Annotated in this window: 51 protein-coding genes (1 of these 51 running past the window's edge); 20 read left to right on the plus strand and 31 right to left on the minus strand. The window is 66.7% G+C overall.

Features of this window, described 5'->3' with window-relative positions:
• Positions 1-224 precede the first annotated feature (224 nt).
• Positions 225-1,772: a carboxylesterase/lipase family protein gene (locus HWN72_RS00580; RefSeq protein WP_211149503.1), complete on the plus strand. Its 1,548-nt coding sequence runs from the start codon at positions 225-227 to the stop codon at positions 1,770-1,772.
• A 60-nt stretch (positions 1,773-1,832) separates the two neighbouring features.
• On the opposite strand, the gene HWN72_RS00585 is transcribed toward HWN72_RS00580, so the two are convergent.
• Positions 1,833-2,186, minus strand: coding sequence for a cupin domain-containing protein (locus HWN72_RS00585; RefSeq protein ID WP_036530740.1), 354 nt, complete (start codon positions 2,184-2,186; stop codon positions 1,833-1,835).
• Positions 2,187-2,224: 38 nt separating this feature from the next.
• Positions 2,225-3,526: a polysaccharide lyase family 1 protein gene (locus tag HWN72_RS00590; RefSeq protein ID WP_248005717.1), complete on the minus strand. Its 1,302-nt coding sequence runs from the start codon at positions 3,524-3,526 to the stop codon at positions 2,225-2,227.
• A 299-nt stretch (positions 3,527-3,825) separates the two neighbouring features.
• Between HWN72_RS00590 and HWN72_RS00595 the strand changes: the two genes are divergently transcribed.
• Together HWN72_RS00595 and HWN72_RS00600 are read left to right on the plus strand one after the other, a co-directional pair.
• Positions 3,826-6,714 carry a TonB-dependent receptor gene (locus tag HWN72_RS00595; RefSeq protein WP_211149505.1) on the plus strand — a complete coding sequence of 963 codons (2,889 nt, stop codon included), beginning with the start codon at positions 3,826-3,828 and terminating at the stop codon, positions 6,712-6,714.
• Positions 6,715-6,790: 76 nt separating this feature from the next.
• Positions 6,791-7,801 (plus strand): alpha/beta hydrolase, encoded by a 1,011-nt coding sequence (locus HWN72_RS00600; RefSeq protein WP_211149506.1) that lies wholly within the window; start codon positions 6,791-6,793, stop codon positions 7,799-7,801.
• 218 nt (positions 7,802-8,019) lie between these two features.
• Here the strand turns inward: HWN72_RS00600 and HWN72_RS00605 are convergent, their stop codons facing one another.
• The 6 genes from HWN72_RS00605 to HWN72_RS00630 all read right to left on the minus strand — a co-directional run bounded on the left by HWN72_RS00605 (position 8,020) and on the right by HWN72_RS00630 (position 14,954).
• Positions 8,020-8,847 carry an aldose 1-epimerase gene (locus HWN72_RS00605; protein ID WP_211149507.1) on the minus strand — a complete coding sequence of 276 codons (828 nt, stop codon included), beginning with the start codon at positions 8,845-8,847 and terminating at the stop codon, positions 8,020-8,022.
• Positions 8,844-10,292, minus strand: a complete 1,449-nt coding sequence (locus HWN72_RS00610) for a sugar porter family MFS transporter (protein ID WP_248005718.1) — start codon at positions 10,290-10,292, stop codon at positions 8,844-8,846. The genes HWN72_RS00605 and HWN72_RS00610 overlap by 4 nt, the downstream gene beginning before the upstream one ends.
• Positions 10,293-10,332: 40 nt before the next feature.
• Positions 10,333-11,211 (minus strand): SMP-30/gluconolactonase/LRE family protein, encoded by an 879-nt coding sequence (locus HWN72_RS00615; protein ID WP_211149508.1) that lies wholly within the window; start codon positions 11,209-11,211, stop codon positions 10,333-10,335.
• Positions 11,195-11,986, minus strand: a complete 792-nt coding sequence (locus HWN72_RS00620; protein ID WP_211149509.1) for an SDR family NAD(P)-dependent oxidoreductase — start codon at positions 11,984-11,986, stop codon at positions 11,195-11,197. Before HWN72_RS00620 ends, HWN72_RS00615 begins: the two co-directional genes overlap by 17 nt.
• Positions 11,987-12,011: 25 nt before the next feature.
• Entirely contained in the window at positions 12,012-13,148 is a 1,137-nt protein-coding gene (locus HWN72_RS00625) for a fumarylacetoacetate hydrolase family protein (protein WP_211149510.1), read from the minus strand.
• 156 nt (positions 13,149-13,304) lie between these two features.
• Complete coding sequence (locus HWN72_RS00630) at positions 13,305-14,954, minus strand: family 43 glycosylhydrolase (protein ID WP_211149511.1); 1,650 nt, start codon at positions 14,952-14,954, stop codon at positions 13,305-13,307.
• 103 nt (positions 14,955-15,057) lie between these two features.
• Between HWN72_RS00630 and HWN72_RS00635 the strand changes: the two genes are divergently transcribed.
• On the plus strand, positions 15,058-16,125 hold the full coding sequence (locus tag HWN72_RS00635) for a LacI family DNA-binding transcriptional regulator (protein WP_211149512.1): 1,068 nt from the start codon (positions 15,058-15,060) through the stop codon (positions 16,123-16,125).
• A 65-nt stretch (positions 16,126-16,190) separates the two neighbouring features.
• On the opposite strand, the gene HWN72_RS00640 is transcribed toward HWN72_RS00635, so the two are convergent.
• Together HWN72_RS00640 and uxaC are read right to left on the minus strand one after the other, a co-directional pair.
• A complete protein-coding gene (locus HWN72_RS00640; protein ID WP_211149513.1) occupies positions 16,191-17,621 on the minus strand; it encodes a mannitol dehydrogenase family protein in 1,431 nt (476 codons plus the stop codon).
• Entirely contained in the window at positions 17,618-19,060 is a 1,443-nt protein-coding gene (gene uxaC / locus HWN72_RS00645) for a glucuronate isomerase (protein ID WP_211149514.1), read from the minus strand. The genes HWN72_RS00640 and uxaC overlap by 4 nt, the downstream gene beginning before the upstream one ends.
• An 81-nt stretch (positions 19,061-19,141) precedes the next feature.
• Between uxaC and HWN72_RS00650 the strand changes: the two genes are divergently transcribed.
• Entirely contained in the window at positions 19,142-20,644 is a 1,503-nt protein-coding gene (locus HWN72_RS00650) for a UxaA family hydrolase (protein ID WP_036529933.1), read from the plus strand.
• 131 nt (positions 20,645-20,775) lie between these two features.
• Here the strand turns inward: HWN72_RS00650 and HWN72_RS00655 are convergent, their stop codons facing one another.
• The 5 genes from HWN72_RS00655 to panC form a co-directional block, all read right to left on the minus strand.
• Complete coding sequence (locus HWN72_RS00655; protein ID WP_008829600.1) at positions 20,776-21,339, minus strand: hypothetical protein; 564 nt, start codon at positions 21,337-21,339, stop codon at positions 20,776-20,778.
• On the minus strand, positions 21,336-22,691 hold the full coding sequence (locus HWN72_RS00660; RefSeq protein WP_211149515.1) for a sensor histidine kinase KdpD: 1,356 nt from the start codon (positions 22,689-22,691) through the stop codon (positions 21,336-21,338). Before HWN72_RS00660 ends, HWN72_RS00655 begins: the two co-directional genes overlap by 4 nt.
• Positions 22,692-22,716: 25 nt before the next feature.
• Complete coding sequence (locus HWN72_RS00665; RefSeq protein WP_008829602.1) at positions 22,717-23,403, minus strand: response regulator transcription factor; 687 nt, start codon at positions 23,401-23,403, stop codon at positions 22,717-22,719.
• A 375-nt stretch (positions 23,404-23,778) separates the two neighbouring features.
• A complete protein-coding gene (locus HWN72_RS00670) occupies positions 23,779-24,543 on the minus strand; it encodes a CsgG/HfaB family protein (RefSeq protein WP_008829603.1) in 765 nt (254 codons plus the stop codon).
• A gap of 128 nt (positions 24,544-24,671) precedes the next feature.
• Positions 24,672-25,529 carry a pantoate--beta-alanine ligase gene (panC, locus tag HWN72_RS00675; RefSeq protein WP_211149516.1) on the minus strand — a complete coding sequence of 286 codons (858 nt, stop codon included), beginning with the start codon at positions 25,527-25,529 and terminating at the stop codon, positions 24,672-24,674.
• Positions 25,530-25,677: 148 nt separating this feature from the next.
• On the opposite strand from panC, the gene HWN72_RS00680 reads away from it, so the two are divergent.
• The gene (locus HWN72_RS00680; protein WP_211149517.1) at positions 25,678-26,490 is read left to right on the plus strand and encodes a division plane positioning ATPase MipZ; all 813 of its coding nucleotides are present in this window, start codon (positions 25,678-25,680) and stop codon (positions 26,488-26,490) included.
• 11 nt (positions 26,491-26,501) lie between these two features.
• On the plus strand, positions 26,502-26,786 hold the full coding sequence (locus HWN72_RS00685) for a J domain-containing protein (RefSeq protein WP_211149518.1): 285 nt from the start codon (positions 26,502-26,504) through the stop codon (positions 26,784-26,786).
• Here HWN72_RS00685 and HWN72_RS00690 read toward each other — a convergent pair.
• From HWN72_RS00690 to HWN72_RS00730, 9 genes are all read right to left on the minus strand, one after another.
• Positions 26,783-27,532 (minus strand): SDR family NAD(P)-dependent oxidoreductase, encoded by a 750-nt coding sequence (locus tag HWN72_RS00690; protein WP_211149519.1) that lies wholly within the window; start codon positions 27,530-27,532, stop codon positions 26,783-26,785. The genes HWN72_RS00685 and HWN72_RS00690 overlap by 4 nt on opposite strands.
• A gap of 11 nt (positions 27,533-27,543) precedes the next feature.
• Complete coding sequence (locus HWN72_RS00695) at positions 27,544-28,425, minus strand: aldose 1-epimerase family protein (RefSeq protein ID WP_211149520.1); 882 nt, start codon at positions 28,423-28,425, stop codon at positions 27,544-27,546.
• A 133-nt stretch (positions 28,426-28,558) separates the two neighbouring features.
• A complete protein-coding gene (pheT, locus tag HWN72_RS00700) occupies positions 28,559-30,949 on the minus strand; it encodes a phenylalanine--tRNA ligase subunit beta (protein ID WP_211149521.1) in 2,391 nt (796 codons plus the stop codon).
• 19 nt (positions 30,950-30,968) lie between these two features.
• Positions 30,969-32,057, minus strand: coding sequence for a phenylalanine--tRNA ligase subunit alpha (pheS, locus tag HWN72_RS00705; RefSeq protein ID WP_211149522.1), 1,089 nt, complete (start codon positions 32,055-32,057; stop codon positions 30,969-30,971).
• Positions 32,058-32,113: 56 nt separating this feature from the next.
• Positions 32,114-32,446 (minus strand): GIY-YIG nuclease family protein, encoded by a 333-nt coding sequence (locus HWN72_RS00710; protein ID WP_036529909.1) that lies wholly within the window; start codon positions 32,444-32,446, stop codon positions 32,114-32,116.
• Between the two features lie 222 nt (positions 32,447-32,668).
• A complete protein-coding gene (gene rplT, locus HWN72_RS00715; protein ID WP_008829612.1) occupies positions 32,669-33,034 on the minus strand; it encodes a 50S ribosomal protein L20 in 366 nt (121 codons plus the stop codon).
• A 13-nt stretch (positions 33,035-33,047) separates the two neighbouring features.
• Positions 33,048-33,251, minus strand: a complete 204-nt coding sequence (rpmI, locus tag HWN72_RS00720) for a 50S ribosomal protein L35 (protein ID WP_008829613.1) — start codon at positions 33,249-33,251, stop codon at positions 33,048-33,050.
• A gap of 148 nt (positions 33,252-33,399) precedes the next feature.
• Entirely contained in the window at positions 33,400-33,822 is a 423-nt protein-coding gene (locus tag HWN72_RS00725) for a gamma-glutamylcyclotransferase (protein WP_211149523.1), read from the minus strand.
• A gap of 3 nt (positions 33,823-33,825) precedes the next feature.
• Positions 33,826-34,626: an inositol monophosphatase family protein gene (locus HWN72_RS00730; RefSeq protein ID WP_211149524.1), complete on the minus strand. Its 801-nt coding sequence runs from the start codon at positions 34,624-34,626 to the stop codon at positions 33,826-33,828.
• A 179-nt stretch (positions 34,627-34,805) separates the two neighbouring features.
• Between HWN72_RS00730 and HWN72_RS00735 the strand changes: the two genes are divergently transcribed.
• Positions 34,806-35,750 (plus strand): AraC family transcriptional regulator, encoded by a 945-nt coding sequence (locus tag HWN72_RS00735; protein ID WP_036529913.1) that lies wholly within the window; start codon positions 34,806-34,808, stop codon positions 35,748-35,750.
• Between the two features lie 154 nt (positions 35,751-35,904).
• On the opposite strand, the gene HWN72_RS00740 is transcribed toward HWN72_RS00735, so the two are convergent.
• Together HWN72_RS00740 and glpX are read right to left on the minus strand one after the other, a co-directional pair.
• Complete coding sequence (locus HWN72_RS00740; RefSeq protein ID WP_008829617.1) at positions 35,905-36,840, minus strand: ribose-phosphate pyrophosphokinase; 936 nt, start codon at positions 36,838-36,840, stop codon at positions 35,905-35,907.
• A gap of 700 nt (positions 36,841-37,540) precedes the next feature.
• A complete protein-coding gene (gene glpX, locus HWN72_RS00745) occupies positions 37,541-38,521 on the minus strand; it encodes a class II fructose-bisphosphatase (RefSeq protein ID WP_008829618.1) in 981 nt (326 codons plus the stop codon).
• A gap of 231 nt (positions 38,522-38,752) precedes the next feature.
• Here glpX and HWN72_RS00750 point away from each other — a divergent pair, with 231 nt between their 5' ends.
• Positions 38,753-39,040 (plus strand): hypothetical protein, encoded by a 288-nt coding sequence (locus HWN72_RS00750; protein WP_231958052.1) that lies wholly within the window; start codon positions 38,753-38,755, stop codon positions 39,038-39,040.
• A gap of 89 nt (positions 39,041-39,129) precedes the next feature.
• Here the strand turns inward: HWN72_RS00750 and HWN72_RS00755 are convergent, their stop codons facing one another.
• Positions 39,130-40,437, minus strand: coding sequence for a homoserine dehydrogenase (locus HWN72_RS00755; RefSeq protein ID WP_008829620.1), 1,308 nt, complete (start codon positions 40,435-40,437; stop codon positions 39,130-39,132).
• 73 nt (positions 40,438-40,510) lie between these two features.
• Positions 40,511-41,356 (minus strand): hypothetical protein, encoded by an 846-nt coding sequence (locus HWN72_RS00760; RefSeq protein ID WP_036529914.1) that lies wholly within the window; start codon positions 41,354-41,356, stop codon positions 40,511-40,513.
• A 367-nt stretch (positions 41,357-41,723) separates the two neighbouring features.
• Here HWN72_RS00760 and HWN72_RS00765 point away from each other — a divergent pair, with 367 nt between their 5' ends.
• The 4 genes from HWN72_RS00765 to HWN72_RS00780 all read left to right on the plus strand — a co-directional run bounded on the left by HWN72_RS00765 (position 41,724) and on the right by HWN72_RS00780 (position 44,354).
• Positions 41,724-42,386, plus strand: a complete 663-nt coding sequence (locus HWN72_RS00765) for a TonB family protein (RefSeq protein WP_008829622.1) — start codon at positions 41,724-41,726, stop codon at positions 42,384-42,386.
• 80 nt (positions 42,387-42,466) lie between these two features.
• Positions 42,467-43,231: a MotA/TolQ/ExbB proton channel family protein gene (locus tag HWN72_RS00770; RefSeq protein ID WP_008829623.1), complete on the plus strand. Its 765-nt coding sequence runs from the start codon at positions 42,467-42,469 to the stop codon at positions 43,229-43,231.
• A 132-nt stretch (positions 43,232-43,363) separates the two neighbouring features.
• Positions 43,364-43,894, plus strand: a complete 531-nt coding sequence (locus HWN72_RS00775; RefSeq protein WP_008829624.1) for a biopolymer transporter ExbD — start codon at positions 43,364-43,366, stop codon at positions 43,892-43,894.
• 25 nt (positions 43,895-43,919) lie between these two features.
• Complete coding sequence (locus tag HWN72_RS00780; protein WP_008829625.1) at positions 43,920-44,354, plus strand: biopolymer transporter ExbD; 435 nt, start codon at positions 43,920-43,922, stop codon at positions 44,352-44,354.
• Positions 44,355-44,427: 73 nt separating this feature from the next.
• Here HWN72_RS00780 and HWN72_RS00785 read toward each other — a convergent pair whose 3' ends face one another.
• Both HWN72_RS00785 and pgmG read right to left on the minus strand, forming a co-directional pair.
• Positions 44,428-46,884 (minus strand): ligase-associated DNA damage response DEXH box helicase, encoded by a 2,457-nt coding sequence (locus tag HWN72_RS00785; RefSeq protein ID WP_248005720.1) that lies wholly within the window; start codon positions 46,882-46,884, stop codon positions 44,428-44,430.
• Positions 46,885-46,963: 79 nt separating this feature from the next.
• A complete protein-coding gene (gene pgmG / locus HWN72_RS00790; RefSeq protein WP_248005721.1) occupies positions 46,964-48,382 on the minus strand; it encodes a phosphoglucomutase/phosphomannomutase PgmG in 1,419 nt (472 codons plus the stop codon).
• Between the two features lie 153 nt (positions 48,383-48,535).
• Here pgmG and HWN72_RS00795 point away from each other — a divergent pair, with 153 nt between their 5' ends.
• From HWN72_RS00795 to HWN72_RS00815, 5 genes are all read left to right on the plus strand, one after another.
• Positions 48,536-50,071: a peptide chain release factor 3 gene (locus HWN72_RS00795; protein ID WP_008829628.1), complete on the plus strand. Its 1,536-nt coding sequence runs from the start codon at positions 48,536-48,538 to the stop codon at positions 50,069-50,071.
• 89 nt (positions 50,072-50,160) lie between these two features.
• Positions 50,161-50,865 (plus strand): endonuclease/exonuclease/phosphatase family protein, encoded by a 705-nt coding sequence (locus tag HWN72_RS00800; protein WP_211149526.1) that lies wholly within the window; start codon positions 50,161-50,163, stop codon positions 50,863-50,865.
• A gap of 162 nt (positions 50,866-51,027) precedes the next feature.
• Positions 51,028-51,366, plus strand: a complete 339-nt coding sequence (locus HWN72_RS00805) for a P-II family nitrogen regulator (RefSeq protein ID WP_008832047.1) — start codon at positions 51,028-51,030, stop codon at positions 51,364-51,366.
• A 14-nt stretch (positions 51,367-51,380) separates the two neighbouring features.
• Entirely contained in the window at positions 51,381-52,691 is a 1,311-nt protein-coding gene (locus tag HWN72_RS00810) for an ammonium transporter (RefSeq protein ID WP_008832048.1), read from the plus strand.
• Between the two features lie 178 nt (positions 52,692-52,869).
• The gene (locus tag HWN72_RS00815) at positions 52,870-53,208 is read left to right on the plus strand and encodes a P-II family nitrogen regulator (RefSeq protein ID WP_008832049.1); all 339 of its coding nucleotides are present in this window, start codon (positions 52,870-52,872) and stop codon (positions 53,206-53,208) included.
• 48 nt (positions 53,209-53,256) lie between these two features.
• Here HWN72_RS00815 and HWN72_RS00820 read toward each other — a convergent pair whose 3' ends face one another.
• The gene (locus HWN72_RS00820) at positions 53,257-53,682 is read right to left on the minus strand and encodes a TIGR01244 family sulfur transferase (RefSeq protein ID WP_211149527.1); all 426 of its coding nucleotides are present in this window, start codon (positions 53,680-53,682) and stop codon (positions 53,257-53,259) included.
• A gap of 285 nt (positions 53,683-53,967) precedes the next feature.
• On the opposite strand from HWN72_RS00820, the gene HWN72_RS31700 reads away from it, so the two are divergent.
• Together HWN72_RS31700 and HWN72_RS00830 are read left to right on the plus strand one after the other, a co-directional pair.
• A complete protein-coding gene (locus HWN72_RS31700) occupies positions 53,968-54,762 on the plus strand; it encodes a cold-shock protein (protein WP_211149528.1) in 795 nt (264 codons plus the stop codon).
• A gap of 188 nt (positions 54,763-54,950) precedes the next feature.
• On the plus strand, positions 54,951-55,934 hold the 5' portion of the coding sequence (locus HWN72_RS00830) for an aspartate aminotransferase family protein (protein WP_036529922.1). The gene runs 207 nt beyond the window's last position; the window shows 984 of its 1,191 coding nt (coding positions 1-984); it begins with the start codon at positions 54,951-54,953; the stop codon falls past the right edge of the window.

Consider the following 55,934-nt stretch of genomic DNA (forward strand, 5'->3'; position numbering starts at 1 on the left):
GGCCTACACCGTGCTCAAGCATACCCTGCCGGGTGACATGTGCCTTGTTGGACCGGCGGAGCTGGAAGCCTTCTCGGCTTCGGGCGGCGACGTCAGGCGCTAAGAGAAGAAGAAGGCCCACCCCCAGCCCCTCCCGCAAGCGGGAGGGGAGCGAGACTTGGCAGCTTGCTGCCTAGTCGCAGCGGGGTGGGTGAGCGGCACGCACTTCAGCTTGGGAGAGCAACATGACCGACCTTTCGCGTCGAACCCTCGTGAAATCGGCGGCAGTGCTCGCCGCCACGGCGCCGCTCCCCTCTCTCGCCCGCAGCGCGAAGACGCCCCGAATCGGTCGCTACATCGCCGTCCCGGAAAGCGGCGTCCATGCCTTCAAGGGCATCCGCTACGGCCGCGCCGAGCGCTTTGCCCGTCCGGTCGCCGAGCCGCTCGAAGGCCCTGCGATCACCGCCGCGAAGTTCGGCCCCATCTGCCCGCAACGCGCCATGGCGGGCGAGCCGCAGTCCGAGGACTGCCTGTTCCTCAACGTCTGGACGCCCGAGGCGGACCCGCGCGCGAAGCGGGCGGTCATGGTCTATTTCCACGGCGGCGCCTACACCACTGGCTCGGTCACCGATCCGCTGACCCACGGTGCGAAGCTGGCCGCCGACGGCGATGTCGTGGTCGTCACCGTCAACCACCGGCTCAACGCGCTGGGCTATGCCTGGCTCAAGCCCTTCGGTGCGCGTTATGCCGATAGCGGCAATCTCGGCCAGCTCGATCTGATCCTTGCACTGCAATGGGTGCGCGAGCACATCGCAAAGTTCGGCGGCGATCCGGCGCGGGTCATGGTCTTCGGGCAGTCGGGCGGCGGCGCCAAGATCGCGACGCTCATGGCGATGCCCGCCGCGAAGGGCCTGTTCCACGCCGCCGCGACGATGAGCGGGCAGCAGGTGCAGGCCAGCGGCCCGGCCCATGCCTGGGCGCGCACGCAGGCGTTTATGGCGGCGCTGAAGCTCGCCCCTGGCGACGTCGAGGGCCTGCGAACGATGCAGATCGAACGGCTGGTCGAGGGTCTTGCCGCCACTGATCCCATCATGGGCGGCGGGGTCTACTTTGGCCCGGTGCTCGACATGACCAACCTGCCGCGGCATCCGTTCTGGCCCGATGCCGCGCCGCAGTCGCTGGGCGTGCCGATGATCCTTGGCAACGTGCGCGAGGAGACGCGCGCCTTCCTCGATCCGCGGGGACCCAAGCTGCAGGGGCTCTCGTGGGAGAACCTTGCCGCGCGCATGGTGCCCGAGATCAAGATCGACCTCGACCCTGTCTGGGTCGTCGAGCAGTACCGCGCCCATGAACCCGGCTGGACGCCCGAGCAAGTCTATTACGCAGCCACCACGGCGGGCCGGTCATGGCCGGGGCAAGTGATCGAGGCCGATGCGCGGGCGGCGGCCGGGGCGGGATCGACGTGGGTGTACCAGCTCGACCGTCCCTCACCGACCGACCCCTTGCGCGGTGCGGCGCATACGGACGACATTCCCTATGTCTTCGGCACGCTGGACGCGCCGGGCAGCTATTCGGGCACCGACGACGGGGCTCGCAGGCTGAGCGGGGCGATGATGCGCGCCTTCACCGGTCTGGCCAAGACCGGGCGACCGGGGCTGGCGCAGTGGTCTCCGTACCGCCTGCCCGCTCGCGCGACGATGGTGTTCGGCGATACCGTGCGGGTGGAGAACGATCCGCGCCGCTGGCAGCGCGAATTGTGGGCGAGGGCGCCCTACGTCCAGCCGGGGGTGTAACGCAAATTCCTCCCCGAGCTTGTGTCGGGGAGGAATTTGCAGAATTCGTCGTGCCGAAACCTACTTGGCGGCGGGCGGGTTGGGATAGGCGATTACCAGCGAAAGCGGTTCCTCGCCCCGCTGCCAGATGCCGACCACGGCGCCGTCGTAGAGATAGGCGGTCATTCCCGGCGTGAGCTGCGCGCGCTTGCCGTCGGAGACGACTTCGCCCTCGCCCGAGAGCACGTAGTAAACCTCATCGTGCGCAATGGGATGCTCGCCGATCGCCGCGCCCTTGTGGAGGACGCGGCGGCGGAATTCCATCGTGCGCGGCGCGGGCGCTGCGTCGGAAATGCGGTAGGCGGTGCTCATGCCGATGGCGCCGTGCGGAGGAGCTTCCTCGCGCACGGTGTCGCGCTCGTCGATGACGGCCATCGCCGGAGCCGCCGCCAGCAGCAGGAGCGCCGCCCCGATCACTTCGCGTTCTCGCGCATGGCTTCGTCGCGGGCGGAGAGTTTCTCCTGCGCGCCGCCCTTCTGGCCCGGATAGACGCCGGATTTCGGCTCCATGGTCTTGAGGTTCCAGTCCTTGTCCACGAACGGCGCGGCGGTCGGGTTGGGGTGCGGGTAGCCGCCGACGACCTTCTCGTCGTCGATGATCTCGCCGCGTCCCTCGGCGACGAAGAACAGCACGCGGATATCATCGGGCGCACGGTCCCACGGACGCGCGCCGACCGAGGCGAGCAGGCTGGTTTCCAGGTCCTTGGCAGGCATGACGTCGAGGCCGCCCAGGCTGGCCATCGGCGAATCCTTCTCGATCAGCTTCGCCTTGGTCACGCCGTAGCGGCCGAACATCGGCGCCGGGTTGCCCCAGCGATCGACGTTGATGTTGTCCTTGGAATACCACGCAAGATCGCCGTCGCCGCCCAGCGTCAGGAACGGCAGGCCGGGCGCGGTCGAATTGCCCGCGCGCATGACGTTGCCCACGGCGGTGATCTCGCCGGTGACGTAGTCGTGGCCGGCCCACTCCAGGTTCATCAGGTTGTAGTGCACCGCGCGGTGGCCGGGGTCGAAGATCATGTTGTTGACCATCAGCACTTGCGCGCCGCCCTTCACCAGCGGCGAGCGCTCCATGTTGTGCGCGTAGACGTTGCGGTAGAGCGTGATGCCGGTGGCGTTGTCGTGGATCAGCGTGCCCTTGGAGTGCTCGCCCTTGGGATGGCTGGCGTCGGCGAGGCCTTCGGCCGCGAGGTTCTCGCGGAACAGCACGTCATGGCTGGTGGCGGCGCGCCATTCCTTGACGGTCTTGCCGTTGAAACGGGGACCGGAGGTCGACATGTTTTCGTCGATCGCCCAGAAGAAGCTGCAGTGCTCGACGATCACGTTGTGCGCGGCGACGGTGGAGAAGGCATCCGCCTCCCAGCCAGAGAGCTTGGCCTGGCCGTCCACCCCGGTCATCACGCGGATGTGGCTGATCTTGACGTCGTGGCCCTTGAGATCGATGCCGCCGCGCACGATCGTGATGCCCGGCGAAGGCGCGGTCTGCCCGGCGATCGTCAGGAAAGGCTCGTCGATGTTCAGGATCGTGCGCTGAAGGTCGATGACCCCGCCGACCTCGAAGACGATGATGCGCTTGCCCTTCGCCTCGACCGCGGCCTTCAGCGATCCAGGACCGTCCTTCGCGAGAGTCGTGACGCGGATGATGCGGCCGCCTTCGCCGCCGCGGGTGGGCTCTAGCGGGGCTGCGTGCAGCAGCGCCGGGGTGGAAGCAACCATCAGAATCGGAAGGACAATCTGGCTCGCGAGCCTGCGGATTTTCACTGTCGATCTCCCATTGGCGGAGCTTGTTGACTCCGAGTATTGACAGGGCGTTCTCCCTGCGTCACATATTGATGACACCGGTTACCAAGGATCGCAAGGATGATCTTCGGAACGGGTGGGGCGATTTTGGAGGTCGCCCGAGGTGCTCCGAAAGGGGCGGGAGTAGAGGTGCCGGAACAATGCGCGCGTTAGCCGCGCTTCCTTCTGACACCGGTATCATTTTTGACCCGCAAGGGTCGTGAGGGGATGTTGTCATGCGCCAGCATGTTACCGGAATTTCGCTTTTGAAGGCTGCCCTGTGTGCGGGCAGCGCTCTCGTGTCGTCGGCTGCGATGGCGCAGGACGCGGCGCCCGCGCCGCAGGACGCGGCGGATACCGCAGCTCCTGCGGACGAGACCGCGACTGCGGGCGACATCATCGTCACCGGCTTCCGCCAGTCTCTGCAGGCCGCGCTCAACGTGAAGCGCGAATCGATCTCGGCGGTCGATGCGGTCGTGGCCGAGGACATGGCCAAGTTCCCCGACCAGAACCTTGCCGAGTCGCTGCAGCGCATCCCCGGCATCTCGATCCAGAAGGACGGCGGCGAAGGCCGTGCGATCACCGTGCGCGGTCTCGGCGCGCAGTTCACTCGCGTGCGCGTCAACGGTCTGGAGACGATCGCCACCAGCTCGGACGGCGCCTCGGCCAACCGCGACCGCGCGTTCGACTTCAACGTCTTCGCCTCGGAACTGTTCAGCAGCCTCGTCGTCCACAAGACCGCCGAAGCCAGCCTCGACGAAGGCTCGCTGGGCGCGGTCGTGGACCTCAACACCGGCAATCCGCTGGCCGGCAAGAAGGGCCTGACCGCCGTTCTCAACGTCCAGGGTTCGTACAACGACCTGTCGAAGAACGTCGGCCCGCGGATGGCCGGGCTGCTGTCCTGGCGCAATGATGCGGGCACTTTCGGCGTCAACCTCTCGGCCGCCTACTCGCACACCGACACGATCGAGAGCGGCAACAACTCGGTGCGCTGGGCGCAGGCCTACTTCAATTCGGTGGACGGCAACCCGTGCTTCTACTCGGTCCCCGGCGCGACCGGCGGCAATCCGGTGAGCAGCGGCGGCAGCTATCGCCCCTCGGCCGCGTGCGACGAGGCTTCGCTCTCGTTCCACCCGCGCATCCCGCGCTACGGCGTCGTCGAGCATGATCGCAAGCGCCTCGGCCTGACCGGCTCCATCCAGTTCGAACCCAACGACAAGACCAAGTTTTCGATCGACGGGCTCTATTCCTCGTTCAAGGAAACCCGCGCCGAGCAGTGGCTCGAAGTGCTCGCCCGTTCGAATGAACGCCGCTTCGACGTTGTGGACCCGGTCTACGACGACAAGGGCAACATGGTCAGCGCGACCTTCAACAACGCCTACGTTCGCACCGAAAGCTACCTGCGCAAGTCGGAAACCGAGTTCTGGCAGGTCGGTGCGACCTGGGACCAGGAGATCGGCGACCGCTTCCGCTTCACCGCACTGGGCGGCATGTCGCAGTCGAACGCCGACATCCCGGTCGAGACGACCTTTGCCTACGACAACCGCAACGCCAACGGTTTCAGCTACGACTACTCGGACATGAAGTCGCCGGTGCTGAGCTACGGCCTCGACGTGGCGAACCCGGCGAACTTCCAGCTGGCGGAGATCCGCGACCGTCCCTCTTACGTGAAGAACAGGTTCAAGACCGCGCAGCTGCGCACAGAGTGGGACCTGACCGACGGCTTCACGGTGAAGGCGGGCGCGGTGTGGCGTCGCTACGACTTCCGCACCCAGCTGTTCCAGCGCGACACGGCAGCTTGCGGAGCCAACGGTACGCGGGACCTGATCCTCGGCACCGTGACCTGCTCGTCCAGCGTCTACGGGTTGCCGGTCACCTCGGACATCTCGCAGCTCGTCAACCTGGGTAATGCGGGCCAGCCGAGCGGCACGACCAGCCAGTGGCTCGTCGCCGACATCGCCAAGGCGGCCGAATACACCAACCTCTACGGCCGCACCGCCGTCGAGGATCTCGGCAACAACCGCCAGGTGCGCGAGACGACCTCGGGCGGCTATGTGCAGTTCGACGTCAAGGGCGAGATCTTCGGCCTCGAATACGCGGGCAATGCGGGCATGCGCTATGCCCACACCAACCAGGTCTCGACCGGCTATACCGCCGGCATCGCCAAGACCGTGGAACGCAGCTACGACGACTGGCTCCCGGCGATGAACCTCGCGTTCTACCCGCATCATGACGTGATCCTGCGCGGTGCCATCGCCAAGGTCATCACCCGGCCATCGCTCGGCAACCTGAACCCGGGTGGTTCGGTGGACGGCTTCAACTACCGCATCACCTTCGGCAACCCCGACCTCAAGCCCTACCGCGCGACCAACTTCGACCTCTCGGTCGAATGGTACTTCGCTCCACAAGCGTTGTTCTCGGTGGCGGGCTTCGTCAAGAAGATCGAGAGCTTCCCGGTTGCAGGCACCTATGTCACCACGCTGCCGCAGCTGGGCTTCGATCGCTCGGTGCTCGGCGCCAGCACGCCCGCCTACATCAACTACGATCCCAATCAGGAATACGTCGTCTCCACGCAGGTGAACGGCCAGGGCGCGACGCTCAAGGGCGTGGAAGTGGCGCTGCAGCTACCCTTCACCTTCCTGCCGGGCATCCTCAGCCACACCGGCTTCCAGGGCAACGCCACCTTCATCAAGAGCAATGCGGACTATACCATCACCGGCCCCGCGACTTCGGCCTGCACCCGCAATGCGACCACCGGCGCCTGCGGCCTGAGCGGCGTCTCGGCGATCTACAACCAGACCCTGCTGGGCGTGTCCAAGAAGGCCTGGAACGCGACGCTGTACTACGACGACGGCAAGTTCAGCATTCGCGGATCGGTCAGCTATCGCGGGCCCTTCGTGGACGCTACCAGCGCCACCGGCAATATCTTCGAGGGCTACGGTTCGTACACCAGCGTCGATGCGGCGATCCGCTACAAGGCGACCGAATGGCTGGAGCTGTCGATCGACGGCAACAACCTGACGGATGAATATCGCTACCGTTTCAACGACGTCTACGCGAACCGCAACTACGAGAACAATCACTTCGGGCGCACGATCCTGTTCGGCGCGCGCGCGAAGATCTGATCTCCTCCCCTGACGCGGGGTTCGCGGGTTCCGGCCCGTGGACCCCGCTCCTTTTTGTTTTCCAAGGGAGCCCGGTGTGGATTTCGATCGCAGAACCCTGATTGCAGGTTCCCTTGCCGTTGCTGGGCTGGCTGGAAAGGCCTCAAGTCCAGCCAATGCGCAGACGCCGCCTCCCGTCGCTTCCAAGGCACTCCCGCCCGGCCTTCCGCAGCCGACCGAGACAATCGACCTCTGGCCCAAGGGACCGCCTGCGCACCTCAAGGCACCGCTGACCGAGACGGTGGACGAGCGTTCCACCGACGCCCTCGTCACCGACCGTGCGGTCTACGGCGTGACTCGGCCGCGCATGGCGGTGTTTCGCCCGGACCGGCCCAACGGCGCGGCGGTGATGATCACGCCGGGCGGCGGTTACCGCTGGATCGTCGTCGACAAGGAAGGCTACGAGATCGCCCGCTGGCTGACCGCGCGCGGCTTCACCGCCTTCGTCCTGTTCTACCGCCTGCCGGGCGAGGGCTGGTCGAGCGGCCCCGACACCCCGCTTGCCGACGCGCAGCGCGCCATGCGTCTGATCCGCCACCGCGCGAAGGACTTCGCGATCGACCCCGAACGGGTCGCGGCGATGGGCTTTTCCGCCGGGGGACACCTCTGCGCCGACCTCGGTGCGCGGTTTGCCTCCAGGGTCTACGATCCCGTGGACGAGGCGGACAAGCTCTCTGCAAAGCCGTTCTGCGCCGCGCCGATCTATCCGGTGGTGAGCATGGACGCAGGCATAGCGCATCCCGGATCGCGTAATCTGCTGCTCGGCCCTTCGCCGACGCCGGAGCTTGAGGCCGCGCATTCCCCCGACCGCATGGTCCCGGCCGATGCGCCGCCGCATTTCCTCGTTCATGCCGAGGACGACGACGTCGTTCCGGCGGAGAACACCGCACGCCTGCGCGCGGCGCTGAAAGCCCGCAAGGTGCCGGTCGAGGCGCACTTTTTCGCCAATGGCGGCCACGGTTTCGGCCTGCGCCGCGCCATCGGCAAGCCGGTCGAGATCTGGCCCGAGATGTGGCGGGCATGGGCGCGGACGGTCGGGTTCGGATAAGCCGTCGTCCCGGACGTGATCCGGGACCGCTGGTCGTGAACGGCCTTGGCATCGGCGGGGCGCCTTGCCGGAAGCGCTATCGATGCCCGCCTTGGCGTGATCGAAACGCTCTCCGTCATCCCCGCGAAGGCAGGGACCCAACTGATGCCCGTGCAAGAGGAGCCGTCAGGAGATGGGTTCCCGCCTTCGCGGGAATGACGGCGAATAATTGACCCGGATCAGGCCCGCACCAACATCGTTAACGCCTGTGTCTCACCCGGCTCCAGTACCGTCATGCCGCTGCTGACCCGTCCGAACGCATCGGGCATCGCTGTCGTAGGCTCAAGGCAGAGGAAGTCCTCCCCCGGCGGGGCGTAGAGATGCAGGAACCCGGCCTCGGGCGACGTCACACTGACGCTCCCAAGCCGCGCCTCGCCCTGCCAGCCGAACCAGCAGTTGTCGGTCAGCACCGCCGGATCGGGCACCGCAGCGCCCGCGAAGTCTCCGAAGGTATCCGCAGGCGCAGCCTCGCTCGGGATCATCCGCGCGTCGCTGAGCCACACGCCCTCGGCGGAGAACGTCACCCACGCATCGGGTTCGCGCACGAAGTAGGGGTGTTGGCCGAGGCCGCAGGGCATGGGGCGGTCGGAGCGATTGGCCACCTCCAGCGTCACGCGCAACGCGCCGCGCTCAAGCACGAAAGTCTGCGTGGCGGACCAGTCCCACGGCCAGTGGGCATCGGTGGCATGCATGCAGGCCAGCACCGCGCGGTCGGCCTGCTCGTCTTTCACCATCCACGGCATGATCCAGCCGAGACCGTGGATCGGATGCTCGAAGCCCGCGACGTTGCGGGGGAGGGCATAGTCCTTTGCCGCGAAGGAGAAGCGCCCATCGGCAATGCGGTTGGCGTAAGGCACCAGCGGAAAGCAGGCGGCGTCCAGCGGGCTCGCGGCGTCCGCCGGGGTCGGACGCAGGATGTCCTTGCCGCCGACAGCGAACGAACCGATCGACCCGCCCAGATGCGGCAGCAGCGTGGCTTCGCTGCTGCCCGAACGCAGCTGGATCAAGCCGCCATCTCCTCGAGCGTGCGGCCGCGCGTCTCGGTCACCATGGCGCGCACGAAGAAGAACGAGAGGAAGGCGCTGAGCGCATAGAACCCGTACGTCAGCGGCAGGCCGAGCCCGGCGGCCATCGCCGGGAAGCTGACCGAGATGCCGAAGTTGGCGATCCACTGCGCGAAGCCCGAGACCGCCAGCGCCGAGCCGCGAATCTGGTTGGGGAACATCTCGCCCAGCATCACCCACATGACCGGCCCCCAGCTCAGGTTGAAGAACACGACATAGGCGTTGGCCGCGATCAAGGCCACAGTGCCGGTCTGGTCCGAAAGGGTCAGGTGCCCGCCGGTGAAGCTGCCGCTGGCAAAGCACACCGCCATCGTCGTCAACGTCACCGCCATGCCCGCCGAGCCGACCAGCAGCAGCGGCTTGCGGCCCAGCCGGTCGACCAGCAGCACGGTGACGAGGCAGGCAAGGATCGACAGCGTGCCCGACAGGATGTTGATCAGCAGCGCGTCGCTTTCGGAAAAGCCGACCGACTGCCACAGCACCGCGCCGTAGTAGAACACGATGTTGATGCCGACGAGTTGCTGGAACACGGCCAGCCCGATGCCCGCCCAGACCAGCTTGCGCAGGCGGCCGGTCGCGGGGTCCTTGAGGTCGGCGAAGCTCGGCCGGTGGTGGTCGGCGGCGATGGAAAGAAGGCTGGCGCGGATGTCGGCGATCATCTTCGCGGCCGTCTCGGCTCCGAAGATGCGGGTGAGCACGGCCTGCGCCTCGGCCTCGCGGCCGCAGGCGACGAGGAAGCGCGGGCTTTCCGGGATCATGAACAGCGCGACGAGGTAGATCACGGCCGGGATCACCTGCATCCAGAACATCCAGCGCCAGGCCGGCAGGCCCAGCCACAGCGGATCGGTGCTGGAGCCCGCGTGCTTCGCCAGCGCCCAGTTGGCGACGAAGGCGCCGGTGAGGCCGGTGATGATCATGATCTGCTGCAGGCTGGACAGGCGCCCGCGGATCGAGGCGGGAGCGACTTCGCTGATGTAGACCGGCGCCAGCACGCTCGCCGCGCCCACGCCGATGCCGCCGATCAGGCGGGCGATGACGAACAGCAACGAAGAGGTCGCCGCGCCCGCGCCCAGCGCGCTGACGACGAACAGCGCGGCGCCGATCATCATGACGCTGCGGCGGCCCCAGACGTCGGCGAGGCGACCCGCCACGAAGGCGCCCACCGCGCAGCCCAGCAGGATCGCGCCGACGTTGAGCCCGGTACCCAGCGCGGAGAGGTCGAAGGTGCTCTCCAGCCCGTCCTGCGTGCCGTTGATGACGCCGCTGTCGTAGCCGAACATGAACCCGCCGATCGTTGCCACCGCAACGATCATGGCGACGAAGGCCATGTTGACCTTCCCGCCGTACTCCACGCCGGTTGGCGCGCTTCCCATGTCTATCGCCGCCATTCTTGCATCCTCATTGCTTGTTCTTGTCGTTACGGGCCGGTCAGGCCGTGGGGTATCCCGGCGCGAGGCCGGGAACATCCACCGCGAAGGTGAAGAGGTCTCCGGCGTGGGGTTGAGCCGCCAGTTCGTCGGCGGACAACCCCTTGCGTGCCGTCGTCGCATAGACGGTGGTGAGGTCCGGGCCGCCGAATGCGATCTTGGTGACGTTGGCGACCGGGAATTCCACCCGACCGAGAAAGGTGCCATCGGGAGCAAAGCGGGCCACACCCCAGCCGCCGAACAGGCCGACCCAGACGGTGCCCATGCTGTCCACCACCGGACCGTCGGGATAGCCCATGCCGTCCGGAATGCGCGCGAAGAGCCGTGCCTCGCCCGGATGCCCGTCCGCGCCGACGCTGGCGGACAGGATTACCCGCTCCAGCGTATCGACGAGATAGACCGTCCCGCCATCTGGCGAGAAGGCCGGGCCATTGGTGATGACCATCGGCTGGGGCGAAAGCGCGGTGCAGGCGCTGCCGTGGAGGCGGTAGTAGCCACCGCTCGGGGCTTCCTCGGCATTGTCCATGGTGCCCAGCCACACCGAGCCGTCCGGGTGGACGGCGGCGTCGTTGAGGCGGTTGCCGGGCAGGTCGGGCTCGACCGCGTGGAGCAGCGCGAAGGCGTCGTCCGCGAAGCGGTGCACGCCTGCCCTGGCGCCGACCAGCAGCGCGGCGCCCGCCAGCGGGATCACCCAGCCGGGCTCCTCGGGCGCTTCGATGGTGTCCAGCACGCCGCCCGCCGGATCGAAGCGATGGAGCTTGTGACCCTTGATGTCCACGAACCACAGGCAGCCGCGCGCGGCGTCCCACATCGGACCCTCGCCCAGCGTCGCACCGACCCTGCAGGCGACTTGAGGCGTCATCTCAGCGCCAGCCCGCATCGACGAAATACTCGTGCCCCGTACACATCCGCGCATCGTCGGAGGCGAGGAACAGCGCCAGCGCCGCCACGTCGGCAGGCTGGACGCGCGCCTTCAGGCACTGCGCGTCGAGGATTTCGCGCTCGCCCTCGGGGGTGTACCACTTTTCCTGCCGGGGCGTCTGGACGTTGCCGGGCACGATCGCGCAGACGCGGATGTTGCGCTCGCCCAGTTCGCGGGCCATCGCGCGGGTCATGCCCTCGATCGCGGCCTTGGCGGTCTGGTAGAGCGAGAGCTGGTCGAGCGCGAGGTGCCAGCTGATCGACCCGAAGTTCAGGATCACGCCGCCGCCCGCCGCTTCCATGAAGGGCACGGCGGCCTGTGCGGCGAAGAACAGGTGGCGCAGGTTCACCGCCATGCGCTCGTCCCAGTAATCCGGCGTGACGTCGGCGATGGCGTGGCGGTCGTCGTTGGCTGCATTGTTGACCAGCACGTGGAGGCCGCCGAGCGCGTCATGCGCCGCCGCGACTTGCGCCTGCACGAAGTCGAGGTCCTTGAGATCGCCGGCGACGAAGCGGGGGGTGAACTCCACCGTGCCATCAAGGCTCGCCACCAGCGCTTTGGAAGGTTCGGCGGCGATGTCCACGAAGGACACTTTCGCCCCCTGCCGCGCGAAGGCCTCGACCAGCGCCGCCCCGATCCCGGAGCCGCCGCCCGAGATGAACACCCCCTTGCCCGCAAGCGAGGGAAAGCGCGCGACCTGCGCGGTGGAGGAGGGGGTCGTGGTGGTCAACATGGAAGTCCTTGGTGAAGTCGAAGAGTCAGGCAAGCGCGTCGGCTTTTGTCCCGATCAGCCCGCGCGCGGCGAGGTTTCGGTAGAGGGCGGAAATCCCGGTTTCCCAGGCAGGCGCATCGCGTGAGGTGGCGACGGTGTTGACCAGCGTTCCGAGGCGATCGCTGGAGATCGTCACGACATCGCCGACCTTGTGGGTGAACCCGCGTCCCGGCGCATCGCGGTCCTGCGTCGGCGCGAACAGGGTGCCGAGGAACAGCACGACGCCGTCCGGGTATTGATGCTCGGAAAAGCACTGGCGCAGCAGGTCGAGCGGCGGGCGACTGATCTCCGACATGCGGCTCTCGCCTTCGAGGAGGAAACCTTCCGTGCCCTCGATGCGCAGCAGTACTCGTGCATTCTTGACGTCCGCCACGGTGTAACCCGCATCGAACAGGCGCACGAACGGGCCGACCGAGCAGCTGGCGTTGTTGTCCTTCGCCTTGCCCAGCAGCAGCGCCGAGCGCCCCTCGAAATCGCGCAAGTTGACGTCGTTGCCCAGCGTCGCGCCCACGGCCTTGCCGCGCGCGTCGGAGAGGATGACGATCTCCGGCTCGGGGTTGTTCCAGTGCGAATCCGAACGCACGCCGATCGTGGCGCCCGATCCCACCGTGGAGAGCACCGGCGACTTGGTGAACACTTCCGCGTCCGGCCCGATCGCGACTTCGAGATACTGCGACCACATGCCGTCCTCGATCAGCGCCGCCTTGAGCGCCGCTGCCTCCGGGCTGCCGGGCACGACCGAGCGGATCGAGCCGCCGATGCGCTCCTCCAGCCCGCCGCGCACCGCATGCGCCTTGTCGGCATCGCCGCGCGCACGTTCCTCGATCACGCGCTCCAACGCCGAGACGGCGAACGTCACGCCCGCCGCCTTCACGCACTGCAGGTCGATCGGGCTGAGCAGCGTTGCACGGGCCAGAACGTCCTCCGCGGCGCCAAGGCCCTTGCCCTGCGCGGGATCGAAGGCGCCTGCATCGACGAGGTCGGCCACGGTCGGCGCGATGCGGCTCATGTCGTAGGCCGCGCCGCCGCTCAGCAGCACCGGCGTCGGACCCTCACCCAAGTCGAGGCGGCCGAGGAACAGGCCGTCCTTCCAGTCGGCGGGGAGCATATCGAGCGAGGTCATGCCATTCGTCCTTTTCGTCTTTGCGGCCGTCGTCGTCCCGGGCTCGACCCGGGACCGGTGGCTGTCTTTAGGCGGGCGCTGCCGTGCCGGGCGCCCTGAAGCTATGGGGGCTGGTCACGGCCAGCGGTCCCGGATCAAGTCCGGGACGACGATCACTTACAAAGCCTTGAACCTGAAATTGCTGAAGCGCGCCTCGCCCTGTCCGGCCGAGTAGAGACCCGGCCGCAGCATCAGGAAGCCGCCGCGCACATTGTGGTGGTAGCCGGAGACTTCCATGCCCCGGTCGAAGCGCTTCCACGTCTTCCCGCCGTCGCCGCTGGTGTGGAAGGCGACGATGTGGCGGTCGTTGCGCACCCGCATCAGCATCTTGCGGCCGTGGTAGTTGGCCGGGCGCCCGCGCTCCATGCCGTACTGGTGCGTGACGAACTTCGCCGCGTCGAAGCCCAGCCCGCAGTAGAGTTGCTGGTCGTAGAACAGCAGCAGGCCCGCAGTGACGCCGGGGTCGATGTCGATCTCGCAACTGAACTCATACGCCTGGTCGCCCGCGATCAGCAGCAGCGGCGAGGAATCGACCGGGGCCTTGCCGGCGGCGGTCAGGTGCAGCGTGTTGTTCGCCACCCGCGCGCGGTCGCGCTCGGTCGGCGAGGGTTTGAAGAAGTTCCAGCGTCGGCCGATCTCCAGCGCCGAGAAATCGTCCGACAGCGGCATCCCGTGTGGACCCGCCTTGCGGCCGCCCTTGGGTGCGCGGGCCGGCTTTGACAGGTCGCCGCCCTCCATGCGGAACCAGCCGTCGGCGGTCCAGCTGACGGGATCGAGCAGGGTCTGGCGGCCGAGCGTCCAGAAATCCTTCTCGAAGCCGTGGTATACCGACCACCAGTCCCCGGCAGGCCCCTCGAACAACGTGGCGTGTCCGCGCGACCACCACGCCTCGGACAAGTCGGTGGTGCGCACGATCGGATTGTGCGGGCAGTTCTCCCAGGGGCCGTGGATCGACTTCGAGCGCGCGGCGATCACCATGTGTCCGGTCGGCGGACCCGCCGTGCCGCCAACCGCGGTGACGAGGTAGAAGTATTCGCCGCGCCGCACGATCTTGGGGCCTTCGGGCGAAAACCCCTCGACGTCCCAGTCGTCCGGGTAGTGCCAGGGGTCGTAGACGTGCTCCACCGCGCCGACGGTCGAGAGGCCGTCCTCGGCCAGCCGGATGCGGTCGCCGCCGGAAAGGAACAGCCAGCGCGAACCGTCCTCGCCCACCGCGTGGCCGGGGTCGATATGGTCGGGCAGGCCGAGGCTGACGGGCTCGCTCCACGGGCCTTCCGCCTTGTCGGCCCAGACCACGTACTGTGCGTTGGGCGTCGCCTTGACGGTGAAGTAGATGAAGAAGCGGCCGCCGTGTTTGCTGATGTCCGGCGCCCAGACCGAACCGAGGTTCTTCGTCAGCGCGGCGGTAAGGGGCCGCCAGTTGATCAGGTCCGCCGAATGCCACACGACCAGCCCCGGATAGGAATCGAAGGTCGAGAAGGTCATGTAATAGTCCATCCCGTCCCGCACGATCGTCGGGTCGGGATGGTCGCCCGCCATCAGCGGGTTGAGGTACGTGCCGTTGCCCTGGTCCGGGATACGCTGGTCGTCGAAGCCACGCCGGTACTTCGAAGCGCCGACCGAAGCGGGCTTTGCAGGCGAGGATGCGGCGGCCGTGGCTGCGCTCGCGCTGCCTGCCAGCGCCGTCAGCGATGCCGCGCCGCCTGCTGCGCCCAGCGCTGCGGCCCTACCCGCTGTAAACAGGGCCTCTCGGCGGTCGAACTTCATGGCTCTCTCCGGTTCTGCTTTTGATTTATGCTAGCGCTATCATCTATGGCATCGGTGTCAATGAAAATTGCAGGAACGCGCGATCGGCCATACAAGCCTGGCGATGCATGAAACCCCAGCAAGAGCGCGCGAAGGCGATCCCACCATCGAGGACGTGGCCGCCGCCGCCGGGGTCTCGATCCGCACGGTTTCGCGGGTGCTCAACAAGTCGCCCAAGGTGAATGCCGAGACCCGCCAGCGGATCGAGGCCGCGATCGCCGCGCTCAATTTCCGGCCGAGCGCGCGGGCGCGGGCGCTGGCGATGCGGCGCTCGTTCCTGATCGGGTTGATCCACAACGATCGCAACGCGCTGGTGCTCGATTCCATCCAGCGCGGCGTCGTCGCCCTGACCGCGCCGCGCGGCTACGAGGTGATCGTCCACCCCACCCCGTTGGAGGCCGAGGCGGCGATCCGCGACGTGCTGGGCTTCGTCGAGCGGTCGCGCGTGGACGGACTGGTGATCCTGCCGCCGGTTTCGGGCGTGCCGGGTCTGGCCGAGGCTCTGGCCGAGGCACAAGTGCCGGTTGCGGCGCTGTCTTCGGTGCCGATCGCGGGTTTTGCCGACGTCATCGTCAGCGAGGAGCGGGCGGCAGGTGCGCAAGTCGCGCGGCATCTGCTCGATCTGGGGCACCGGCGGCTGGGCATCGTCAACGGTCCCGCCGATACGGCCTCGGCCATGGAGCGCCGCGCGGGCTTCATCGAGGAGGCGACGCGCGCCGGGGCCAGCGTGGCCGAAGCGCCGGGCGACTACGATTTCGCCTCGGGCGTGGCCGGGGCGGAACAGCTTCTGGCGCTGGCCGAGCGGCCGACGGGCATCTTCGCGGCGAACGACATCATGGCGGCGGGCGTGCTCAAGGTCGCGGCGGTGCGGGGGATCGCGGTGCCGGGGGGGCTGTCGGTGGTGGGCTTCGACGGCAGCCTGCTCACGCGGATGCTGAGCCCGGCACTGACCTCGGTGCTGCGCCCGTTCGGCGACATGGCGGCGGCGGCGGCAGAGCGGCTCATCGCGCGGATCGAGGGCGGCGAGGCGCCACCGCCGTTCGAGGTGGAACTGCGCGTGGTTCCGGCAGAATCGACGGGATTGGCGCCGCATTTCTGCGTAGCGCCTAACCCTTCGACAAGCTCAGGGTGAGCGGAGGTCGTGTAAGAACCTCTCAATTCCGCTCAGGCTGAGCTTGTCGAAGCCCCTCGGAGTGCTCAGGCCGCCACCGGCTCCAGCCGTCCCGCGTCCAGTGCCGCCAGCCCGGCTTCCACCGCGCCGACGAACCGTCCGTCCGAACCCAAATCGCCGAATACCTCGCGCATCGCCAGAACGCTGCGCCAGTCGCCCGCACGCTCCAGCAGCGGGGCGGCGAGGGGGTCGGTGATCGTGCGCCCGTCCCGCTCCGCGCTAGCCAGGAAGCGCAGCCATGCCGCGATCGGAAGCGCAAGCCGCTCGATCGGACGCCCGGCCGCCAGCGCCTCGCGGGTGGTGTCGAGCAGGCGATAGGGCAGTTTCTGCGACCCGTCCCAGGCGATCTGCGACAGCAGGTGCCGGATCTCGGGATTGCGGAAGCGGGCCAGCACGTCGGAGATGTATCCGCCAAGGTCCAGCCCGGCAGGAGGCGCGATGGACGGCGCGATGTCCTCGCGCATCAGCCGTTCGGCGAAGGCGGCGAGTTCATTGTCGACCATCGCCTCGCCGACCGTCTCCAGCCCGCGACCAAGGCCGATATAGGCGAGCGACGAATGCGCGCCGTTGAGCAGGCGCAGCTTGGCCTTCTCGAACGGGCGCACTTCGCTGGCGAATGTCACGCCTGCCACGTCCAGCGCGGGACGTTCGCCTGCGAAGCGGTCCTCGATCACCCACTGGGTGAAACGCTCGCGCTGGATGGGCCAGGCGTCCTCCAGCCCGGTGGCCGCCGCGATGCGGGCGCGCAGCGCGTCGTCGGTGGCGGGGGTGATCGAATCGACCATCGCGTTCGGGAACGCGACATTGTCGGCGATCCAGCGGGCGGTGTCGGGATCGATCGCCTCGGCCAGCGCCAGGGTCGCGGCCTCCAGCTTGCGGCCGTTGTCGGTGAGGTTGTCGCAGCACAGCACGGTCACGCCGGAGAGCCCCGCGAGACGGCGCGCCTGAAGCCCGCGCACGAGCCAGCCGGTGAACGAACCCGGTGTCCAGTTGGCGATGCGAGAGGCATCGAGATCCGCCTTGATGGCCGCGTTCGCGAAGTCCAGCGCCCCGTCCGCGCCGAGGCAGTAGCCCTTTTCGGTCACGGTGGAACTGACGATGCGGGTGTCCGCATGGGTCAGCGCGCCGAGGATCGCGGCAGGATCATCTTTCGTGAGAATTCCGCCGATGGCGCCGATCACGCGATACGCGATCTCGGTGTCCAGCAGGGCAAGCGTATAGAGCCCGTCCTGCGGGGTCAGCGCATCGGCCACCCCGCGCGAATTGAGGCTCACGCCCGTCAGTCCCCAGCGGGGATCGTGGCCGAGCAGGGTATCGAAGGCGGCGGCCTGATGCGCGCGGTGGAACGCGCCCGGCCCGAAGTGGACGACCCCGCGCGTCACGGCGGAGCGGTCGTACTGCGGCCGGATCACGCCTGCGGGGAGCGCGGACAGGGTGTTTTGTGAAAGACGGGTCACGCCGGTTCCACCTCGCGCGCGGGCGCTTCGAGGCCGTAGGCCTTGCGCACCAGCCCGACGGTCAGTTCATGAGCGAGTTCGGCGGCCTCCCAGTCCTCCATGCGGTGCTCGGCGACGAGGCGGGCGAGGAAGCCGCAGTCGATCCGCCGCGCGACGTCGTGGCGCGCCGGGATCGAGAGGAAGGCGCGGGTGTCGTCGTTGAAGCCCACGGTGTTGTAGAAGCCTGCCGTCTCGGTGGTCATCTCGCGGAAGCGGCGCATGCCTTCGGGGCTGTCGTGGAACCACCATGCCGGACCGAGCTTGAGGCACGGATAGTGCCCCGCCAGCGGCGCGAGTTCGCGGGCGTAAGTCGTCTCGTCCAGGGTGAAGAGGATGACCTTGAGGTCCGGCTCGTTGCCGAACAGGTCGAGCATCGGGCGCAGCGCTTCGACGTACTCGGTGGCGCGCGGAATGTCGGCGCCCTTGTCGCGGCCATGGCTGGCGAAGAGGCGGGCGTTGTGGTTGCGGGTGGAGCCGGGGTGGATCTGCATGGTCATGCCGTCCTCCACGCTCATGCGCGCCATTTCGGTGAGCATCTGTGCGCGAAACAGCTCAGCCTCGTCGGCGGCGGCTTTCCCGCCCATGACCTTGGCGAACAGCGCCTCGCATTCCTCCGTCGAGAGGTTGGCGGTGCGGGCGGTGACGAAGCCGTGGTCGGTCGCCGTCGCGCCCATCGCGCGGAAGTCGGCGCGGCGCTTGCGGTGCGCGGCGAGGTAGCCGGTCCAGCTCTCGACGTTTTCGCCGGACAGGTCGGCGAAGCGCACGATGTCGCGCGCGAAGCTGTCGTGCTCGGGGTCGATCACCGAGTCCGGGCGATAGGTGGTGACGACCTTGCCCTGCCAGCCCGATGCCTGAATCGCCTTGTGATGCTTCAGATCGTCGCCCGCGCCCTCGGTGGTGGCGAGCAGTTCGATGTTGAACCGCTCGAACAGCGCGCGCGGGCGGAATGCGGGGGAGGCGAGGGCCTCGCCGATGGTGTCGTAGTAGAAGTCGGCGGTGCTCTCATCCAGCGCCACGTCGATGCCGAAGACTTCGCCGAAAACGTGGGGCAGCCACATGCTGGATGGCGTGCCGCGGAACAGCTTCCAGTTCGCCGCGAACAGGCGCCATGCCTCGCGCGGGTCGGTGGCGGGCATCACGCCGCCCTTGCGGGGGACGGCCAGCGCGTCGAGGTCGATGCCTTGCGAATAGAGCATGCGGAACAGGTAGTGGTCCGGGGCCAGCAGCAGCTCGGTCGCATTGGTCCAGGCCGCGTCGGTGGCGAACCATTCCGGGTCGGTGTGGCCGTGCGGGCTGACGATCGGCAGGCCGGCGATTTCGGCATAGAGTTCGCGGGCGATGGCGCGCGTCGTCGGGTCGGCCGGCAGCAGGCGATCGGGGTGCAGCGAGAGCTTGGGCATGCTTAGGACTCCTCGGAGAGAGTGCGTTTGCGGCTCGATTACCGAGTTGTGCCAGCGCTGGCAATGCTGTATCGGCGGGCCATGGTCGAAACCCTACCGAAGCCCGTAACCGTGATGCGGATTTCCGCCGAGGATCACGTCGCCGTCGCCCTAGAGCCGCTTGAAGCGGGCACGGAGGTCGTTGTGCACGGTCAGACGATCCGCCTGCGCGATGCGATTCCGGCGGGTCACAAGTTCGCCGTCATGCCTGTTGCCGCGGGTTCGCCGGTTCGTCGCTATCGCGCGCCGATCGGCCTCGCCACGCGCAACATCGCGGTGGGCGAGCACGTCCATGTCCACAATGTCCATACCGCGCTTTCGGGCGAGAAGGCCTATGCCTTCTCCGGCGCGCGGGCCGAGGAGCACGAGGCGCAGTCCTCGCGCAGCTTCCGGGGCTATGTGCGGCCGGACGGCAGCGTCGGCACGCGCAACGAATTGTGGATTCTGCCCACGGTCGGCTGCGTCGGCCGCCTGGGCGAGCGGCTGGCGGCGAAGGGCAACCTGCGGTCGCCCGCGAACGTCGATGGCGTTCATGCGTTCAATCACCCGTTCGGCTGCTCGCAGCTGGGGGCGGACCTCGATGGTACGGCGGCGGTGATCGCCTCGCTGGCGCTCAACCCCAATGCGGGCGGCGTGCTGCTGCTGGGCCTCGGCTGCGAATCGAACCAACTGGAGGAATTGCTCAAGCGCATCCCGGAAGACCGCCGCCACCGCCTGCGCGTGCTGCGTGCCCAGTCGGAAAGCGACGAGTTCGCCGCCGGGGAAGCGCTGATCGACGAACTGCTGGGCCTGATGGCCGAGGATCGGCGCGAGGACGTGCCGCTTTCGAAGCTGCGGCTGGGCGTGAAATGCGGCGGCTCGGACGCGATGAGCGGACTGACCGCCAATCCGCTGATCGGTTTGATGGCCGATGCGGTGACCGACGCGGGCGGTGCCGCGATCCTGACGGAAATTCCCGAAATCTTCGGCGCCGAGAACCTGCTGCTTGAACGTGCCACCAGTGAAGAGGTGTTCGACAAGCTCTCGGGCCTCGTCAATTCCTTCAAGCGCTACTTCATCGAGAACGGCGAGCCGGTTTCCGAGAACCCCAGCCCCGGCAACATCGCGGGCGGCATCACCACGCTGGAGGAAAAGTCCCTGGGCGCGGTGCAGAAGGGCGGGCTTGCCCCGGTCTGCGACGTGATCGGCTATGGCGAGCGGATTTCCACGACTGGACTGACGGTGCTTGAAGCCCCGGGCAACGATGCCGTCTCCACCACCGCGCTGGCGGCAGCGGGGGCGACGATCACGCTGTTCTCCACCGGCCGCGGGACGCCGCTCGGAAGCCCGGTGCCGACGATGAAGATCGCCTCCAACCATTCATTGGCCGAGCGCAAGCCGGGCTGGATCGACTTCGACGCCGGACTGGTGCTGGAAAAGGGCATGGCGGGCGCTGCCGACCTGCTGCTCGACCGCATCATCGCCGTCGCGAGCGGGGAACCGGCGCGCAACGAGAGTAACGACGAACGCGCCATCGGTATCTGGAAGCGAGGGGTTACACTGTAGTCGCTGGCCCACCCCGCTGCGGCTAGGTTCGCCTGCGGTTCATCAAGCCTCGCGGCCCTCCCGCAAGCGGGAAGGCGAACGCTTTCCTGCTCTCCTCCCGCTCGCGGGAGGGGCCGGGGGTGGGCCTTAACCTACTCCACCACCAGGAAATACTCCGCCGCGCGATTGCCCCCGTTGCGCACCTCGATCACGTAGCGCTGCGTGAACAGCGGTATCCAGCGGCAGGCGCGGCGGGCGTCGGCGATGGTGCAGACTGGGCGGCGCTCGGCGTCGAGCACTTGCAGGGTCACCGGGGTATCGCCCGGCGTCGATAGCGCGATGCTGGCCTTCCGGCCCGAGAGGAACACCTGCTCGAAGCTGTCGCTGGTGCCGGGCTGGGCCTTGCCGGTGCGATAGCCGGGGCCGAGCGGGCTGCCGCGCAGCGGCGCCTTCTCGTTTGGGACCAGTGCGCGCCACTCCGGCACCGGGTCTACACCTTGCCATCCATCGAGCGGCCGCGCGCCGGAGCGCTCGATGATACCCAGCGCGCGGGCCAGTTCCTCGTTGTCGGCGCGGCCCTGCGCGCTCTGGGCGGACGACAGGGCGAGGGCGACCCGTTCGCCGATTTCGGGCGTCTGGTCCTGCGCCCGGGCAGGCGCTGCCACGAGCACGGCGACTGCGGTGAGCAGCCAAGGGTTGCGCAGCAATGGGCTCATCGTCTGAACTCCGGAGCAACGGTGAAGCATGCGCCTCTTTCGCCGGGCGCGAGCGAAATCTCAAGGTGGTGCCGCTCGGCGATCGCGCGGCACAGCGCGAGGCCGAGCCCCGCGCCCTCGGTGCCGAGCGAACTGCCGCCGCGGGCGAACTTCTCGAAAATCCTGTCGCGCTGGTCCTCGGGGACACCCGGTCCATCGTCGCTGACGATCAGCACCGGCCCCCTGCGCAGCGTAAGACGGATCGTACCACCGCGCGGCACGAACTTGAAGGCGTTGTCGAGCAGGTTGGTGATGAGCCGCGTGAGGGACATCTCCTCACCAGCGATGACGACGTCCGGTTCTATGTCGAGGATCAGGCGGTGCCCGGAATCCTCGGCGCTGTCGGCGTAGAGTTCGCCCAGCCGCGCTGCGAGAACACTGAGGTCCACCGGGACCAGGCCATGGCGATCACCGCGCCGCGCTTCGCTGGCGGCGATGTCGAGCAGCGATTCGAGCATGCGGATGATGCCCCGGATTTCGGTCCGGGCGTCGGCGACGCGGGCTGCAGTCTCGGCGTCGGGCGTGGCGGCCAGCGCTTTCACCAGCCGGTTGTCGAGGTGCATCAGCGGTGTGCGCATCTCGTGTGCGACATGGTCGGTCGTCTCGCGGTGGGCGGCGGCGAGGCGCTTGAGACGGGCGAGGGCGTTGCCCGAGTGCGCGGCCAGTTCGTCGATCTCGTCATGCCCGGCCGAGCCGCGCGCCAGTTCCTCCAGCGCGGCGTCGTCGGGCTGGCGGAAGGCAGCGTTGATGCGGGCGAGCCTTCCGGCGAGCCGGTGCGCCGCCGTCCAGCCGCCGAGGGCCACTGCCAGCATCGCGAGCACGCCGCCGGTCAGGAACACCAGCGCCACCTGCCGCAGCAGCATGGAGAGGTCGCGATATTCGTGCGCGACCAGCAGCTTGAGGTTCGGCCCGAGCTGGGTCGCGCGCGCGAAGGCGCGTTCCCCGCCCTCGATACGGATGTCGGCGGCCTCGGAGATACCGGCATGCAGTCCCGGCCAATCGGTGAGGTCGCCGGCGATGCGCTTGCCGCGTGCGTCCGCGAGCAGGTAATGCGCGGGATCACCGTTGCGCGGCTGGAGAGCGAGGCGGTCCTTGATGCGTTTGGCCAGTTCGTCACGGTCGCCGCTGGCGTAGATGTCGACCATGCCGGCGAGATCGACATCGACCGCCCGTTCCAGCGCCTGCCGGTTGGAGCGCTCGATCGTGGCATTGGTCAGCAGCCACAGCCCGAAGGTGATCACCGCAGCCGTCCCGATCGCCCAGACGACGATCTGCGCGAAGATCGAATTGCGGATGAAAGCCAGCCGCTTCATGGAAATTGGCGGCGCGTGAACACGCTCACCGCCCGTCCAGCAGCCTGTAGCCGGAGCCCCAGATCGTCTCGAGCGCGGGCTTGTCGAAGCCTTCCTCGAGCTTGCGGCGCAGGCGGCCGATGTTGACGTCCACCACGTTGGTCTGGGGATCGAAGTTCATCTTCCACACATCCCGCAACAGCATCTCGCGCGTCAGCACTTCGCCCGCGTTCTCCATGAAGTAGCGGAACAGCTCGAATTCCTTGGGGCTGAGCGCAAGGTGGCGGTTGTCGCGAAAGGCGGTGCGCGCCTTCACGTGGCATTCGAAGGCGCCGTAGAGGATCACGGCGGAGTGCTCGCGGCCCGAGGAGCGGCGGTGCAGGGCGCGCAGGCGGGCGAGCAGTTCCTCGCCCTCGAAGGGCTTGGCGAGATAGTCGTCCGCGCCCGCGTCCAGTCCTTCGGCCCGGTCGGTGGTGCGGCCGAGCGCGGAAAGCAGCAGGACCGGCGTGCCGACCCCGCTTTCGCGTAGGCGCGACAGGATGGTGATGCCGTCGAGATCGGGCAGCATGCGGTCGAGGATGATGACGTCGAAGCGCTCGGCGCCCGCGCGTTTTAGCCCGTCGTTACCGGTGGCGCACCAGGTCAGCGAGTCGCCGGAAAGACTGGCCAGTTCCTCGACTTGCGAGGCCGCGCGCGAATCGTCCTCGATGTAGAGGATGGACAGGCCGCTCATGCGGTGCGCCCCGCAAGGGTGCCGATGGCGGCCGAGCGATCGTATCCGCGCGAGAAACCCTCCCGGTTCTCGGTGCAGTACGATCCGCCGGCCGCCATCGGGTTGAACGGAACCGGGCGCCGCCTAAGGGGACTGGGACGGCGGCTCTCCCGGCCCCGAAACAGCTCGGAACCACGCGAGAGGATACGGGCGCCGTGGAAGCGCCGAAATGAAGTCGGGTTGTTAATAGCCTTGGTCCCCCGGCAACGGCGCGCGGTCATTCCCTGCCCGCCGTTGCTCAGCTTTCTTGACGTACCGTGCATATACGAGCGCCGGGTGCGGGTCGCCTGACAATGGCTGTCATGCCCCCGCAGGGCGCGAAGCCGCGATCTGCGGTCAGTTCGCCTTGGGCGCTGCGGCGGAGGGATCGACCGGAAGGCCGCCGAGCTGCGTTACCAGCTTGGTATAGGCATCGAGGTACGCGAGCACGATGATCTGGCCGATCTGCGTGTTCTGGTAGCCGCCGCCGCCGGCCGCGCCGAAGGTGCCGCCGAAGAAGCCGCCGCCGCCACCGCCGAAGCTGACATCGGACTTGCGGGCATAGCCCTCGGTCAGCGCCTCTTCCACGGTGGTGCGCGAATTCACGATCGAGAGGGTGACGTTCGCCTCGCCCTTCTTGACGTTGAGGCCACCGGCGATGGCGCCCACGCCGCGCCCGAAGAAACCGCCGACGCCGCCCAGCACGCCGCCGAGGCCGCCGCCGCCCGAATTGTTGTTGGTCGAGACGATGTCCGGCTGCAGGAAATAGTCCGCCGCCTTGATCTGGCCCTTGCCGATGTTGGAGCCCTTCTGCAGTTCACCCTGTTCGGCGAGCGCGCGCTCCATGGCGCTGTTCTGCAGCGAGCGGCCGCGATTGACCATGGTGAAGCAGCCGGACTTCTGCACGAAGACGCGCAGGATCGCCTCGGGGCTGCCGAGGCTGAGTTCGCGCCACCACTGGGTGTCGGGCTCGATGATGGCGACGGTGCCGAGGTTCTTGCGGCAGACGGGAATCTCCTGCGTCCCCTTTTCCTGCAGCTTGCGGCCGGAGGACTGGTCGGCGAGGGCGGGGGTGGCCGAAACTGCGGCGAGCGCGGCCAGCGCGCAGACGAACGTTTTCATAATCAAGGCTCCCTGTTGCACCGCGCGGACACGCGGCCTGCCCAATCCCCGGGGCGACAAACTCCTTATGCGTTCACTCTTGCACGAACAAATGACGATGTCTGTGAGAATCTTTCGCAAATACAACGTCAGGAAGGATTCACAGCCATGTTGTCGATAAGCCGGGCCGGGCCGATCCGGGCCGCCACGATAAGCCGCATCGGCCGGTTCGAACGGGTGGTCAGCACGGTGAGATCGTCCGCATCGCGCAGTTCGGCATAATCGACCGAGCGGAAGCCCCCCGCGACGATTTCCGCCTGCAGCGTGGCGAGGGTTTCCGGCACGTCCGCGCCCGCCTCGATCGCAGCGATGGCGCGGCGCATCGCGGTCGGCAGCGCGACGGCCTCCTTGCGATCCTCGGCCGAGAGGTAGGCATTGCGCGAGGACATCGCGAGTCCGTCCGCCTCGCGCACGGTCGGCACGCCGAGGATCGCGGCGGCGGCGGGGCGGGTGAGGTCGAGGTCGCGCGCCATCCGGCGAATGACGGCCAGTTGCTGCCAGTCCTTCTCGCCGAACAGGGCCATGTCGGGCATGACCTGGTTGAACAGCTTGCACACCACGGTGGCGACGCCGTCGAAGTGGCCGGGCCGCGACGCGCCGCACAGGCCCTCGCTGACGCCCGCAACCGAGATATTGGAGGCGAACCCGGCCGGGTACATCGCCTCGACCGTGGGTGCCCAGAGCAGGTCCACGCCCTCCGCCTCCAGCAGCGCCGAGTCGCGGGCAAGCTGGCGCGGATAGGCGTCGAGATCCTCGTTCGCACCGAACTGGAGCGGGTTGACGAAGATCGACACGACGATGCTGGCGCCCCGGCTTTTCGCCTCGCGCACGAGCGTCAGATGGCCGTCATGCAGTGCGCCCATCGTGGGCACGAGCGCCACTGGGCCCGCCGTGCGAAGCTCGGAAACCGCATTGCGCAGTGGATCAAGGGCGTGGACGGTTTGCATTGGGCTTGGCTGCTCCGGTATGATGGGCGCGACCGAAAGGTGCGTTGGGGTCCTTTGACTTTGGGCCTTAGCCCCGGCGCACCTGCGGGGGCAATGATTTCAACGTCGGGCCGGGCGACCGGTCTCGCGCGAACAGGATAACGGTCACGTGACAGCGCATCGCATCGTCTTCGCCAACGAGAAGGGCGGCACCGGCAAGTCCACCACCGCCGTCCATGTCGCCATCGCGCTCGCCTATCAGGGCGCGAATGTCGCCTGCATCGACCTCGACCACCGCCAGCGCACGCTTTATCGCTACCTCGAGAACCGCATCGAGACCGAGCGCAAGCGCGAGATCGCGCTGCCCGGCGCGCGCTTCGCGGTCTACGATGGCGACGACATCGGCGAACTCGACGATCTCGCCGAGCAGATCGCCGATGGCTACGACTTCCTCGTCTTCGACACGCCCGGCCGCGACGATCCCTTCGCCCGCCACGTGGCGACCACGGCGGACACGCTGGTCACGCCGCTCAACGACAGCTTCGTCGACTTCGACCTTCTGGGGCAGGTGGAAAGCGAGACCTTCAAGGTCAAGCGCCTCTCGTTCTATGCCGAAGTCATGTGGGAGGCGCGCAAGAAGCGCGGCCTCAAGACCATCAACGAAGGCCGCCGCGAACTCGACTGGGTCGTCGTGCGCAACCGCGTCCAGCATGTCGAGGCGCGCAATATGCGGCGTATCGACGGGGCGCTTCAGGAACTGTCCAAGCGCGCGGGCTTCCGCGTCGCGGCGGGCCTGTCCGAGCGCGTCATCTTCCGTGAGCTGTTCCCCTCGGGCCTGACCCTGCTCGACAAGGGCTTTCTGGGCGATCTGGGCACCAGCCACCTCGTCGCGCGGCAGGAGCTGCGCGGGCTGGTCGCCGGGCTCAACTTGCCGGTGCCGGTACGGCGGGAGTCCGAAACGGCCTTCGCCGCCGCGAGCTGACGGGAAGGCCCATGATCAAGCTGCTCTGGCTGGTCGCGCTCGGCTGCATCGTCTGCCGGATGCTCATCGGCCGCTGGCCCTGGGAAAAGAAGCGCAAGGTCGCGGGGCCGTCCTTCGAGACCGCGCAGGCGCGGGCGCTGCTGGGCGTGGACGCGGGCGCCGACCGGCGCGAGATCGTCGAGGCGCACCGCCGCCGCATCGCGCTGGTGCACCCCGACAAGGGCGGCAGCTCCGAGCAGGTGCACGAGGCCAATGCCGCGCGCGACCTGCTGCTGGCGGTGCTGCCCGTCGATTAACCCTCCCGCGCGATCTGGAAGCCGGCGAACGACTGGTTCACCGGCATCAGTTCCAGCGTGTTGATGTTGACGTGCGCGGGCAGGGTGGCGACCCACAGCACGGTCTCGGCGATGTCCTCGCCGGTCATCGGGTTGACGCCTGCGTAGAACGTGTCTGACGCGGCCTGGTCGCTGCCATTGCGCACCACGGTGAATTCTGTCTCGACCATGCCCGGCTCGATCGAGGTCACGCGTACGCCGGTGCCTGACAGGTCCGAGCGCAGGCCGAGCGCGAACTGGCGCACGAAGGCCTTGGTGCCGCCGTACACGTTGCCGCCGGTGTAGGGATATGTTGCCGCCACCGAGGACAGCATCACGATCCCGCCCTTGCGCGCGATCAGGCCCGGCAGCAGCTTGTGCGTGAGCGAGACCAGGCTGACGACGTTGGTGTCGATCATCGTCTTCCAGTTGGCGAGGTCGGCTGCCTGCGCGGGCGCCGCGCCCAGCGCGAGACCCGCGTTGTTCACGAGGCAGTCGATCGCGGCGAAATCGGCCGGAAGCGCATCGAGCGCGGCGTCGCGGGCGGTTTCGTCACGAACGTCGAAGACGGCGGCGTGGAAGCGGTCGGCACCCAGTTCGTCCGTCAGCGCCTGAAGCCGCCCGGCGCGGCGGCCGGTGCCGATCACGCGCCATCCGGCCTTCACGAAAGCGCGCGCGCAGGCTTCGCCGATACCGGAAGTAGCGCCGGTTACGAGTACGGTCTTCATGGGGGATTCCTTCAATCTGCGGAGAGGACGGCGACGTCCATGCGGAAGCTGCGCGCCTCTCCGGGCGCCAGCGTGATCACGCCCGGCTTTTCGCGGAAATCGCCGGCAAAGCCAAGGGGGTCGGCATGGCCCTGCCACGGTTCGATGCACAAGTAAGCCGCGCCGGGCTTTTGCCAGATGCCCAGCATCGGGGTGTCCGGGAAGGCGATGGCAAGTTGCGTCCCGCCCGGCGCGCCGTACGTTAGCGCGCGGCTGGAGAGGCGGTCCCAGATCACCGCGTCCTCCTCGAACAGCGCGGCGTCCAGCGGCAGGATATGGCCCTCGACCGGCGATGCCACAGGCTCGGGCAACAGGAGTCCGGTGGGGCCGTCGATGCGGCGGATCGGCTGGGGTTCGGGCTGTTCGAAGGCGACCACGTGGTCGGCCTTGGTGGCGCCGCCGGGCAGCGGCCAGGCGAAGCCGGGGTGGAAACCCAGGCTGAAGGGCAGCGATGCATCGCCGGAGTTGATGACCCGCGCCTCGGTGAACAGGGCTGTGCCTTCCAGTCGGAACGCCATCTCCAGCATGAAGGCGAACGGATAGACCGCGCGCGTTTCAGGACTGTCGGTCAGGCGGAACAGCGCACGATCGGTGCCCGCTTCCAAGACCTCGAACACCGACTTGCGCGCGAAGCCGTGCCGGGGCAGGCCGTATTCCTCGCCGTCCAGTCGGTAGGTGTCGCCGTTCAAGGCCCCGACGATCGGGAACAGCAGCGGCGCGTGGCCGGTCCAGAACGCCGGGTCGGCATCGGTCATGTATTCGCGGCCGAAACTGTCGGTCAGCGACCAGAGTTCGGCGCCGAGCGGGTTGATCCGGGCGGTGAGATCGCCGGAGGAGATGGTCACGAAGTCCACGTCAGTCCCCTATCGTCATCCCGGCGAAAGGCGGGATCGCCGGCCGTGAACGGCCCACCTTGCGGCGGGGCGGCTCACGGCCAGCGCTCACCTAAAGACCGCCAGCGGTCCCGGATCAAGTCCGGGACGACGATCACCCCCGCAGCACCGCGCCCAGCTTGGCGGCGGCGGCGGTCACCTTTTCGCTGATCGCCTTGAGATCGGCTTCCTTGTAACTGGCCTCGACCGGCTGGAGCGTGACTTCGAGCGCGAGCGACTTCTGCCCCTCGGGCACGCCGTTGCCACGGAAGTCGTCGAACAGGCGCACCGCGACGATGTTGGCCTTGTCCGCGCCCTGCACCAGCCGCACGAGATCGCCCGAGGGCAGCTCTGCAGGCACGAGGAACGCATAGTCGCGCGTCACCGCCTGCAGCGCCGGGGGCGCGTAGGAGACGCGGGCGAAGCCGGGCGTGCCCTTCTTGCCGGGAATGGCGTCGAGGAACAGTTCGGCGACCGCCACCGGGCCATCGACGTCGAACTGCTTCGCCGTCTTCGGGTGCAGCATGCCGAAGCGCGCCAACACCGTCTTGGGGCCGAGGCGCAGCGTCGCCGACTGGCCGGGGTGGAACTGGGGACCAGCCTCGCCCATGACCTGCAGCTTGTCGACCGGGGCGCCAGCCTCGGCCAGCAGCGCCAGCACTTCGGCCTTGGCGTCGTAGGCGTCGAACGCCGTCGCCTTGCCGGTCGCCCAGCCGCGCGCGGTCTTATCGCCCGCGAGGACGACGCCCAGCGTCAGCCGTTCATCGCTCGCTCCGCCGGCACCGCGCAGATAGCGGCGGCCGATCTCGAACAGGCGCAGCGAGGCCGCGCCGCGATCGAGGTTGCGCTTCGCCGCCATCAGCAGGCCCGGCAGCAGCGAGGGGCGCATGGCCTTCATGTCCTCGCTGATCGGATTGGCGAGCACCCACAGCGGACCTTCGGCGAAAGTCTCGGCGGCGGGCTCGGGCAGGAACGACCAGGTGACGGCTTCCTGAAGCCCGCGCGCCGCAGCGGCGCGGCGCACGCGCCGTTCCAGTGCCTGCGCCGGGGTGGCGGTGGGCTTGGCGACGCCGTCGGCGCGGGGAAGCGGAACGCTCTCGACCTTGTCGAGACCGTGGATGCGCACGATTTCCTCGACGATGTCGGGGGCGCCATCGACGTCGGGGCGCCAGCCGGGAACCGTGACGGCCCAGTCGTCAGCTTCCACCACCGAGAAGCCGAGGCTTTCGAGGATGCGCTGTTGTTCGCCGGGCGTGACGGTGACGCCGCCCAGCTTCTCGACCAGCGAGGGCGCGAAGTGGACGATCTTGGGCGTGCCCGGAGCAGCGCCCGCGCGCACGATCTCGGACACTTCGCCGCCGCACAGCTGGGTGATCAGGTTCGTCAGCAATGCAAGGCCGGTGTCGAGGAACTGCGGGTCGATCCCGCGCTCGAACCGCCCGCGCGCGTCTGACGTGAGGTTGAGCTTGCGGCCCGTCTTGGCGATACGCTCGGGATCGAAGTAGGCGATTTCGAGCAGGACGTCGGTGGTGGCATCGCCACAGCCCGAGTGCTGGCCGCCCATGATGCCTGCGATGTCGTGGACGCCGCTGTCGTCGGCGATCACGGTCATCTCGGCGTCGAGCGTGTAGGTCTTCTCGTTCAGCGCCTCGACCGTCTCGCCCTCCACCGCGCGGCGGGCGACGACGGCGCCGGTCAGCTTGGCGAGGTCGTAGGCGTGGGCCGGGCGGCCATACGTGAGCATCACGTAGTTGGTCGCATCGACCAGCGCCGAGATCGGGCGCTGGCCCGCGGACTTGAGCGCATCCTGCAGCCACTGCGGCGAAGGGCCGTTCTTCACGCCCTTGATGACGCGGCCGTAGAATGCCGGGCAGCCCTCGGCGTCATCGGTGCGCACCTCGACCGGGCACGGGAAGGTGCCTGCGGCCTCGGACGCGACGATCGGCTTCAGCGTGCCGAGGCCCGCTGCCGCGAGATCGCGGGCGATACCGTAGACGCCCATGCAGTCCGGACGGTTCGGGGTGATCGACACGTCGATGACCGGATCGGCGCCGTGATACTGCGCGAAGGGCGTGCCGACGGGCGCATCCTCGGGCAGTTCGATGATGCCATCGTGGTCCTCGCCCAACTCCAGCTCGCGGGTGGAGCACATCATGCCGTTCGATTCCACGCCGCGCACGGCCGCAACCTTGAGGGCCATGCCGTTCACCGGCACCACCGCGCCCGGCAGGCCGAGCACGCCGACCAGCCCTGCGCGCGCATTGGGCGCACCGCAGACCACGGTGAGCACTTTGTCACCGGTGTCGACGGTCAGGACCTGCAGCTTGTCTGCCTGTGGGTGCTTTTCAGCCGTGAGCACCTTGGCCACGCGGAAGCCTTCCAGCTTGGCGGCGGGGTCTTCGATGCCTTCGACTTCAAGGCCGATGGCGTTGAGCTTGGCGGCGATCTCCTCGATCGTCGCTTCGGTTTCCAGGTACTGCTTGAGCCAGGAGAGCGAGAACTTCATGTCTTAAATCCTTCCCGCCTTAGGCCGGTGTGCCGACGCCGCCCGAAAGGGTCGGCACGTCGAGGGCGGAGAAACCGTAGTGGGAGAGCCAGCGCACATCGCCGTCGAAGAAGGCGCGCAGGTCGTCCATCCCGTACTTGAGCATGGCGAGGCGATCGACGCCGATGCCGAAGGCGAAGCCCTGCCATTCGTCAGGGTCGATGCCGCCCGCCGCGATGACGTGGCGGTTGACCATGCCCGAACCGAGCACTTCCATCCAGGCATGCCCCGGCGCATCGCCCGAGCCGCCGACGACCCTGCGTCCGCCCTGGCTGGAATAGCCCACGTCCACCTCGATCGAGGGTTCGGTGAAGGGGAAGTAGCTGGGGCGCAGGCGCAGGACGATGTCGTCGCGCTCGAAGAAGGCCTTGAGGAAGGCTTCCAGCGTCCACTTCAGGTGGCCGAGGTGGATGCCCTTGTCGATGACGAGGCCCTCGATCTGGTGGAACATCGGCGTGTGCGTGGCGTCGCTGTCCGAGCGGTAGACGCGGCCCGGCGCGATGATGCGGATGGGCGCGCCCTGCTGGATCATCGAGCGAATCTGCACCGGCGAGGTATGCGTGCGCAGCAACATCTCGCGGCCGTCGTCGTTGCGGTCCGGGAAATAGAAGGTGTCATGCATCGCGCGCGCCGGGTGGCTTTCGGGCATGTTTAGCGCGGTGAAGTTGTGCCAGTCGTCCTCGATCTCCGGCCCGGTGGCGACCGCGAAACCGAGGTCGGCGAAGACTTCGGCCAGCTCGTCCATCACCTGCGAAACCGGGTGGACCGCGCCGCGCGGGGTGGCGGGCGCAGGGAGCGAGAGGTCGATCGTCTCGGCCGCAAGGCGCGCGTCGAGCGCGGCGGTTTCGAGGGTGTCCTTGCGGGCGGTGATGGCGGCGTTGGCGTCGCGCTGGTAGCCGTTGAACAGCGGCCCCATCTCGCGCCGCTCCTCGGGCGACATGCCGCCCAGACGCTTCATCAGCCCGGTGATCTCGCCCGCCTTGCCCAGATACTGAATGCGCAGCGCTTCGAGAGCCTCGAGCGTTTCGGCACCTTCGATCGCCGAGATCACCTGATCAAAATCGAGCACGATACTAAACCCCAAAAACTCGTCATTCCCGCGAAGGCGGGAACCCATCTGATGCCCTATCCCCTGACGATCCGGGGCGGTGGCAGCGGCACGAAGCCGAAATCCACCGCAAGGTCGCGCCAATCGGGATTGGCCTGTTCGATCAGGGCGAGTTTCCACGCCCTGTTCCACGTCTTGATCCGCTTCTCGCGCAGGATCGCGCTTTCAATCGTCGCGTGCCGCTCGAACCAGACCAGTCGATGCACGCCGTAGTCGCTCGTGAACCCTTCGATCAAGCCCTCGCGGTGCTGATGGAGGCGACGAAGCAGATTCGATGTGACTCCGACATAGAGCGTACCGTTGCGATGTGACGCGAGGAGGTACGTGCATGGATCGAAGGTTTCGCGCATCGGAGGGGCCACCAGCTGGGTTCCCGCCTTCGCGGGAATGACTGGGAAGAGTGATGCAGCGGAATCGCTTCAATCGGCAGTTAACACCCTGTCGTCATTCCCGCGCAGGCAGGAACCCAGCTGGTGCGCTATCCCAACACGCGAAAAGGGCGCGGACGGCACATGCCATCCACGCCCTTTGAAATCGCGCGATGAAGCTGAGGAGCTTTACGCGTCGGTGGCTTACGCCGCCGCGGGCAGAGCTGCCTTCGCCTGCGCGATGACGGTGCTGAACACGCCGCCTTCGTTCATGGCGAGGTCGGCCATCGTCTTGCGGTCCAGTTCGATCCCGGCGAGCTTCACGCCATGGATGAACTGCGAGTAGGTCAGGCCTTCAGCGCGGACGGCCGCGTTGATGCGCTGGATCCAGAGAGCGCGGAAGGTGCGCTTCTTGATCTTGCGGTCGCGGTACGCGTACTGGCCGGCCTTTTCGACGGCCTGGCGTGCGACGCGGATGGTGTTCTTGCGGCGACCACGATAGCCCTTGGCCTGGTCCAGAATCCGCTTGTGCTTTGCGCGGGTGGTGACACCCCTCTTGATACGGCTCATTCGTCAGTACTCCTCAGTTGAGCCCGTAGGGCGCCCACTTCTTGATGACCTTGGCATCGGCGTCGGAAATGACTTCGGTGCCGCGGTTCTGGCGGATGTACTTGCCGTTATGGCTCATGAGGCGGTGGCGCTTGCCGGCTACGCCGTGCTTCACCTTGCCGGTGGCGGTGAGCTTGAAGCGCTTCTTCACGCCGCTCTTGGTCTTCAGCTTGGGCATTTTCGTCTCCTTTGATCGGGACACGTCCCGCCGGCCATGGCAGCCCTTTTCGCCAGGCCGACCCGCGAATCTCCCCAGGGGCAGACTCGACCGTGTCGATTGAAGGACGCGCCCTTAGGGGGAGATGGGCGGAAAGGCAAGCGGCCCGTTAGAACGCCTGCCGCCATGAGGTCCGGGATGGCGAGTACGCCACACCCCGAATGCCGTGGAGCCATTCGAGGAAGTCCGGGCCGATGGTGGGGCCATCCGGCAGACCTTTTCGCCATATATAGGTCTGCGCGGTGACCCGCCCTGCGCTCGTGCGCACCGGCAGGGCAAGGCGCCGATACTCGCGCCCTTCATAGATATCCAGCCGCGCGAGATCACCCGGTCGCAACCGCAGGTCGCACAGTACCCCGCGCACTTGCCCCGAACCCGGCACCAGCGCCGGATACCAGCCGTCCGCGTCCGGGATCGCGTAAAGCCGCCCCGGCACCTCGCCCGGCTCGGCCCCGACCAGCCGCGCCGCGATCCACCGCGCCATCGGCGTATCCGCATCGGGGCGAAGGGTGCCGTAGAAGAACAGCCTCAAGGGTCAGTCGTGATGATGGCCGTGATTGTGACAGGCCATCGCCTCGATCACGTCCTCCAGCCGCGCCGGGTCGCCGATCGCCAGCACCTCGCCGCCGGAGTCCGCGTTGAGGGGCTCGCCGTTCCAGTCGCACATGATGCCGCCCGCACCCTCGACGATGGGGACCAGCGCCGCCCAGTCGTGCAGCTTGAGCCCCGCCTCGCAGACGAGGTCGATGTGGCCGCTCGCCAGCAGGCCGTAGTTGTAGCAGTCGCCGCCGAACATCATGCGCTTGTGGTCGGTCTTGGCCGCCAGCGCCATGAAGTGGGCGCCCTGATGGTCGTCGAAGTACTGCGGGCCGGTCGTCGCCAGCATCATGTCGGAGAGTTCGCAGCAGGGGCGGGTGCGCACTTCGCGGCGGTTGAAAGTGGTGGCGTGGCCGCTGGCGCCGACCCAGCGCTCGTTCAGGATGGGCTGGTCGATGATCCCCAGCACCGGCCAGCCGTCGACCAGCAGCGCGATCAGCGTGCCGAAGGTCGCACGCCCGCCCATGAACGCGATGGTGCCGTCGATCGGGTCGAGCACCCAGGTCCGGTTGGAGGTGCCGGTCTCGGTGCCGAACTCCTCGCCGATGATGCTGTCTCGCGGGACTTCGGCCTTGAGGATGCGGCGCATGGCTTCCTCGGCCGCCCGGTCGGCCACGGTGACGGGCGAGGCGTCGGACTTGCGGTCGGCGGCGAGGCCGGTGCGGAAGTGAGGGCGAATCGCTTCACCGGCCGCATCGGCGAGGCGGAGCGCGAGGGCGATGTCGTGGTCGAGTTTCATGCCGCCTGCTCTGCCTTCCGAACGGTGATCCGGTCAAGTTCCTTGGGTCAGGGGTATCCGGGGGGCATTACCTGCAAGAAAATACTAGGAATCTAACAGCCCTTGTAGATTTTCTCACATTGCTCCCAAGCCGTTGCGCAATTATCGCTTTTCGAGGGCATCTTTAAAACAGGGTAACCATGCAACGCAGGAACCGTCCTGCGGTCGATCCCTCGATTGCGCCGCAGCAAGGCATTACACGTGACGGGCAACCCCTGTCCTACAACCGCGCGCCTGCGCCGGATCTGGCACCTTGGCTGGGCCGCCTCTATGTCACGAAAGTCGATCTGCCCAAGGATTACACGGTGTCCTGCGGACTGTTCAGCGACACGGCCTGCGTGCGCGTGCAAATGGCCGGGGACTGGACGGCGGAGACCGTCGATGGTCCCATCACTACCCAGGGCGGCGCGTTCTATTTCGGTCCGCACTCGCGGCGCATGCCGATCTCGGTGACAGGCAGCTTCGTAAGCGTGGGCTACATCATCCGTCCGGGAACGGGCACGGCGCTGAAGCTGGCGCGCGTGGGCGAATTTCTCGACAAGATCGTTCCAACCGACGTTCTGACGGCGCCCTCGGACGATTTCCTGCAGGCGCTGGAGCCTGATGCGACGCCGGAGGAATGGCTGCAGTCGATCGAGGGTCTGGTTCGCCAGCAGGTCGAGAGGCTGGGAGGTGCGGCACCTGACCCGGTGACCGCGCGGTTCGAGGAGATCAGCCTGCGCGATCCGGGCATTTCTGTCAGCGATGCGGCGGCCGAGTGCGGGGTCGATCGCCGCAAGCTGGAGCGCGTGGTCAGCCGTGACTTCGGCCTGCCGCCCAAGCAGGTGCTGCGCCGCGCCCGCGCGCTCGACATGGCAAGCCACCTGCGCGGCGTCGCCGATGCGCGCGAAGGGGATGAGATCGCCCTGCGCTATTACGACGAGAGCCACCTGATCCATGAATTCACCGAACTGTTCGGCATGTCGCCGCGCCAGTTCGTCACGCGTCCGCAGCCGATCCTGACGCTAGCCCTCGAATCGCGCCAGGCGCGGCGGCTTGAGGCGCTGCACCGGATCGAACCGGGGCAGGCGCGGCCCTGGGAGTAGAGATAATTGTCGCCCACCCCGTCCGGCTAAACCCTCCGGGCCAAGCCTCCCGGGCCTCCCCCTTCGACAGGCTCAGGATAAGCGGGAGGGCAAGCAAACGGTATCATTCCCCTCCCGCTTGCGGGAGGGGGCGGGGGTGGGTCTTAGCGACAGCTCAGTCGAACAGGCTCGACACCGAGCTTTCGTCGGCGATGCGGCGGATCGCCTCGCCAAGCAGCGGGGCGATCGGCAGGATACGAATCTTGTCGGAGGCCTTGGCGGCTTCGGTCGGCATGATCGAATCGGTGATGACCAGTTCCTTGAGCGCGGAATTGGTCACGCGGCTCACCGCTGCGCCCGACAGGACGCCGTGGGTGATGTAGGCAGTGACGCTGGCGGCGCCTTCGTCCATCAGCGCCTGCGCGGCGTTGCACAGGGTGCCGCCCGAATCGATGATATCATCGATCAGGATGCAGGCGCGGCCCTTCACATCACCGATGATGTTCATGACTTCCGACTGGCCCGGCTTGTCGCGGCGCTTGTCGACGATCGAGAGCGGCGCGTTGTCGAGGCGCTTGGCGAGCGCGCGGGCACGGACCACACCGCCGACGTCGGGCGAGACCACCATCAGCGACTGGTCGCCGTAGCGGGCCTGGATGTCCGCTGCCATGACGGGGGCCGCGAACAGGTTGTCGGTGGGGATGTCGAAGAAGCCCTGGATCTGCCCGGCGTGCAGATCGACCGAGAGCACGCGGTCGGCGCCGGCTTCGGTCAGCAGGTTGGCGACCAGCTTGGCCGAGATCGGGGTGCGCGGGCCGGGCTTGCGGTCCTGGCGGGCGTAGCCGAAGTAGGGGACCACGGCCGTGATGCGCTTGGCCGAGGCACGGCGCAGCGCGTCGATGCAGATCAGCAGTTCCATCAGGTTGTCGTTGACGGGGTAGCTGGTCGGCTGGACCACGAAGACGTCCTCGCCGCGGACGTTCTCGTGAATTTCCACGAAGATTTCCTCATCCGCAAAGCGGCGGACGGCGGCGTCGGTGAGCGGCAGTTCGAGATACCCTGCGATCGCGCGTGCGAGCGGCAGGTTGCTGTTGCCGGACATGATCTTCATTTGCGAATCCCCGTGACGGTTCCTGGCGGTCGGTCGTTGGGACCGGCCCTGTAGCCGGGTGTCGCGGGATTGCAATAGTCGGCGACCGATTGTCACCGCATCGGCCCGATTTGAGGCATCGTTGCGGCTTGGATGGGAAGCGGTCGATCCGAAATCAGATCGTCATCCCAGCGAAGGCTGGGACGGCTATGACCATGATATGCCCAAGCAGGACCGTGCCGGCTTCATCTCGGCCTTGTCGAGAAGTTGCGATATGACGAGAGCGGTCCCAGCCTTCGCTGGGATGACGATGGTGTTTGAATGATGACTTTGGGTGGGAAGCAGCCGTTTTATCCTCCCTGTTCCGCAGGAATGGGGAGGTGGCAGCCCGCAGGGCTGACGGAGGGGCTTCTCCCCTCCACCACCGACTTCGTCGGCGGTCCCCCTCCCCATTCCTGTGGAACAGGGAGGATATACAAGGTCCCCAACGGGGCGCTTTTCGAAGGTCCGCTTTCCTACACATGGCGCGCTCCGGTACATTGCGCTCATGCCCCGTTCGCCGCTCACCTTCCGCCACAAGGTTACACCACAAGGTGACACCTCATCCGCACAAGGTGACACATCCAGCGCAAAATGTGTCACCTTAGGCCCGCAAGGTGACACTTTCCGGCCCAAGGTGACGTCTTTTGCCCCTGGACCGTGTAAACCCTGTCACCTTGCATCAGATCCGATGCTCGCCCCTGATCCAGCGCACGGTGCCCGAACTGGCGCGCATGACGACGCTTTCGGTGGTCATGATGCCGCCCTTGCGCCGCTTCACCCCGTCGAGCAGCGAGCCGCTGGTGACGCCGGTGGCGGCGAAGATGCAGTCGCCCTTGGCCAGTTCCTCCAGCTTGTAGATCTTGTCGAGGTCCTTGATGCCCCACTTGCGCGCCCGCGAGCGCTCGTCGTCGTTGCGGAACAGCAGGCGGCCGTTGAACTGCCCGCCGACGCAGCGCAGCGCCGCAGCAGCCAGCACACCTTCGGGCGCGCCGCCCGAGCCCATGTAGAGGTCGATCGTGGTATCCTCGTCGGTCACGGCGATGACGCCCGCGACGTCTCCGTCGCCGATCAGCACGACGCCGCAGCCGATCTCGCGCAGTTCGGCGATCAGCGCCTCGTGGCGGGGGCGATCGAGCACGCAGACGATGATGTCCGAAGGCTTCACGCCCTTGGCCGCCGCCACCGCCTCGACGTTCTGGGTCGGGGTCTTGTCGAGGTCGATCACGCCGTCCGGATAGCCGGGGCCGACCGCGATCTTCTCCATATAGACGTCGGGTGCGTTGAGCAGGCCGCCTTCCTCCGCCGCCGCCAGCACTGCCAGCGAGTTCGGTCCGGCCTTGGCGGTGATGGTGGTGCCTTCGAGCGGATCTAGCGCGATGTCGATCTTCGGACCCTTGCCGGGAGCGCCGCCGACCTTCTCGCCGATGAACAGCATTGGCGCCTCGTCGCGCTCCCCCTCGCCGATCACGACCGTCCCGTCGATGTACAGGCCGTCAAAGGCCTTGCGCATTGCCTCGACTGCGGCATGATCGGCTGCCTTCTCGTCTCCGCGCCCTATGAGGGAGGACGCGGCGATGGCGGCAGCCTCGGTGACGCGCACCATTTCGAGGACCAGAACGCGATCGAGTACATGACTTGCGGGGGTAGTGTTTTCGGACATGTTCACTCCGGATTAATCCAGGGAGGCAAGATTTTCACCGATTAGACAGAGGATTTTGAATTGTCGAGAAGCTGGATTTTCCCTTTCGCAATCGCAATAATCGCTCCCGCCCCGGCGATTGCTCAAGACGCTTCCGGCGCTTCTGCAGGAGATCGTGCGATCGCCGAAAAAATGCTGGGAACAGGTGGTCGTATCACGAAGGATACTTCGCGCAACGCCTGTCTGCGAACCATGAAACAGGGTGAGATCGTGGTCTGTGCGCCGACGCCGGACCAGTACCGCGTCCCCTCCACCGGAGACGACGACCCGACCGGCGTGGGCGCCAACGATGGGCGACCGCGCACGCCGGACGTTTCGGGCAACGGCATCTTCAAGGGCAAGGCGACGATGGGCGGCTTGTGCATGATCCCGCCGTGCCCGCCCGAGCAGCCCTACATCATCGATCTTTCGACGATCCCGGAGGCCCCGGCCGGCTCGGACGCAGACAAGATCGCGAAGGGCGAACTGCGCGCGCCATGAAGGCGGCGTCCCGGAGTGGCGGCTCCGGGAGTGCTCAGGAATAGAACGTACAGGACGGATGCCTCCGAAGAGGCGTCCCCCGGCCCATCTCAGGCCCCGATGATCTGCATCACCAGCGGCTTCGCGGTCAGGCTGTCCGACCCGTCGAGAATGCGCATCGCCTCGGTGACGGCGCTCTCCGGCCCCGGATGCGTGACGACCGCCAGGATGACTTCGCCGTCCTGATCGGGATCGCCCTTCTGGATCAGGCTCTCGATCGAGACTCCCGCATCGCGCATGGCGGCGGTGATGTCGGCCAGCACGCCCGGGCGGTCGGGCACAGTGAAGCGGATGTAGGAACTGCCGACGCGGTGCCCGGATTCCGCCGGTTCCATCGCTTCCAGTTCGCCCGCGGGCATCGAGAATGCCGCGCCCTTTTCACCGCGCGCGATGTCGATGATGTCGGCGACGACCGCGCTGGCGGTTGGGCCGTCTCCGGCGCCCGCGCCCTGAAACAGCAGGCGGCCCATGAAGTTGCCTTCGGCCACGACCGCGTTGGTCGCTCCGTCGACGTGGGCGAGGGGATGATCGATGGGCACCAGGTGCGGACGCACGCGCTGGAACAGCCGGGGAGTGCCGCTCGCAAGATCGACACCGGCCATGCCGAGCAGGCGGATGACGTAGCCCAGCGAGCGGGCCTGCTCGATGTCGGCGGCCTTGACGCGGCTGATGCCCATCGTCTCCACCGCGTCGAAGCGAAGCTGCGAACCGAAGGCGATGGCGGCGAGGATCGACAGCTTGTGCGCGGCGTCGATGCCCTCGATGTCGAAGGTCGGATCGGCCTCGGCATAGCCAAGCCGCTGCGCCTCGGCGAGCACGTCGCCGAAGTCCGCGCCGGTGTCCTCCATGGTCGAGAGGATGTAATTGCAGGTGCCGTTGAGGATGCCGTAGACGCGCTCGATGGCGTTGGCGGCGGCGCCTTCGGACAGCCCCTTGATGACCGGGATGCCGCCCGCGACGGCCGCCTCGAACTTGAGGGCGACGCCCTTCGCCTCTGCGGCGGCGGCCAGTTCCAGCCCGTGATGCGCGATCATCGCCTTGTTGGCGGTGACGAGGCTCTTGCCGCCCGCAATCGAGTTGCGGGCGAGGGCGAGGGCGGGGCCGTCTGAGCCGCCGACCATTTCCACCACCACGTCGACGTCGCCCCGCGCGGCGAGGGCGGCGGTGTCGTCCACCCAGTCGTAGCGCGAGAGATCGACGCCGCGATCCTTGGTGCGGTCGCGCGCGCTGACGGCGGCGATGCGGATCGGACGGCGGGCGCGGCGGGCGATCAGCTCCGCATTGGTCTCGATGAGACGGACGACGCCGGTGCCGACGGTTCCCAGTCCGGCAAGCGCGATATTCAGCGGTTCGGCCATGCTAGCTCCTTGTTCGGGAGCGCGCACTAAGGCAGGCGGGCGTCAAATTCCAGCACGAACGCCGATCGCGGTGTCACTTAAGTGTCCGCGCGCAGGGGCCGAGCTGGCTCAGGACCATGCGATAGTCCGCCAGAGCCTGCTGCTGCTCGGCGAAGCTGCCCGAGACATTGGCGCCGGCAGGCGGGGTGCGGGGCAGGAAGCAGGCGAGCCGATACCACTCGAGCGTGTCCGGCTCCGGGGGGTGGCCGAGGTCGGCGACCAGTTCGGAGAACGACACGCCCCATGTCGGAGCCTGGCCCTGTTCGTGCTTCACCGTGATCGAGGCGGCCGAATTATCGTGGGTGTTGAGGAAGATCTGGGTCTCCCCCTGACCTGCGAGATTGCCGGGGACGAACAGCATCTCGCGCACGCCGGTGATCTTCGCAGGCGCGTCAGGAGCGACAAGGGCCTGGAGAATCGAACGGAGCCGTGTCTCGCGCGCGGGCGTGGAAATCTGCTGTGCGGTCGGCCAGACGAGTTGAAGTTCGCCGGGACGGCCCGGCACGGCGCGTGCGAATAGGAACACGACCTGCTTCTTCAGCTTGGGTGCCTTGCCCTTGGCGTCGAGAGGGAGGTCGACGAGGTAGGTGACCGATTCGCCGAGTGGGGCCTTGCCCACCAGCAGGGCCCTGGTGCGGGCCTCTATATAGAAGCGTCCATGTCCCGGAGTGAGACCGCGCGCCCGTTCATTATCGATGCGGGTCATTTTGGCGATCTGGGCCTGCACCACGAGACCTGCCGAATCAGCTAGGTCGGCGATGTCGGCATAAGTGACTTCATCGGGCGTCTCGAGCGGCCCCTGGGCGCTCGCCGCAAGGGGCGCAAGCGCGATGTAAGCACCCGCCAGGGCCGCTGCAAGGGGGCGCGAAATCAAAGGCATGGACGATAATCTCCGTGGAAATGCGATGGCTTATAGCCCTTGAGCGGCCTCAACTCAAAATTGCACTGGATCAATTTGAGCTAACCGGGCATGAATCGCGCGTTAACCCCCGCTGGGCCGATAAGGCGTTGCGTGGGGTGGGCTTCGACGTTAAGAAGCCTGCAAAATGGGGCAAAAATAGCAATAGCTCCTCGGTTCGCCTCCCGTTTCGTATTGTCGTCGGATGGGCAGACTGTTAGCCGTCAGGGTGGGTAATTTGGAGTTTCGTCATGGGTTCCCTCTTTCCGGGGGGGAGTCCATGGGCGCCCTTGGGCATGTTCTTCCGGGAATTTTTGTCCGGGGCTTGGTAATGGAGTGATGCGTCTGAATGGCTTACGCTGACCAGCAGATGAGCACCAACAAGGTTGTTGCTCTTGTCATTGTCGCCTTGATCCATGTCTTCGTCGGCTATGCGCTCGTCACCGGCTTGGCCTATGAGGCGGCGAAGAAGGTCATCAACAAGGTGACCACCGTGGATATCAAGGAGGAAAAGCCCAAGGAGGAAGAGCCACCGCCGCCGCCTCCGAAGGAAGATACGCCGCCGCCGCCTATCGTGGCGCCGCCGCCGCCGATCAACATCGCCCCGGCTCCGCCGCCGGTGCAGACTGTGATCACTCCGCCCCCGGCTCCGCCGGTGGTGATCCAGACCGCAGCGCCGCCGCCGGCTCCGCCGCCGCCGCCGCCCGGTCCGTCTAAGGCTCGCGGCGTCAAGCCGAAGGGCCAGGGCAGCTGGGCCGCCCGCATTCAGTCGAACTATCCGACCCGCGCTGCTCGTGAAGAGCGCGAAGGCCGCGTCGGTGTTCGCGTGACTGTCGGTGGCGACGGTAAGGTTTCGGCCTGTTCCGTTTCCGCTTCGAGCGGCAGCCCGGATCTGGATGAGGCCGCTTGCGACGGTATGCAGCGCTACGCGCGCTTCGACCCGGCGCTCGATGCGGACGGCAACCCGATCTCGTCGTCGTACTCGACCGCGATCGTGTACAAGCTCAACTAATCTCCAAGGGATCGGTTCAGGTCATTGGGTAATTCGACCGCTCCGATCACATCCTGCATTCTTCTTGAGAGGTAACTCGCATGCTTATCGTTGACATCCTTGCCGCCGCGGGCGCGCCGCAGAACAAGTTCGGCTTCGCCGAAGCGCTTCAGCAGGGCGGTTTCATCGCTTACGCGACCGTGATCATCCTGGGCATCATGTCCTTCGGTTCGTTCTACATCCTGTTCACCAAGTGGTTCGAGCAGTCGAAGATCCTGCGCCAGTTCAACGCGATCCGCACGACCTTCTGGAAGGCTCCGACCCTGCGTGAAGGCGCTGCCAAGCTCGAGAAGAACAGCGCATGGCGCCAGCTCGTCGAAGACGGCATCGCCGCTGAAGACCAGCACTCGAAGATGACCGACTCGCTTGAAGCCCACGACTGGCTGCACGGTTCGCTGTCGCGTTCGGAAGCGACCATCAACGCTCGCCTCTCCGGCGGCCTGCCCTTCCTGGCCACTGTCGGTGCGACCTCGCCGTTCATCGGTCTGTTCGGTACCGTCGTCGGCATCTACCGCGCACTGATCGCGATCGGTCTCGCCGGTTCGGCCTCGATCGACAAGGTCGCGGGTCCGGTCGGCGAAGCGCTGATCATGACCGCGCTCGGTCTGCTCGTCGCCGTTCCGGCCGTGCTTGCCTACAACTACCTGCAGTCGCGCAACAAGCGCATTGCCGAACTGCTGACCGGCTTCTCGAACGACATTCTCGCGAACATCAACTCGAAGGGCGCCATCAAGCCGACCGTCGCTGTCGCGGCCAAGGCTGCTCCGGCCCCCGCCAAGCCGGCTGCCGCTCCCGCCAAGCCGTAAGAGCACGGGGAACGAAGCGGATCGGCTCATTGACCCGATCCGCCCCCGTCGGGGTCAAGAAGAAGGCGGCGGCTCGAAGCATGCGAGAAGTCGCTGCCGACCCCCAGGCAACGCAAGGATTAGGATAAGACTATGGCGATATCCACGGGCGGAGGCGGTGCAGAGACACCGATGTCCGACATCAACACGACGCCGCTCGTCGACGTCATGCTGGTGCTGCTCATCATCTTCCTGATCGCGGTTCCGGTCGCGATTCAGACGATCGAGAAGCTGCGCATTCCCGTCATCGTAGCGCAGGAGTCGAAGGACAAGGTGGAGAATCTCCTCCTTACCGTCTCGACCACCGACGCTTCGGGCAAGAGCGCGGGCGAACCCGGTTTCCAGGGTGCGAACCGCGGCGGTGAATGCCGCATCTACATCAACAACGTGACGCCGGTGACTTCCGAGGAACTGCGCGACCAGGCCTTCAAGCGTCTTGACGCGATCGTGAAGCGCGAAGGTGGTCCGCAGGCTCTCATGGCAAACCCGGATCTCATCCCCCAGGTCCACATTCGTGGTGACGTCGAATCGCCTTGGCGCTGCGTCGCCGGTGCGATCTACAACGTCCAGATTTCGGGTTATCCGACGGTTGGCTTCATCACCAACCCGATCGATCCTAACTGACGCGCGGGAACAGGAGTAACATCTCATGGCAATGTCAGCAGGCAAGTCTGATGGCGAGCCGATGATGGAGATGAACACGACGCCGTTGATCGACGTCATGCTCTGCCTCCTCATCATGTTCATCATGTCCATCCCGGTTGCGACGCACTCGATCGATATCGATCTGCCCGTCGCGACCCCTCCGACGGACACTCCGCCTCCGATCGACCCCGTCAAGAACAAGATCGTGCTGACTCAGGACAGCAAGGTCATGTGGAACGGGACCCAGATCGATCAGGGGCGTCTGGTCCAGACGCTCGAAGCCACGACCCGCATGACCCCCGAGCCGGAACTTCAGTTCCAGCCCGAGCCGGAAGCCAGCTACGAGCTGTCGGCACAGGTTCTCGAGGTCATCAAGGCCTCGCAGGTCACGAAGTTCGGCTTCGTCGGCAACGAACAGTTCGCGACTTTCGGCAAGTAAGCCGATCGTTCAAAGGCTGGTCCCGCAAGGGGCACCCAAAGGGGCGGAGCGATCCGCCCCTTTTTGTTTGCCTTCAATCCTCGGCAGCAGGATCGATGCGCATGGCGACCGATGCCAGACTCTCGGCCTCCAGCAACAGGTCGTCGTCGGCCGCACCGGACGGCAGGCTTTCCCGGCCGATCATCGAGAGCGCTGGCACCGAGAGCGGGCTGATCCGGTCAAGCATCACGTGGTCGATCTCCCGAGCAGCCCGGTCGAGCACGTCGGCCACGCGGGCCACATCGGTCATCCGGGCCCGCGCGTCGGCCCAGGCCGCCTCGATCAGCAAGTGATCGGGCTCATACTTGCGCAGCACGTCGTAGATCAGATCCGTCGAGAACGTGACTTGTCGCCCGGACTTGCGCTTGCCGGGCTGCTGGCGCTCGACGAGCCCCGAGATCACCGCCACCTCGCGAAAGGCGCGGCGCAGCAAGTAGGATTGCTGGACCCAGTCGACGAACTCGTGAGTCAGGATATCGGGTGAAAGCAGCGCGGCCGGATCGTCCACCGCCTTCAGCCCCCAGACCACCAGCGTATAGTCGGTCGCGACGAAGCCCAGCGGTGCCAGCCCCTGGTCTTCCATGCGCCGGGTGATCAGCATGCCGAGCGACTGATTCGCATTCCAGCCCTCGAATGTATAATAGCTGGTGTAGGCGAGGCCCCGATGCGGGAAGCTCTCCACCAGCAACTGGCCGGGAGCCGGCAGGTGCGAGCGCCAGTCCTGAACTTCCAGCCATTCACGCACGTCGTCCGGGAACCGCGCCCATCCGGCCCGGTCCGCAAGCATCGTGCGCACCCGGTCGGCAAGGTGCGTCGAGATCGGCATGCGCTGGCCCATGTAGCTGGGTATCGTCGCGGAGCGCTTCGCGGCGCGCACGATGAGTTCCAGATCCTTCAGCGCTTCGACTTCCAGGTCCATCCCGGCGAAGCGGAACGTATCGCCCGGCTCAAGACTGGCGCCGAAACCTTCTTCCACCTTGCCCAGCGAACGCCCGTTGCGAAAGCGCACGTCGAGCATCTCGGCATCGACGATGATCCCTGCATTGAGCCGGTGGCGCGCCGCATGTTCGGGATGGGTCAGTCGCCAGGTCCCGTCCCTGTCGCGCACGATGCGGCGGAAGCGGTCGTAGGCGCGCAGGGCATAGCCGCCGGTCGCGACGAATTCGAGGACGCGGGCGAAGATCGTCTCGTCCACCCAGGCGTAGCTGAGTGATGAGCGTACCTCGGCGAGCAGAGCCTCCTCGCGAAACGGCCCTGCGCACGCCATCGCCATGACGTGCTGGGCGAGGACATCGAGGCCGCCGGGGCGGAAGGCGTCGCCATCGCGCTGGCCTTCGCGCACGGCCTCCTGCGCGGCGAAGGCCTCGAGGAATTCGAAGCGGTTGCCCGGTACCAGCACTGCCTCGCTGGGGCTGTCGAGCCGGTGGTTGGCGCGCCCGATCCGCTGCAGCAGGCGCGATGAGCCCTTGGGCGCACCCATCTGCACCACCAGGTCGATATCGCCCCAGTCGATGCCGAGGTCGAGGCTGGCGGTACAGACGAGAGCACGCAACTTCCCGTCCGCCATCGCCGCCTCGACCTTGCGCCGTGCCTCGCGCGAGAGCGATCCGTGGTGGATGCCGATCGGTAGGTTGCCTTCGTTCGCGTCCCATAGTTCCTGGAAGATATATTCGGCAAGGAAGCGAGTGTTGGTGAACACGAGCGTGGTGCGATGGGCCTTGATCTGTTCGATGAGCTGGGGGATCGCCCAGGTCGCCGCATGTCCGCTCCAGGGAATGCGCTCTTCGCGTGGGAGCAGGATTTCGACCCGTGGATCGGCGCCGGGTTCTCCTACGACCAGTTCGACGCTTTCGATCTCGCCCCAGGGGGCCAGCCATCCGCGATATTCGTCCGGATCGGCAAGGGTCGCCGAGAGCGCCGCGCGTTGGATGTCCGGGGCCAGCGCCTGCAGCCGGGAGAGCGACAATGCCAGCAGGTCGCCGCGCTTGCCGGTAGCGAAGGCATGGACCTCGTCGATTACGACGCGTTTGAGGCTGGCGAACAGTTCCGGCGCTTCAGGATAGGATAGCAGCAGCGAAAGCGATTCGGGCGTGGTCAGGAGGATATGTGGCGGCCGCGCGCGCTGCCGGGCCTTGCGGTCGGATGGCGTGTCGCCGCTGCGGGTTTCGATGCGAATCGGCAGGCCCATCTCCTCGACGGGCGTGAGAAGGTTGCGCTGCACGTCGGTCGCCAGCGCCTTCAGTGGCGATACGTAGAGTGTGTGGAGCCCCTCGGGCGATTTTCCGGGTCCGAGGCGAGAGGGACAGAACGCCGCGAGCGTCGGCAGGAAGCCGGACAGCGTCTTGCCCGCACCGGTATCAGCGACTAGCAGCGCGTGGTGCCCCCGATCCGCTGCGGCGAGCATCTCCTGCTGGTGGCTGCGCACCTGCCAGCCGCGCGAATCGAACCATGCCGCGATCTCCGACGGCACGGGGGAAGGGGGCGTTGTCATCGCGCGCATCGAGGGGAGCATATCGGCACTCCGGGATAAAAGCACCGCAGTGGATGCAGTTTCACGGCGCTCGAAGCGGCTATGCCCTTGCCGTTCCGGCCAGTCCCGAAGCGGCGAGCTGGCCGTCGATCTGGTCCAGCAGGCGTTGCAGGCCCGCCTGCGTATCGCTTTCGGCTCGGGCGGTCAGTGCGGCCTGCGTGTTCGATGCGCGCAGGAGCCACCAGCCGTCCGGCGTATCGACGCGGACGCCATCGATCGCATCGACCCGGGCACCTGCCAGCGCAAGCCGCTGCATGACCTCCTCGACCACCGCGAACTTGCGCGCATCGTCGGCCGGGAAGCGCAATTCCGGCGTGCTGATCAGCGCGGGCGTGGCGTCGCGGAGCGCGGCAACGCTCGATTCCAGCCGGGCTGTGGCGGCAATCAACCGCAGCGCGGCGTAGAGGCCGTCGTCGAAGCCGAACCAGTCATCGGCGAAAAAGAAATGGCCGCTCGTCTCGCCTCCCAGCAATGCACCGCTGCGCTTCATCCTCGCCTTGATGTGCGAGTGGCCTGCCGGCGCCATCTCGGTCCGGCCGCCGAGGGCGCGGACCCCTTCGAAAACCGTGCGCGAGGCCTTTACGTCCGCGATCACGCCTGCGCCGGGGCGGCGTGCCAAAAGGTCACGCGCGAAGATCAGGAGGAGCCGGTCGGCGTCCAGCACCCGACCCGTTCCATCGACGACACCGATTCGGTCGGCGTCGCCATCGAAAGCTAGTCCGAAGTCGAGGTTCTTCGCCGCGACCAGCCTGCGCAAGTCTGAGAGATTGGCGTCGATCGTAGGGTCCGGGTGGTGATTGGGGAACCGCCCGTCCACTTCGGAGAAAAGCAGATGATGTTCGCCCGGCAATTGCGAGAGCAGACGTTCCAGAGCAGGGCCAGCCGCGCCGTTACCCGCGTCCCAGCCGATGCGAAGGCGAGAAAGGTGTTGTCCATCGCAACCGGCCAGCCCCTCGAGCAGTCGGGTGACATAAGCCGGAAGAACGTCGCGTTCCTCGATGTGGCCGCGATTTTCCGCAGCGGGGAGATCGCCGGCCGCAGCCATGCTGCCCAGCCGGACGATGTCGGCACCAAAGAACGGCGCCCCCGCAAGTACCAGCTTGAAGCCGTTGTGATCGGCGGGATTGTGGCTGCCAGTTACCTGAATGCCGCCCTCCACCTCTGGAATTGAGGCTTCAGCGAAATAGAGCATGGGGGTCGGCCCAAGACCGATGCGGATGACGTTCACGCCCGCATCGGAAAGGCCATCGACCAGAGCCTGTTCGAGCGCGGGTGAACTCAGCCGGCCATCGCGTCCGACCACGACGCCGGCCCCTCTTCCCATAATGGCCCCGAAACTGCGCCCCAGCGCATAGGCGTCCGTTTCGAACAGCGTCATGCCGAAGACGCCGCGGATGTCGTATTCACGCAGGATACTGGGATCGAAGCGGTGCGACAGGGTGGGCGTCGGCTCTGTCATGGTCGTTCTCTTGTTCGGGCGAACGTTGCGGTCACCTTTGGGGCTACCTTTAGCGCATAGCCCGCGCAGGCCAACTGTCGCCGCCCCGATCCGCGACACGCACCTGGGCGGCGGGACTTTCCTTCTTGCCTCCAGCCCACTAATAGCGCGCCGATGAGCACTTCGCCCCACCAGTCCCGCCGTACCTTCGCGATCATCTCGCATCCTGACGCGGGCAAGACCACGCTGACCGAGAAGCTGCTGCTGCAAGGCGGCGCGATCCACCTTGCCGGGCAGGTGAAGGCGCGCGGTGCAGCGCGGCGGGCGCGCTCGGACTGGATGAAGATCGAGCAGCAGCGCGGCATTTCCGTGACCAGCTCGGTCATGACTTTCGAGCGGGACGGGATCACCTTCAATTTGCTCGATACGCCGGGTCACGAGGATTTCTCGGAAGACACCTACCGTACGCTCACTGCGGTCGATTCGGCGATCATGGTGATCGATGCCGCCAAGGGCATCGAACCGCAGACCCGCAAGCTGTTCGAAGTCTGCCGCTTGCGCTCGGTGCCGATCATCACCTTCATCAACAAGGTGGATCGTGAAGGCCGCGCCTGTTTCGATCTGCTCGACGAAGTGGCGGACATGCTGGCGCTCGACGTGTGCCCAATGTCCTGGCCGGTCGGCATGGGCGGCGTGTTCGAGGGCATCCTCGACCTCGCCAGCGGCGGCATCAGCCGCCCTGAGGGTGCCTCCAAGGAATTTCTCGGCAAGATCGACAAGGGTGCGGCGCTGCCGGACGCCGTCGCCGAGGAACTGGAACTGGCGCAGGCCGGCTATCCGGAATTCGATGTCGAGGCTTACCGCGCGGGCGACCTGACGCCGGTTTACTTTGGCTCGGCGCTCAAGAACTTCGGCGTCATGGAACTGATCGACGCGATCTCGCGTCACGCTCCGCCGCCGCGGCCGCAGCCGTCGGACCAGGGCACGATCGAACCGGACAACAAGGAAGTCACGGGCTTCATCTTCAAGGTGCAGGCCAACATGGACCCGATGCACCGCGACCGCATCGCCTTCATGCGGCTCGTTTCGGGCACCTTCAAGCGCGGCATGAAGCTGACGCCCTCGGGCCTCGGCAAGCCGATCGCGGTGCACTCGCCGATCCTGTTCTTCGCGCAGGACCGCGAGATCGCGGACAATGCCGAGCCTGGCGACATCATCGGCATTCCCAACCACGGCACCCTGCGCGTTGGCGATACCCTGTCCGAGAAGAACGACGTGCGCTTCGTCGGCTTGCCCAACTTCGCCCCGGAAATCCTGCGCCGCGTGGCGCTCAAGGATCCCACCAAGACCAAGCAGCTGCGCAAGGCGCTCGATGACCTTTCCGAAGAAGGCGTCATTCAGGTGTTCTACCCGGAGATCGGCTCGCAGTGGATCGTCGGCGTCGTCGGCCAGCTGCAGCTCGACGTGCTGATCAGTCGCCTGGAAGCTGAGTACAAGGTGGAGGCGGTACTGGAAGGTTCGCCGTTCGACACCGCCCGCTGGCTTAAGGGCGACGACAAGGCGCTGCGCGACTTCGGCGAGTTCAACAAGATGAACCTGGCCAAGGACCGTGACGGCGACCCGGTGTTCATGGCCCGATCGGCCTGGGATGTGAGCTACCAGCAGGAGCGCAATCCCGAGCTGACTTTCAGCGCGACCAAGGAACGTTGAGGGGCGCCTGATCGCACCATAACGGTTCACGCAGGAACCTGACGGCGCTCCGGCGGATTGCTACACAGGCCAATCGCCGGAGCCGCTCGTTGCAGATCAAGTTCGCCAGTTACAACATCCACAAGGCTGTCGGCCTCGACCGGCGGCGCGATCCCGAGCGCATCCTGACCGTGCTCAAGGAGATCGACGCCGACGTCGTCGCGCTGCAGGAAGTCGATCGCCGCTATGGCCGCCGCATGGCGGTGCTGCCGCTCGAGGCGATCCACGCCGCTACCGATTACGTCGCTGTTCCCATGTCGATGAAGACGGACAGCCTCGGCTGGCATGGCAATGCGATCCTCGTGCGCAAAGGTATCGACATCGTCGAGGCGGCGCCGGTGCCGCTGCCGGTGCTGGAGCCGCGCGGGGCCGTGCGGGCGGACCTCCTGATCGAGGGCAGGCGCCTGCGGGTAGTTGGCATGCACCTGGATCTCTCGGGCATCCGGCGGCGGCATCAGGTTCGTTCGGTGCTATCCCACTGCGCCGACTGCGCCGAGCGCGTGCCGACCGTGATGATGGGCGACCTCAATGAATGGGCGCAGCGCGGCGGATGCCTTCGTGAATTCGGCGTGGGCTGGCAGGTGCTGGCGCCGGGCCGGAGCTTTCCGTCCCGGCGGCCGATGGCACTGCTAGATCGGATCGTCGTGTCCGCCGAGTGGGAAGTCGTGGGAACCAATGTGCACCACAGCCCGTTGTCGGCGATAGGCTCCGACCATCTCCCGGTCTGTGCCTCGCTTGTGTTGCCTAAAATTTAGGCAACTGCCCATGAATCGGGCGACGTTGCGTGCTTCCGGCGCGATCTACGGTTTATCCACCTGTTGAATCAGCACTGATTCTTGCTGATCGGTAAACTGGCACACCCCTTGCTTAGTATCCTGTTAGCCGGCGCTGGGGCCGGTGGCTAACAGGGGATAGGCATGAAGTTCATCATAGCCATCATCAAGCCCTTCAAGCTGGACGAAGTGCGGGAGGCGCTGGGGGGCATTGGCGTCGCCGGCATGACCGTTTCGGAAGTGAAGGGCTTCGGTCGCCAGAAGGGTCAGACGGAGATCTACCGCGGCGCCGAGTACTCGACCAACATGCTGCCCAAGGTGAAGATCGAGGTCGCTGCACCTGACGATCTGGCACCCAAGATCGTCGAGACGATCCAGCAGGTCGCAAGCACCGAGGCCATCGGTGATGGCAAGATCTTCGTCCTGGACCTTGCTTCGGCCGTGCGCATCCGCACCGGCGAGGCTGGCGACACCGCGCTCTGAGGGGAGCTTTCACGATGAACCGCAAGATTTTTGCCAAGGTTTCCGGCGGAATTGGTGCGACGCTCGCGTCGCTAGCCGTTTCCACCGCCGCCTTCGCCCAGGACGCCGTGCCGACCGTCGACAAGGGCGACACCGCCTGGATGATGACGTCCACCGTCCTCGTCTTCCTGATGATCCTCCCCGGCCTCGCGCTGTTCTACGGCGGTCTGACCCGCTCGAAGAACATGCTCTCGACCATGACGCAGATCGGCGCCGCGGCCTCGCTCGCCATGCTCATCTGGGTCATGTACGGCTACTCGATGGCCTTCGGTGAGGGTGGCAATGCCTTCGTCGCCGGCTTCGGCAAGGCGTTCCTCGCAGGCGTCACCCCCGATTCGGTCTCGGGCACCATTCCCGAATACGTCTTCGCCTGCTTCCAGATGACCTTCGCCGCGATCACCGTCGCGCTGGTGCTTGGCTCCACGGTCGAGCGTATCAAGTTCTCGGCGGTCATGGTCTTCGCGGTCGTCTGGCTGACGATCGTGTACTTCCCGATCGCGCACATGGTCTGGGCTCCGACCGGCTACTTCTTCGGCCTCGGCGCGCTCGACTACGCGGGCGGCACCGTCGTCCACATCAACGCCGGTGTCTCGGCGCTGGTCGCCGCGATCATCCTCGGCAAGCGCAAGGGCTTCCCGGCCGAGCCGATGCCGCCGCACTCGCTGACGCTCACCATGGTCGGCACCGGCCTGCTGTGGGTGGGCTGGTTCGGCTTCAATGCCGGTTCGGCGCTCTCGGCCAACGGCGCGGCCTCGCTCGCCATGATCAACACTTTCGTCGCCACCGCTTCGGCAGGTCTGTTCTGGATGCTCGCCGAGCGTCTGGCGGGTCACAAGGGTTCGGCCCTGGGCTTCTGCTCGGGCGTCGTCGCCGGTCTCGTCGCGGTCACCCCGGCAGCGGGCAACTCCGGTCCGTTTGGTGCCATCATCCTGGGCGCTGTGGCTTCGATCATCTGCTTCTTCGCGGTCAGCAAGCTCAAGCCGATGCTCGGCTATGACGACGCGCTCGATGCATTCGGCGTCCACGGCATCGGCGGTATCGTCGGCGCCATCGGCACCGGCATCGTCTATGCCCCGTCGCTCGGCGGCCCCGGCAAGGCGGACTTCGCCATCGGCCCGCAGCTGGTGATCCAGATCGAGGCGGTCCTCGCCACCGTGGTCCTCGCAACCGTGGGCACCGTGATCGCGATCTTCATCGCCAAGGCAGTCACCGGCCTGCGCGTCACTCCCGAAGTCGAAGCCGACGGCCTCGACATCGGCGAGCACGGCGAGCGCGCCTACAACTAAGAATCTCCAGTTTGGCGGCGGCGGGAACTTCCTCCTCTCCTCCCTCCCGTCGTCGCCAACCGATGTTCCTCCTGCGAACACAACCTTCAAAGGGCCGGAGCCAGCCGCTCCGGCCCCTTTTTTATGCATGCGACTTGTGGGATGCTGTTTCAGCGGGGTGACGAGTGGGGGAACGCGCATGAAGTACGTCACGGCCATCATCAAGCCGTTCAAGTTTACCGAAGTGAAGGAGGCGCTGGCTGCTTCCGGCGTGTCGGGCCTGACGGTTTCGGAAGTCAGCGGGCACGGCCGCCAGAAAGGGCAGACCGAAGTTTATCGCGGCGCCGAGTATACCTCGAGCATGTTGCCCAAGCTGCGGCTTGAGATCGCGGTGACCGACGAGATGGCGCCGCGCGTCATCGACATCGTCCGCGCACACGCCAACAACGACGAGATCGGCGACGGCAAGATCTTCGTGTTCGCGCTCGATCGAGTCGTGCGAATCCGCACCGGCGAGCAAGGAGACGACGCGCTCTAGCTTTCGGCGGCGCCCATATTATGGATCGCTCGCTCGGACGTATTCGGCTTAGCGACCGGCGGACAGCATTTCGATCAACTGGCGCACCGGGCTGACATCATAACCTGCGCCGGCTGCCTTCGAGGCGATCACCGCCGGGCTGTCGCCGGCCTTCGCGCGGGCCAGTGCCCACAACAGCGTCGAGCGCGTGCCCGAGCGGCAATAGGCGAGCACCGGCCCCTCTATATCGAGCGCCTGTTCCATCGCATCGACCTGCGCCTGACCGAACCCGGCGTGAGTCACGGGAATCGCGACGTAGTCGATACCCGCTTCCCGGGCCGCGGTCTCGATGGCGTCGCCCGGGGTCTGGTCCTCGCTCTCGCCTTCGGGGCGGTTGTTGACGATCCGCACGATTCCGAGTGCCTTGGCCTCGGCGATCATGGGGATGTCGATCTGGGGGCTGGCGAAGACGGTCTCGGTAATCTGGCGGAACATCTGCGCATTCTCCCGTAGTCGAGCGGCCGGGCGGTGCCGGAAACCGGCCTTCAAGCCGCTTCGAGGCAATCAGGCAAGCCCATTCGTCGCTTAAAAACCGCTAATTCGTCGTGAAGCGCTGCAAGGACCCCGCATTTCCGTTCGCCATCGCGTTTGGAGTCGTGTAAGAGTCATGTTCGCAGGAGAGGGCCGGGCCTTAGCCCGGTCGCTTGCCTGACGTTTGGCGTGGATCGTCCGCCCGCCTGACGAATACTTCTGGGGCGCAGCGAAGGTACGCTAGTAGACATGGGTTTTGATAGAGGTCGTCGCGGAAGGGGACGCGACAATAAGCGGGGCGGAGAAGACGAGTTCGATCCGTTCTACGCTGGTGGCGGAGATCGCTTCGGTGGCGGTGACCGTTTCGGTGGCGGCGGCTTCGGCGGCGGTGACCGCGGCGGCTTCGGCGGCGGCGGCAGCAGCTACGGTGGCGGCGGTGATCGCGGCGGCTTCGGCGGCGGTGGCGGCTTCGGCGGTGGTAACCGTGGTGGCGGCTTCGGCGGCGGTGGCGGCGGCTTCGGTGGTCGTGGCGGCGGTGGCGGCGGCGGTATGCCTGCCCAGGTCGTCGGCCAGGGCAAGGGCGTCGTGAAGTTCTTCAACGCAGCCAAGGGCTTCGGCTTCATCCAGCGCGATGAAGGCGGCGACGATGTGTTCGTGCACATCAGCTCGGTAGAGCGCGCCGGCCTCGAAGGTCTGGCCGAAGGGCAGCAGCTCGAATTCCAGCTCGTCGATCGCGGTGGCAAGGTATCGGCTACCGACCTCGTGGTCGTTGGCGATGTGATCCCTGTCGCCAAGCGCGAGCCGGCGCCGCAGCGCCAGCTCACCGGCGAGAAGGCTACCGGCACGGTCAAGTTCTTCAACTCCATGAAGGGCTTCGGCTTCATCACTCGTGATGACGGCCAACCGGACGCATTCGTGCACATCAGTGCGGTCGAGCGCTCGGGCATGTCCGGCCTCAACGAAGGCGATCAGGTTGAGTTCGACATCGAGGTCGATCGACGAGGCAAGTACTCGGCGGTCAACCTGCAGCCGCGTCAGGGTTGATCCTGCCTGCACTCCTCCGGGCCAGAACTCCTTAAGGACGTTTGACCCGGAGGCTGCAAACATCTAAACGCGCGCAAATGGCGGTCCGGTGGGGCCGCCATTTGTCGTTTGCGATCTTCAAAGCGAGATTTCTCTAAGGCCCGCCAAGACCCGCGTTCTGGGGGCTCGATTCTGCAAGGAATGCCGACATGTCCATTACCCCGCTGATGCCCGTATATCCCCGGTGCGGCGTGCGTCCCGTTCGCGGCGAACACTGCCATCTCATCAGCGAGGACGGTCGCCGTTTCCTCGACTTCGCCAGCGGCATCGCGGTGAACGCGCTCGGCCATTCGCATCCCGGCCTCGTCGGCGCGATCCAGAAGCAGGCCGAGACGCTAATGCACGTCTCCAACCTCTATGGCAGTCCGCAGGGTGAGGCCGTGGCGAAGCGTCTCGTCGATCTGACGTTTGCGGACACGGTGTTCTTCACCAATTCGGGCGCCGAGGCGGTGGAGTGCGCGATGAAGACTGCGCGCGCCTATCACCAGTCGGTCGGCAACGACCAGAAGTACGAGTTGATCACCTTCAACCAGGCCTTCCACGGCCGCACGATGGCCACGATCAGCGCTTCCAGCCAGGAGAAGATGCACAAGGGCTTCCTACCCTTGCTGCCCGGCTTCAAGTACGTCGAATTCAACGATCTGGAGGCTGCGAAGGCCGCGATCGGTCCGAACACGGCAGGCTTCATGGTCGAGCCGATCCAGGGCGAGGGCGGCATCCGCATCGCCACCGACGAATTCCTGCAGGGCCTGCGCGCGCTGTGCGACGAGCATGACCTCATGCTGATCCTCGACGAAGTGCAGAGCGGCGTCGGCCGCGCCGGGACTTTCTTCGCCTATGAGCAGTACGGCATCGAGCCGGACATCATGGCGACCGCCAAGGGCATCGGCGGCGGCTTCCCGGTCGGCGCCTGCCTCGCCACCGAGAAGGCGGCGCGCGGCATGGTCGCGGGCACGCATGGCTCGACGTACGGCGGCAACCCCTTCGCCATGGCGGCGATCGGCGCGATCCTCGACGTGATCCCGGACGAGGCCTTCCTCGCCGACGTGCGCGCCAAGGGCGAGCGGATCAAGGCCCGCCTCGAACAGTTCATCGGCAACTATCCCGACCTCTTCGAACTGGTGCGCGGGCGC

The sequence above is a fragment of the Novosphingobium sp. HR1a genome (assembly GCF_015594425.1).
GTDB lineage: Bacteria > Pseudomonadota > Alphaproteobacteria > Sphingomonadales > Sphingomonadaceae > Novosphingobium > Novosphingobium resinovorum_A.

Bases quoted from the DNA above. Each gene is read 5' to 3' on its own strand.
- HWN72_RS00810 (WP_008832048.1), top strand. From the start codon at position 51,381: ATGAACCGCAAGATTTTTGCCAAGGTTTCCGGCGGAATTGGTGCGACG.
- HWN72_RS00670 (WP_008829603.1), bottom strand. From the start codon at position 24,543: ATGAAAACGTTCGTCTGCGCGCTGGCCGCGCTCGCCGCAGTTTCGGCC.
- HWN72_RS00770 (WP_008829623.1), top strand. From the start codon at position 42,467: ATGCTTATCGTTGACATCCTTGCCGCCGCGGGCGCGCCGCAGAACAAG.
- HWN72_RS00710 (WP_036529909.1), bottom strand. From the start codon at position 32,446: ATGCGCGAAACCTTCGATCCATGCACGTACCTCCTCGCGTCACATCGC.
- HWN72_RS00740 (WP_008829617.1), bottom strand. From the start codon at position 36,840: ATGAAGATCATGTCCGGCAACAGCAACCTGCCGCTCGCACGCGCGATC.
- HWN72_RS00625 (WP_211149510.1), bottom strand. From the start codon at position 13,148: ATGACCTCGCTCGATATGCTCCCCGCCGACTGGAAGGACGGCCTGTTC.
- HWN72_RS00760 (WP_036529914.1), bottom strand. From the start codon at position 41,356: ATGCCTTTGATTTCGCGCCCCCTTGCAGCGGCCCTGGCGGGTGCTTAC.
- HWN72_RS00735 (WP_036529913.1), top strand. From the start codon at position 34,806: ATGCAACGCAGGAACCGTCCTGCGGTCGATCCCTCGATTGCGCCGCAG.
- HWN72_RS00615 (WP_211149508.1), bottom strand. From the start codon at position 11,211: ATGCGGGCTGGCGCTGAGATGACGCCTCAAGTCGCCTGCAGGGTCGGT.
- HWN72_RS00820 (WP_211149527.1), bottom strand. From the start codon at position 53,682: ATGTTCCGCCAGATTACCGAGACCGTCTTCGCCAGCCCCCAGATCGAC.
- HWN72_RS00685 (WP_211149518.1), top strand. From the start codon at position 26,502: ATGATCAAGCTGCTCTGGCTGGTCGCGCTCGGCTGCATCGTCTGCCGG.
- pheT (WP_211149521.1), bottom strand. From the start codon at position 30,949: ATGAAGTTCTCGCTCTCCTGGCTCAAGCAGTACCTGGAAACCGAAGCG.
- rplT (WP_008829612.1), bottom strand. From the start codon at position 33,034: ATGAGCCGTATCAAGAGGGGTGTCACCACCCGCGCAAAGCACAAGCGG.
- HWN72_RS00785 (WP_248005720.1), bottom strand. From the start codon at position 46,884: ATGACAACGCCCCCTTCCCCCGTGCCGTCGGAGATCGCGGCATGGTTC.
- HWN72_RS00610 (WP_248005718.1), bottom strand. From the start codon at position 10,292: ATGGCGGCGATAGACATGGGAAGCGCGCCAACCGGCGTGGAGTACGGC.
- HWN72_RS00780 (WP_008829625.1), top strand. From the start codon at position 43,920: ATGGCAATGTCAGCAGGCAAGTCTGATGGCGAGCCGATGATGGAGATG.
- HWN72_RS00755 (WP_008829620.1), bottom strand. From the start codon at position 40,437: ATGGCCGAACCGCTGAATATCGCGCTTGCCGGACTGGGAACCGTCGGC.
- HWN72_RS00815 (WP_008832049.1), top strand. From the start codon at position 52,870: ATGAAGTACGTCACGGCCATCATCAAGCCGTTCAAGTTTACCGAAGTG.
- HWN72_RS00805 (WP_008832047.1), top strand. From the start codon at position 51,028: ATGAAGTTCATCATAGCCATCATCAAGCCCTTCAAGCTGGACGAAGTG.
- HWN72_RS00585 (WP_036530740.1), bottom strand. From the start codon at position 2,186: ATGGCCGTCATCGACGAGCGCGACACCGTGCGCGAGGAAGCTCCTCCG.
- glpX (WP_008829618.1), bottom strand. From the start codon at position 38,521: ATGTCCGAAAACACTACCCCCGCAAGTCATGTACTCGATCGCGTTCTG.
- HWN72_RS00795 (WP_008829628.1), top strand. From the start codon at position 48,536: ATGAGCACTTCGCCCCACCAGTCCCGCCGTACCTTCGCGATCATCTCG.
- HWN72_RS00595 (WP_211149505.1), top strand. From the start codon at position 3,826: ATGCGCCAGCATGTTACCGGAATTTCGCTTTTGAAGGCTGCCCTGTGT.
- HWN72_RS00580 (WP_211149503.1), top strand. From the start codon at position 225: ATGACCGACCTTTCGCGTCGAACCCTCGTGAAATCGGCGGCAGTGCTC.
- HWN72_RS00730 (WP_211149524.1), bottom strand. From the start codon at position 34,626: ATGAAACTCGACCACGACATCGCCCTCGCGCTCCGCCTCGCCGATGCG.
- HWN72_RS00650 (WP_036529933.1), top strand. From the start codon at position 19,142: ATGGTCGAAACCCTACCGAAGCCCGTAACCGTGATGCGGATTTCCGCC.
- HWN72_RS00590 (WP_248005717.1), bottom strand. From the start codon at position 3,526: ATGGTTGCTTCCACCCCGGCGCTGCTGCACGCAGCCCCGCTAGAGCCC.
- HWN72_RS00655 (WP_008829600.1), bottom strand. From the start codon at position 21,339: ATGAGCCCATTGCTGCGCAACCCTTGGCTGCTCACCGCAGTCGCCGTG.
- HWN72_RS00775 (WP_008829624.1), top strand. From the start codon at position 43,364: ATGGCGATATCCACGGGCGGAGGCGGTGCAGAGACACCGATGTCCGAC.
- HWN72_RS00750 (WP_231958052.1), top strand. From the start codon at position 38,753: ATGAAACAGGGTGAGATCGTGGTCTGTGCGCCGACGCCGGACCAGTAC.
- rpmI (WP_008829613.1), bottom strand. From the start codon at position 33,251: ATGCCCAAGCTGAAGACCAAGAGCGGCGTGAAGAAGCGCTTCAAGCTC.
- HWN72_RS00665 (WP_008829602.1), bottom strand. From the start codon at position 23,403: ATGAGCGGCCTGTCCATCCTCTACATCGAGGACGATTCGCGCGCGGCC.
- HWN72_RS00620 (WP_211149509.1), bottom strand. From the start codon at position 11,986: ATGTTGACCACCACGACCCCCTCCTCCACCGCGCAGGTCGCGCGCTTT.
- HWN72_RS00765 (WP_008829622.1), top strand. From the start codon at position 41,724: ATGGCTTACGCTGACCAGCAGATGAGCACCAACAAGGTTGTTGCTCTT.
- pgmG (WP_248005721.1), bottom strand. From the start codon at position 48,382: ATGACAGAGCCGACGCCCACCCTGTCGCACCGCTTCGATCCCAGTATC.
- HWN72_RS31700 (WP_211149528.1), top strand. From the start codon at position 53,968: ATGGGTTTTGATAGAGGTCGTCGCGGAAGGGGACGCGACAATAAGCGG.
- HWN72_RS00690 (WP_211149519.1), bottom strand. From the start codon at position 27,532: ATGAAGACCGTACTCGTAACCGGCGCTACTTCCGGTATCGGCGAAGCC.
- HWN72_RS00635 (WP_211149512.1), top strand. From the start codon at position 15,058: ATGCATGAAACCCCAGCAAGAGCGCGCGAAGGCGATCCCACCATCGAG.
- panC (WP_211149516.1), bottom strand. From the start codon at position 25,529: ATGCAAACCGTCCACGCCCTTGATCCACTGCGCAATGCGGTTTCCGAG.
- uxaC (WP_211149514.1), bottom strand. From the start codon at position 19,060: ATGCCCAAGCTCTCGCTGCACCCCGATCGCCTGCTGCCGGCCGACCCG.
- HWN72_RS00660 (WP_211149515.1), bottom strand. From the start codon at position 22,691: ATGAAGCGGCTGGCTTTCATCCGCAATTCGATCTTCGCGCAGATCGTC.
- HWN72_RS00630 (WP_211149511.1), bottom strand. From the start codon at position 14,954: ATGAAGTTCGACCGCCGAGAGGCCCTGTTTACAGCGGGTAGGGCCGCA.